Annotated in this window: 62 protein-coding genes and 4 pseudogenes; 54 read left to right on the top strand and 12 right to left on the bottom strand. The window is 40.8% G+C overall.

The window, feature by feature from the left end:
• Positions 1–160 precede the first annotated feature (160 nt).
• On the top strand, positions 161–1078 hold the full coding sequence (locus BM213_RS05005; RefSeq protein WP_077428312.1) for a diacylglycerol/lipid kinase family protein: 918 nt from the start codon (positions 161–163) through the stop codon (positions 1076–1078).
• Between the two features lie 49 nt (positions 1079–1127).
• Here the strand turns inward: BM213_RS05005 and BM213_RS14640 are convergent, their stop codons facing one another.
• The gene (locus BM213_RS14640) at positions 1128–1265 is read right to left on the bottom strand and encodes a hypothetical protein (protein ID WP_164970108.1); all 138 of its coding nucleotides are present in this window, start codon (positions 1263–1265) and stop codon (positions 1128–1130) included.
• Positions 1266–1590: 325 nt separating this feature from the next.
• Here BM213_RS14640 and BM213_RS05000 point away from each other — a divergent pair, with 325 nt between their 5' ends.
• Genes BM213_RS05000 through BM213_RS04985 form a run of 4 tightly spaced genes read left to right on the top strand, consistent with a single transcriptional unit; the run spans position 1591 to position 5167 of the window.
• Complete coding sequence (locus tag BM213_RS05000) at positions 1591–1878, top strand: MerR family transcriptional regulator (protein WP_006323413.1); 288 nt, start codon at positions 1591–1593, stop codon at positions 1876–1878.
• 39 nt (positions 1879–1917) lie between these two features.
• Positions 1918–2205 (top strand): hypothetical protein, encoded by a 288-nt coding sequence (locus BM213_RS04995; RefSeq protein ID WP_244149192.1) that lies wholly within the window; start codon positions 1918–1920, stop codon positions 2203–2205.
• A 51-nt stretch (positions 2206–2256) separates the two neighbouring features.
• A complete protein-coding gene (gene yidC, locus BM213_RS04990; RefSeq protein ID WP_077428314.1) occupies positions 2257–2976 on the top strand; it encodes a membrane protein insertase YidC in 720 nt (239 codons plus the stop codon).
• Between the two features lie 46 nt (positions 2977–3022).
• The gene (locus tag BM213_RS04985) at positions 3023–5167 is read left to right on the top strand and encodes a DNA topoisomerase III (RefSeq protein ID WP_091701595.1); all 2145 of its coding nucleotides are present in this window, start codon (positions 3023–3025) and stop codon (positions 5165–5167) included.
• A 12-nt stretch (positions 5168–5179) separates the two neighbouring features.
• On the opposite strand, the gene BM213_RS04980 is transcribed toward BM213_RS04985, so the two are convergent.
• A complete protein-coding gene (locus tag BM213_RS04980; RefSeq protein WP_091701593.1) occupies positions 5180–5545 on the bottom strand; it encodes a rhodanese-like domain-containing protein in 366 nt (121 codons plus the stop codon).
• A gap of 144 nt (positions 5546–5689) precedes the next feature.
• On the opposite strand from BM213_RS04980, the gene cysK reads away from it, so the two are divergent.
• The 31 genes and pseudogenes from cysK (at position 5690) to BM213_RS04825 (ending at position 37327) form a co-directional block, all read left to right on the top strand.
• Complete coding sequence (cysK, locus tag BM213_RS04975; RefSeq protein WP_091701590.1) at positions 5690–6607, top strand: cysteine synthase A; 918 nt, start codon at positions 5690–5692, stop codon at positions 6605–6607.
• Between the two features lie 46 nt (positions 6608–6653).
• Positions 6654–7931: an EF-P 5-aminopentanol modification-associated protein YfmF gene (gene yfmF, locus BM213_RS04970; protein ID WP_091701586.1), complete on the top strand. Its 1278-nt coding sequence runs from the start codon at positions 6654–6656 to the stop codon at positions 7929–7931.
• Positions 7928–9214, top strand: coding sequence for an EF-P 5-aminopentanol modification-associated protein YfmH (yfmH, locus tag BM213_RS04965; protein WP_091701582.1), 1287 nt, complete (start codon positions 7928–7930; stop codon positions 9212–9214). The genes yfmF and yfmH overlap by 4 nt, the downstream gene beginning before the upstream one ends.
• A 1-nt stretch (position 9215) precedes the next feature.
• Entirely contained in the window at positions 9216–9929 is a 714-nt protein-coding gene (gene ymfI / locus BM213_RS04960) for an elongation factor P 5-aminopentanone reductase (RefSeq protein ID WP_091701579.1), read from the top strand.
• A 65-nt stretch (positions 9930–9994) separates the two neighbouring features.
• A complete protein-coding gene (locus BM213_RS04955) occupies positions 9995–10243 on the top strand; it encodes a DUF3243 domain-containing protein (RefSeq protein WP_003398156.1) in 249 nt (82 codons plus the stop codon).
• A 189-nt stretch (positions 10244–10432) separates the two neighbouring features.
• On the top strand, positions 10433–11224 hold the full coding sequence (locus tag BM213_RS04950; protein WP_091701576.1) for a DUF3388 domain-containing protein: 792 nt from the start codon (positions 10433–10435) through the stop codon (positions 11222–11224).
• An 18-nt stretch (positions 11225–11242) separates the two neighbouring features.
• On the top strand, positions 11243–12100 hold the full coding sequence (locus tag BM213_RS04945; protein WP_091701574.1) for a helix-turn-helix domain-containing protein: 858 nt from the start codon (positions 11243–11245) through the stop codon (positions 12098–12100).
• Between the two features lie 30 nt (positions 12101–12130).
• Positions 12131–12709, top strand: a complete 579-nt coding sequence (gene pgsA / locus BM213_RS04940) for a CDP-diacylglycerol--glycerol-3-phosphate 3-phosphatidyltransferase (protein WP_003398153.1) — start codon at positions 12131–12133, stop codon at positions 12707–12709.
• A 20-nt stretch (positions 12710–12729) separates the two neighbouring features.
• Positions 12730–13962 carry a competence/damage-inducible protein A gene (locus BM213_RS04935; RefSeq protein ID WP_091701571.1) on the top strand — a complete coding sequence of 411 codons (1233 nt, stop codon included), beginning with the start codon at positions 12730–12732 and terminating at the stop codon, positions 13960–13962.
• A 105-nt stretch (positions 13963–14067) separates the two neighbouring features.
• Positions 14068–14676 (top strand): annotated as a pseudogene (gene recA, locus BM213_RS04930) (recombinase RecA); the annotation flags it as partial.
• Positions 14677–14756: 80 nt separating this feature from the next.
• Positions 14757–15380, top strand: coding sequence for a DUF559 domain-containing protein (locus tag BM213_RS04925; RefSeq protein WP_091701566.1), 624 nt, complete (start codon positions 14757–14759; stop codon positions 15378–15380).
• 280 nt (positions 15381–15660) lie between these two features.
• Positions 15661–16089, top strand: a pseudogene (locus BM213_RS04920) (recombinase RecA family protein); the annotation flags it as partial.
• A gap of 277 nt (positions 16090–16366) precedes the next feature.
• A complete protein-coding gene (gene rny / locus BM213_RS04915; RefSeq protein ID WP_091701563.1) occupies positions 16367–17923 on the top strand; it encodes a ribonuclease Y in 1557 nt (518 codons plus the stop codon).
• Between the two features lie 97 nt (positions 17924–18020).
• Positions 18021–18815 carry a TIGR00282 family metallophosphoesterase gene (locus BM213_RS04910; RefSeq protein WP_091701561.1) on the top strand — a complete coding sequence of 265 codons (795 nt, stop codon included), beginning with the start codon at positions 18021–18023 and terminating at the stop codon, positions 18813–18815.
• Positions 18816–18940: 125 nt separating this feature from the next.
• A complete protein-coding gene (spoVS, locus tag BM213_RS04905) occupies positions 18941–19201 on the top strand; it encodes a stage V sporulation protein SpoVS (RefSeq protein WP_003181955.1) in 261 nt (86 codons plus the stop codon).
• 47 nt (positions 19202–19248) lie between these two features.
• On the top strand, positions 19249–20214 hold the full coding sequence (locus BM213_RS04900) for a dipeptidase (protein WP_091701558.1): 966 nt from the start codon (positions 19249–19251) through the stop codon (positions 20212–20214).
• A 199-nt stretch (positions 20215–20413) separates the two neighbouring features.
• Positions 20414–22150, top strand: coding sequence for a 2-oxoacid:acceptor oxidoreductase subunit alpha (locus BM213_RS04895; protein WP_091701555.1), 1737 nt, complete (start codon positions 20414–20416; stop codon positions 22148–22150).
• A gap of 2 nt (positions 22151–22152) precedes the next feature.
• Entirely contained in the window at positions 22153–23019 is an 867-nt protein-coding gene (locus tag BM213_RS04890; protein ID WP_091701552.1) for a 2-oxoacid:ferredoxin oxidoreductase subunit beta, read from the top strand.
• Between the two features lie 114 nt (positions 23020–23133).
• Positions 23134–24696: a tRNA (N6-isopentenyl adenosine(37)-C2)-methylthiotransferase MiaB gene (gene miaB / locus BM213_RS04885; RefSeq protein ID WP_091701550.1), complete on the top strand. Its 1563-nt coding sequence runs from the start codon at positions 23134–23136 to the stop codon at positions 24694–24696.
• 19 nt (positions 24697–24715) lie between these two features.
• Entirely contained in the window at positions 24716–25147 is a 432-nt protein-coding gene (locus BM213_RS04880; RefSeq protein WP_091701547.1) for a YlbF/YmcA family competence regulator, read from the top strand.
• Positions 25148–25307: 160 nt separating this feature from the next.
• Positions 25308–25844, top strand: coding sequence for an outer spore coat protein CotE (locus BM213_RS04875; RefSeq protein ID WP_091701544.1), 537 nt, complete (start codon positions 25308–25310; stop codon positions 25842–25844).
• A gap of 71 nt (positions 25845–25915) precedes the next feature.
• Positions 25916–28483 (top strand): DNA mismatch repair protein MutS, encoded by a 2568-nt coding sequence (gene mutS, locus BM213_RS04870; protein ID WP_167357373.1) that lies wholly within the window; start codon positions 25916–25918, stop codon positions 28481–28483.
• A 13-nt stretch (positions 28484–28496) separates the two neighbouring features.
• Positions 28497–30323 carry a DNA mismatch repair endonuclease MutL gene (mutL, locus tag BM213_RS04865; protein ID WP_091701539.1) on the top strand — a complete coding sequence of 609 codons (1827 nt, stop codon included), beginning with the start codon at positions 28497–28499 and terminating at the stop codon, positions 30321–30323.
• A 226-nt stretch (positions 30324–30549) separates the two neighbouring features.
• Positions 30550–31485 (top strand): tRNA (adenosine(37)-N6)-dimethylallyltransferase MiaA, encoded by a 936-nt coding sequence (miaA, locus tag BM213_RS04860; RefSeq protein WP_091701537.1) that lies wholly within the window; start codon positions 30550–30552, stop codon positions 31483–31485.
• Positions 31486–31519: 34 nt separating this feature from the next.
• The gene (gene hfq, locus BM213_RS04855; protein ID WP_091701534.1) at positions 31520–31744 is read left to right on the top strand and encodes an RNA chaperone Hfq; all 225 of its coding nucleotides are present in this window, start codon (positions 31520–31522) and stop codon (positions 31742–31744) included.
• A gap of 116 nt (positions 31745–31860) precedes the next feature.
• On the top strand, positions 31861–32790 hold the full coding sequence (gene spoVK, locus BM213_RS04850; RefSeq protein ID WP_091701531.1) for a stage V sporulation protein K: 930 nt from the start codon (positions 31861–31863) through the stop codon (positions 32788–32790).
• Between the two features lie 126 nt (positions 32791–32916).
• Positions 32917–34476, top strand: a complete 1560-nt coding sequence (locus BM213_RS04845) for a fatty acid--CoA ligase (RefSeq protein WP_091701529.1) — start codon at positions 32917–32919, stop codon at positions 34474–34476.
• A gap of 12 nt (positions 34477–34488) precedes the next feature.
• Positions 34489–34968 (top strand): annotated as a pseudogene (locus BM213_RS04840) (acyl-CoA dehydrogenase family protein); the annotation flags it as partial.
• Positions 34959–35300 (top strand): annotated as a pseudogene (locus tag BM213_RS04835) (AMP-binding enzyme); the annotation flags it as partial. The pseudogenes BM213_RS04840 and BM213_RS04835, both read left to right, overlap by 10 nt.
• A 12-nt stretch (positions 35301–35312) precedes the next feature.
• Positions 35313–36158, top strand: coding sequence for a 3-hydroxyacyl-CoA dehydrogenase family protein (locus tag BM213_RS04830; RefSeq protein ID WP_091701526.1), 846 nt, complete (start codon positions 35313–35315; stop codon positions 36156–36158).
• A 14-nt stretch (positions 36159–36172) separates the two neighbouring features.
• Positions 36173–37327 (top strand): thiolase family protein, encoded by a 1155-nt coding sequence (locus BM213_RS04825; protein ID WP_091701598.1) that lies wholly within the window; start codon positions 36173–36175, stop codon positions 37325–37327.
• Positions 37328–37358: 31 nt separating this feature from the next.
• On the opposite strand, the gene BM213_RS04820 is transcribed toward BM213_RS04825, so the two are convergent.
• On the bottom strand, positions 37359–37967 hold the full coding sequence (locus BM213_RS04820; protein ID WP_091701522.1) for a trimeric intracellular cation channel family protein: 609 nt from the start codon (positions 37965–37967) through the stop codon (positions 37359–37361).
• Positions 37968–38112: 145 nt separating this feature from the next.
• Here BM213_RS04820 and hflX point away from each other — a divergent pair, with 145 nt between their 5' ends.
• The 4 genes from hflX to glnA all read left to right on the top strand — a co-directional run bounded on the left by hflX (position 38113) and on the right by glnA (position 42543).
• Positions 38113–39360, top strand: a complete 1248-nt coding sequence (hflX, locus tag BM213_RS04815) for a GTPase HflX (protein WP_091701519.1) — start codon at positions 38113–38115, stop codon at positions 39358–39360.
• A 13-nt stretch (positions 39361–39373) separates the two neighbouring features.
• Entirely contained in the window at positions 39374–40642 is a 1269-nt protein-coding gene (locus BM213_RS04810; protein WP_091701516.1) for a methionine gamma-lyase family protein, read from the top strand.
• A 101-nt stretch (positions 40643–40743) separates the two neighbouring features.
• A complete protein-coding gene (locus BM213_RS04805) occupies positions 40744–41148 on the top strand; it encodes a MerR family transcriptional regulator (protein ID WP_091701514.1) in 405 nt (134 codons plus the stop codon).
• Positions 41149–41208: 60 nt separating this feature from the next.
• Positions 41209–42543, top strand: a complete 1335-nt coding sequence (gene glnA, locus BM213_RS04800) for a type I glutamate--ammonia ligase (protein WP_091701511.1) — start codon at positions 41209–41211, stop codon at positions 42541–42543.
• A 54-nt stretch (positions 42544–42597) separates the two neighbouring features.
• Here glnA and lexA read toward each other — a convergent pair whose 3' ends face one another.
• Positions 42598–43215, bottom strand: coding sequence for a transcriptional repressor LexA (gene lexA / locus BM213_RS04795; RefSeq protein WP_091701509.1), 618 nt, complete (start codon positions 43213–43215; stop codon positions 42598–42600).
• 148 nt (positions 43216–43363) lie between these two features.
• Between lexA and yneA the strand changes: the two genes are divergently transcribed.
• The 7 genes from yneA (at position 43364) to BM213_RS04760 (ending at position 48303) form a co-directional block, all read left to right on the top strand.
• Entirely contained in the window at positions 43364–43666 is a 303-nt protein-coding gene (gene yneA / locus BM213_RS04790) for a cell division suppressor protein YneA (RefSeq protein ID WP_091701506.1), read from the top strand.
• 20 nt (positions 43667–43686) lie between these two features.
• The gene (locus BM213_RS04785; protein WP_091701503.1) at positions 43687–44367 is read left to right on the top strand and encodes a YneB family resolvase-like protein; all 681 of its coding nucleotides are present in this window, start codon (positions 43687–43689) and stop codon (positions 44365–44367) included.
• 23 nt (positions 44368–44390) lie between these two features.
• Positions 44391–44621, top strand: coding sequence for a DUF896 domain-containing protein (locus BM213_RS04780; RefSeq protein ID WP_003398954.1), 231 nt, complete (start codon positions 44391–44393; stop codon positions 44619–44621).
• A gap of 146 nt (positions 44622–44767) precedes the next feature.
• Positions 44768–46771, top strand: coding sequence for a transketolase (tkt, locus tag BM213_RS04775; protein WP_091701500.1), 2004 nt, complete (start codon positions 44768–44770; stop codon positions 46769–46771).
• A 119-nt stretch (positions 46772–46890) separates the two neighbouring features.
• Positions 46891–47103: a YneF family protein gene (locus BM213_RS04770; RefSeq protein WP_091701496.1), complete on the top strand. Its 213-nt coding sequence runs from the start codon at positions 46891–46893 to the stop codon at positions 47101–47103.
• A 112-nt stretch (positions 47104–47215) separates the two neighbouring features.
• Positions 47216–47920 carry a cytochrome c biogenesis CcdA family protein gene (locus BM213_RS04765; RefSeq protein WP_091701491.1) on the top strand — a complete coding sequence of 235 codons (705 nt, stop codon included), beginning with the start codon at positions 47216–47218 and terminating at the stop codon, positions 47918–47920.
• A gap of 26 nt (positions 47921–47946) precedes the next feature.
• A complete protein-coding gene (locus BM213_RS04760; protein ID WP_091701488.1) occupies positions 47947–48303 on the top strand; it encodes a response regulator in 357 nt (118 codons plus the stop codon).
• A gap of 74 nt (positions 48304–48377) precedes the next feature.
• Here BM213_RS04760 and BM213_RS04755 read toward each other — a convergent pair whose 3' ends face one another.
• On the bottom strand, positions 48378–48815 hold the full coding sequence (locus tag BM213_RS04755) for a DUF2621 domain-containing protein (RefSeq protein ID WP_003398947.1): 438 nt from the start codon (positions 48813–48815) through the stop codon (positions 48378–48380).
• Positions 48816–48893: 78 nt separating this feature from the next.
• Positions 48894–49037 carry a small acid-soluble spore protein P gene (locus BM213_RS04750; protein WP_003398946.1) on the bottom strand — a complete coding sequence of 48 codons (144 nt, stop codon included), beginning with the start codon at positions 49035–49037 and terminating at the stop codon, positions 48894–48896.
• Between the two features lie 113 nt (positions 49038–49150).
• Between BM213_RS04750 and BM213_RS04745 the strand changes: the two genes are divergently transcribed.
• Positions 49151–49411 carry a hypothetical protein gene (locus tag BM213_RS04745; RefSeq protein ID WP_091701486.1) on the top strand — a complete coding sequence of 87 codons (261 nt, stop codon included), beginning with the start codon at positions 49151–49153 and terminating at the stop codon, positions 49409–49411.
• 17 nt (positions 49412–49428) lie between these two features.
• On the opposite strand, the gene sspO is transcribed toward BM213_RS04745, so the two are convergent.
• A complete protein-coding gene (gene sspO, locus BM213_RS04740; RefSeq protein ID WP_004890592.1) occupies positions 49429–49578 on the bottom strand; it encodes a small acid-soluble spore protein O in 150 nt (49 codons plus the stop codon).
• Positions 49579–49747: 169 nt separating this feature from the next.
• Between sspO and acnA the strand changes: the two genes are divergently transcribed.
• Positions 49748–52456 (top strand): aconitate hydratase AcnA, encoded by a 2709-nt coding sequence (gene acnA, locus BM213_RS04735; RefSeq protein WP_091701483.1) that lies wholly within the window; start codon positions 49748–49750, stop codon positions 52454–52456.
• A 24-nt stretch (positions 52457–52480) separates the two neighbouring features.
• Here acnA and sspL read toward each other — a convergent pair whose 3' ends face one another.
• The gene (sspL, locus tag BM213_RS04730; RefSeq protein ID WP_035018667.1) at positions 52481–52612 is read right to left on the bottom strand and encodes a small, acid-soluble spore protein L; all 132 of its coding nucleotides are present in this window, start codon (positions 52610–52612) and stop codon (positions 52481–52483) included.
• A 67-nt stretch (positions 52613–52679) separates the two neighbouring features.
• Here sspL and BM213_RS04725 point away from each other — a divergent pair, with 67 nt between their 5' ends.
• Complete coding sequence (locus BM213_RS04725) at positions 52680–53150, top strand: divergent PAP2 family protein (protein WP_091701482.1); 471 nt, start codon at positions 52680–52682, stop codon at positions 53148–53150.
• Here the strand turns inward: BM213_RS04725 and BM213_RS04720 are convergent.
• Both BM213_RS04720 and BM213_RS04715 read right to left on the bottom strand, forming a co-directional pair.
• Positions 53145–54041, bottom strand: coding sequence for a DMT family transporter (locus BM213_RS04720; RefSeq protein ID WP_091701477.1), 897 nt, complete (start codon positions 54039–54041; stop codon positions 53145–53147). The two genes, BM213_RS04725 and BM213_RS04720, sit on opposite strands and share 6 nt — an antisense overlap.
• Positions 54042–54101: 60 nt before the next feature.
• Entirely contained in the window at positions 54102–54785 is a 684-nt protein-coding gene (locus BM213_RS04715; protein ID WP_091701475.1) for a queuosine precursor transporter, read from the bottom strand.
• Positions 54786–54894: 109 nt separating this feature from the next.
• Here BM213_RS04715 and BM213_RS04710 point away from each other — a divergent pair, with 109 nt between their 5' ends.
• Positions 54895–55554 (top strand): ribonuclease H family protein, encoded by a 660-nt coding sequence (locus tag BM213_RS04710; protein WP_035018665.1) that lies wholly within the window; start codon positions 54895–54897, stop codon positions 55552–55554.
• A complete protein-coding gene (locus BM213_RS04705; protein WP_035018664.1) occupies positions 55554–55742 on the top strand; it encodes a zinc-finger domain-containing protein in 189 nt (62 codons plus the stop codon). The genes BM213_RS04710 and BM213_RS04705 overlap by 1 nt, the downstream gene beginning before the upstream one ends.
• 32 nt (positions 55743–55774) lie before the next feature.
• Here the strand turns inward: BM213_RS04705 and BM213_RS04700 are convergent, their stop codons facing one another.
• Both BM213_RS04700 and cspD read right to left on the bottom strand, forming a co-directional pair.
• Entirely contained in the window at positions 55775–56053 is a 279-nt protein-coding gene (locus BM213_RS04700; protein WP_091701472.1) for a DUF2564 family protein, read from the bottom strand.
• A 113-nt stretch (positions 56054–56166) separates the two neighbouring features.
• Positions 56167–56367, bottom strand: coding sequence for a cold-shock protein CspD (gene cspD / locus BM213_RS04695; protein WP_003398931.1), 201 nt, complete (start codon positions 56365–56367; stop codon positions 56167–56169).
• A gap of 249 nt (positions 56368–56616) precedes the next feature.
• Here cspD and BM213_RS04690 point away from each other — a divergent pair, with 249 nt between their 5' ends.
• Positions 56617–56865 (top strand): hypothetical protein, encoded by a 249-nt coding sequence (locus BM213_RS04690; protein WP_004890569.1) that lies wholly within the window; start codon positions 56617–56619, stop codon positions 56863–56865.
• Between the two features lie 204 nt (positions 56866–57069).
• Positions 57070–57295, top strand: a 226-nt coding sequence (locus BM213_RS04685; RefSeq protein WP_143091176.1) for a DUF4372 domain-containing protein, incomplete at its 3' end; no start/stop codon positions are given.

Below are 57295 nucleotides of genomic sequence, written 5' to 3'. Positions count from 1 at the left end.
TTTTCATCTATTTTGCTTACATATCTGACAGGTTCCTTATTATACCAAATCAGGAACCTGTCTTTTTTTCTCCCACAAACATTTTACTCATACGATTGATGTCATACATGTATATGCCATGGTACAATAAAGGGAAAGGGTAGAGAGTGGGGGAGAAGGTTTGATACTGTATTTTATCGTAAATCCTTCAGCGAAAAATGAGAAATGTAAAAAAACATGGAAAAAAATTGAACGAACACTTCGGCATCACCATATTCGTTATCATGTTGTATTTACAAAAGCACAAGGAGACGGAACGAAGTTAGCGCAACAAATTGCAGAGCACACTCATGAGCCGTTTATATTAATTGCAGTTGGTGGAGATGGTACGATGCACGAAGTGATGAATGGTATCGCGATGTACGATCATGTCACTGTCGGGTACATACCAGCTGGGACAGGAAACGATTTTGCTCGTGGGATAAAACTCTCGATCACGTGGCGAAAAGCGCTTAGTCAAATGTTATCAAGTGTGGAAGGTATGCATGTCGATTCGTATGACATTGGGGCATTTAAAAGTGCAAAACAAGGTGTTTTTGTGAACAATGTTGGTTGTGGATTTGATGCACATATTTCAAGAAAAGTGAATGCGTCAAAATGGAAACAAATTTTAAATCGCTTGTACCTAGGAAAGTTTGTTTACGTTTTTTACTTATTAAAGGAAATGTTTTTATATAAACCGACCGTCATACAATTGACAGTTGATCAAAAACAATATACGTTTTCAAATGCGTGGCTTGTCACCGTTGCGAATCATCCGTATTATGGCGGTGGAATGAAGATTGCTCCATTTGCGCAGTCAAATGATCAACATTTGGATGTCGTTGTTGTCGATAATATATCACGTTTGAAATTACTCGCCTTATTTGTGACGGTTTTTTGGGGTGGTCATATAAAGATGAAAGAAGTACATACGTTTCGAGGGAAATATATTCATATTTGCAGCAACACGTCTCTTCCTCTCCATGCAGACGGCGAGCAAATTGGGGAAGGTGAGATTACGATTTCAGCAAACAAACAAATACGTGTACTGAAGTAGCCCGCATAAGAAAAAAATAGTGAAAGGCTCTTGTTGTCGCTAAGAGCCTTTAATACTTGTTTTGCATATGTCGCAATATTTCATAGGCGCGATCGCCAAGCAGTGCAAGTAGTTGCTCGAGTATCGCATCTCGCTGTAGATCAAGCTCAATAATTTGTTTTGCTAAATCTATAGCTTTCTTTTCCATCGGCAATCTCCTTTCGAAGTTGTTCATATTTTTTTCGCAGTTCTGTTAGTGTCCAATGATGTATTTCTCCTTCTTCATGCAGTTTGTCGATATAAAATTGTTTTTGTTTCATCGTTATTTGCAGAAGGGTTCCCATTTCCTTTCCTCCTTCCGTCATTTATTTGATAATCATTATATCGCTTCTCTATGTTGTAAACAGCACTTTTGTTACTTTTCATAACATAAATAATAAGTTTTGTTACTTTTTATAACAAAAATCATTCCAATATTCATAAAATACTGTATATTAATGTTATAAAATATAACGTACATGAGGGGGATGAGGATGGAATCGTATAAACATAAAAAAGTTATTTCAATTGGTATTGTTAGTGAGTTAACAGGTTTGTCACCGAGACAAATTCGGTATTATGAGGAGCGCCAACTTATTTTTCCTGATCGGTCAAAAGGGACGAGAAAGTATTCTTTCGCGGATGTTGAATGGCTCGTTGAGATTGCAAACAAACGAGAGGAAGGAGTGCAAACACGGGAAATTCGCTATGAAATGATGAAAGAAATTCGTGAAACGATGAGAAAAGGACAAATCAACGCTCATTTTCGTTCTCGCATGTAATTTTCCCTTTTCCATGTTATAATTGATGGTGGAAGGGGAATGGTCATGTTTATGGAGTTTTCATTCGATGTATTTACGTATGTATCACTCTTCAGTATGTTCGTTGTGGCGATGACGTGCTATGTGAAGCGACAAGCGAATTACCCCGTCACTATTCAACGCTTCGTCACATACGATATGAACGGTTGCAAAAAGATGAGCGATGCATACACATATACGCCATTACACATACGTTTTGTCACGTTTCAACAACGTAAAATCCCGATAAACGAGCAGTCTTATGCGAGTGGTGAAGAAGGAAGGATGCTCCTTGTTTGCTTATCATAAAACAAACAAGGAGGAGCTATATCGTGAAAAAATGGACTATTTTTATTTTTTGTGTTGTTGTTAAGTGCATGCAATCGAAATGTACCGATTACAGAGCATAGTCAAGGTGTATGGGATCATTATTTTGTTTACCCAATGTCAAAGCTATTACTGATGCTTGGACACGCATTTCAAGAAAATTACGGGCTTGCAATTATTGCGTTGACGATTGTTGTCCGTTTTGGGTTGCTTCCGCTCATGATTAAACAATTTCGTACAAATATTGCGATGCAACGCATTCGTCCAGAAATGCAAAAACTGCAACAAAAATATAAAGGCACAGATATGGAGACACAACGAAAGCTACAACAAGAAATGATGCAACTATACCAAAAACATGGTGTCAATCCGATGAGCGGTTGCTTGCCGATTTTTATTCAAATGCCTATTTTCATGGCTCTATATTACGCGATTTCGCGTACAGAAGAAATTAAACTACATTCATTTTTATGGATGCAACTCGGTCATCGTGATCTATATTTCATTATGCCGATATTAGCAAGTTTAACGACATTTATTTCAATGCGTTTATCTCCATCTGCCACAACAACAGAAGTAGCGACACAAATGAAAATCATGTCATATATTATGCCTGTGATGATTTTTATGGGGGCAAGTTCTGTCCCTTCCGCTTTATCGCTATATTGGGTCGTTGGTGGATGTTTTTCGATTATTCAGTCGCTTGTGATGCGTGCGCAATGGAAGAAGCATCAAGTAGAAACTGCCAAATAACCTGCTCGCTAGCTGAGCAGGTTTCTTTTCGTCAAGGGGTGAAAAAATGAAAGTTATTATTGCTGAAAAACCTGATCAAGGGAAGACGCTTGCATCGATTTTTCAAACAAAAAAACGAGAAGGATATATTGAAATTTTACCGAATGAGCTGTTTCCGAAAGGTGCTTATATGACATGGGCAGTTGGACATTTATTTGAATTAGCTCCTCCGGAAACGTATGAAGCAAGTTGGAAGCGGTGGACACTTGATACGTTACCAATCATTCCAGATCGTTTTCAGTACGAGATTGATCGAAAAAAGGCGAAACAGTTTGCGATCATTAAACAATTGCTTCGTAAGCCAGAAGTGATTGAGATTATTCATGCTGGTGATGCAGGGAGAGAAGGAGAATTAATCATTCGAAACATTATTTACATGAGTGGTGTAAAAAAACCGATCAAACGGCTTTGGATCTCATCTTTAACACCGAAAGCTATTGAACAAGGATTTCGTCAGTTGTTGGATGAAAAACAGACACGTCCTTTATACGAGGAAGCGTATGCGCGAACATGTGCGGATTGGCTTGTCGGTATAAACGCCTCGAGGGTGTATACGATTTTATTGAAACAAAAGGGAATGAACGATGTCTTTTCCGTTGGACGTGTACAAACGCCAACGCTTGCTCTAATTGTGAGAAGAGAAAAAGAAATTGAACAGTTTCGCTCGGAGCCGTTTTGGGAAGTTGTTGCTACATTTGATGTGGACGGAAAACGATACGAGGGAAAGTGGTGGCACGAAAATGAGACGCGCACATACGATCGAGAGCTTGCTGAGAAAGTGAGCGCGTTTTGCAGACGAAAACAAGTAGAGGTAGCAGAAGTTGTATGTGAGCGAAAAACATTTTTACCGCCGCTTTTGTTTAATTTATCAACATTGCAGGCAACGGCAAACAAGCGGTTTAAATATTCGCCGCAAAAAACATTAGATATACTACAAAAACTATATCAAAAGGGGTATGTATCGTATCCACGCTCCGATTCACAATATGTAACTAAAGGAGAAGCGGAAACATTTCCACATATCTTAAAACAACTTTCACAAAAGGAAGAGTATGCTCCTTATTTTCCACTCGTTCACGAATCGATTTTACATAATAAACGTTATGTAAACGAAAAGAAGGTAACAGATCATTATGCCATTATTCCAACTGAACAAGTGCCGAATTTGACAAAGTTAAGTCAGGATGAGCGAAATATTTACGACCTTGTCGTTCGGAGATTAATTGCTGCTCATAGTGAAGAAGCTATATTTGATTATACAACGATTGTAACCGTTGTCGATGGACGTGCTCGCTTTATTTCAAAAGGAAAGAAACAAATACAAGCAGGATGGCGGGACGTCCTTATGTCACAAGATGATGATGTACAACTTTTACCGAATGTACAAAGTGGAGAAAAAGGAACGGTATATGATGTGTATGTGAAAGAAGGAAAAACACAGCCGCCAAAGCGATATACAGAAGGCGAACTGATCACGTTAATGAAGACAGCAGGGAAGTTTTTAGATGACGAACAACTGGAGAAAGTATTAGCGAAAACAGAAGGACTTGGGACGGAAGCTACCCGCGCCTCCATTATTACAACGCTAAAACAGAGAAATTATATTGAGATAAAAAATAATCAAGTATATGTAACTGATAAAGGAAAAGTATTGATTGACGCAATCGGCCCGCACCTTTTGGCGTCTCCTGAAATGACAGCAAAATGGGAACAACGATTAAGTGAAATTGGCGAAGAAAAAGCATCGGCCACAGCATTTATGGAACAAGTGAAAAAATTGGCAGCGAAAATTGTGGCCGATGCGGTACAAGTGGCAAATCATTGGTCATTTGAAGGACTAGATACCACTTCGATTCAGCAGAAGAAAAAAACAACGATCGGAAAACATGTCGGGGTTTGCAAGCTTTGTGGGGGCTCGGTCATTGATAAAGGTTCGTTTTACGGTTGTGTCAACTATGCAAAAACAAAGTGCTCATTTACTATTTCAAAAACGATATTGGGCAAATCGATCTCACAAGCAAACGTCAAAAAATTATTAGCAGAAGGAAAAACGAGTGTTATCAAAGGGTTTAAAAAGGGAGAAAACACATTTAATGCTGCGGTTATATGGAATGAAAAAGAAAAACGTATATCGTTTTCGTTTGAAAAATAGGAGGCTTCCCTCCTATTTTTCAACTTCGCCTTTCCACTCATTCATACCGCCGGTCATATTATATATACTTGAGAAGCCTTCTTTTACTAGCAATTCGCTTGCTTGCGCTGAGCGATTACCGGAACGACAAATGACAATATACGTCTTGTTTTTGTTCAGTTCATCTACACGATCTGGAAGATGTTGTAAAGGTAATAAAATAGCTCCAGGAATATGACCGGAAGCATATTCCTCTTCTGTACGGACATCGAGCACAACAACGTCCTCTTTTTGCATCATTTGTGCAGCTTCATCGACAGAAATGTTTGTATAACGGTTTTGTGCACATCCGCTTATGATGAAAAGAAATGTAAATAAAAAAGAAAACCATTTTTGCATGAAATTATCGCCTCCGCATATAATCAAATACCCATATGTGTATTCTAGCTTATTTTTTCGATTTCTTCAAACGTTTCGACACCATTGTTATGTCTATATGTAGTACAATAGGAAGAAAGGTTTACATGGAAAGAAGGAGAGAGCATGTGCGGATCTATCATCGACTTGATTGGAAATACGCCCGTTGTTAAGCTCAATCGGGTTGTTTTTCGGGAGGGAGCAAGTGTATATATAAAGCTTGAGTCGTTCAATCCAGGTGGAAGTGTAAAAGATCGTGCAGCTAAACGAATGATTGAGCAGGCCGAGCGAGAGGGAAAAATTGTCCCTTTTCGAAGCACGATTATTGAACCAACATCAGGGAATACAGGAATTGGGTTAGCGATGGTATGCGCAGCGAAAGGTTATCGTTGCATCATCACGATGCCAGATAATGCGACAAAGGAACGGGTGAATTTATTAAAAGCATATGGTGCGGAAGTTCACTTAACCCCTGCAGCTTTGCGCATGCAAGGGGCGATTGATGAAGCATATCGGCTTGCGGAGAGTATTCCAAACAGCTTTATACCCATGCAGTTTGAAAATAAAGCAAATCCAGATGCTCACCGAATAAGTACAGCAGTTGAAATTGTAGAGGCATTTCCAGAAGGAATTGACGCGTTCGTGCTTACAGCAGGAACAGGTGGGACAGTGACCGGAACAGGGGAGGAATTGAAAAAAAAATTCCCCCATTTACGCATTTATGTTGTTGAACCGTACGGATCCCCAGTCCTTTCAGGTGGGCAACCAGGTCCGCATAAAATTCCTGGTACCGGTCCGGGATTTATTCCTCGTATTTTAAATCAACAAGTGTATGATGACATTTTGCTTATCAAAGATGAAGAAGCACAGATGATGGCGCGGCGATTAGCTGCAGAAGAGGGGATTTTAGTGGGGGCTTCAGCTGGGGCAGCTGCCTTTTGTGCGGTTCAAGTGGCGCGAACTCTCCCGAAAGACGCACGTGTGCTTTGTATGGCACCAGATACAGGAGAGCGATATTTGTCCTCCGATTTATTTAACGGATAAGAGAGAGAAAAATTGTCGAGGCTATGAAATAAAAAGGAGTGATTGTATGTTCCGAGAAGAAGTAAAAACAATAGGAGGCCTTCGTCTTCATGTCATTCCGACGAAAAAATATAAGACGAATACACTCGTATTAAAGATGAAAGCACCGTTATGTGAACGAGATGTAACGATGCAAGCTCTTATTCCGTATGTGTTACAAAACGCTACCGAGCGACATCCGTCGATGAAAGCGTTACGTACATATTTAGACGAACTATATGGTGCTACGTTACAAGTCGATTTAGCGAAAAAAGGGGAAAATCATATTATTACGATTCGAATGGATGTGGCAAACGAAAAATTTTTAGGCACCACATCTCCACTATTACGGGAAGCGTTGACCCTCTTTAGCGACATACTATTTCGCCCACTTACTGAACAAGGTGGATTTTCTGTTGCGATTGTTGAGCAAGAAAAACGGGCATTGAAACAAAAAATACAATCGTTGTTTGATGATAAAATGCGATACGCTCAACATCGACTCATCGAAGAGATGTATAAAGGTTCGCCTTATGCACTCGATGTTCACGGTAAACTGAGCGATATTGATACAATTGATGCTAAACGTTTATATAAACATTACGAACACATGCTGAAACATGATGAAATAGACTTATACATTGTCGGAGATGTGGCGTTAACGGACGTAGAACATGATGTTGTGGAACGTTTTCCGTTAGAAGCTCGTTCTTTACGTTCAACTGAAACGACAACGATAACAAAACGAACAAGCGTGCAAGAAGTTATAGAAAAACAACATGTGAAACAAGGAAAGCTACATCTTGGTTATCGAACAAATACGACATACAACGATGCAGATTACGATGCGTTACAAGTATGGAATGGGATCTTCGGTGGGTTTGCACATTCAAAATTGTTTATGAATGTGCGCGAAAAGGCAAGTTTAGCTTATTATGCAGCTTCGCGTATCGAAAGTCACCAAGGAATGATGATGGTCATGGCAGGAATTGAACCGAGCAATTATGAGCGTGCACTTGAAATTATTCATGCTCAGGCAGAGGCGATGCGTAACGGGCAATTTAGCGATGAGGAAATTATTCAAACAAAAGCAGTCATTCGTAATCAATTATTAGAAACGGTTGATACAGCGCGTGGAATGATTGAAATTTCTTATCATAACGTCATCGCGACGCGGCAACGTCCGTTAGATGAGTGGTTAGAAGCGATTGAAAAAGTGACGTATGAGGATATTGTTCGTATAGGTGAAAAAATTGAATTAGATACAATTTATTTTTTAACAGAGAAGGAAGGTGAGAAAAAATGAAGATTATTCGCTACGATCAGTTGCAAGAACAATTATTTTATGAGCGATTAAACAACGGATTAGATGTTTACATTTTACCGAAAAAAGAATTCAATAAAACATATGCAACGTTTACAACGAAATACGGTTCGGTCGATAACTACTTTACTCCATATGGAAAAACGAGTATGAAAAAAGTGCCGGACGGCATCGCTCATTTTTTAGAGCATAAATTGTTCGAAAAAGAAGATGGCGATGTATTTCAAATATTTAGTAAGCAAGGGGCATCAGCGAACGCTTTTACATCTTTCACACGCACCGCCTATTTATTTTCGAGTACGACAAATGTAGAAAAAAACTTAGAAACTTTACTTGATTTTGTTCAAGAACCATACTTTACAGAGCAAACAGTCGAAAAGGAAAAAGGGATTATCGCTCAAGAAATTCGTATGTATGACGATAACCCGGATTGGCGTCTATATTTCGGAACAATTGAAAGCATGTATCACAATCATCCTGTAAAAATTGATATTGCAGGAACAGTGGAGTCGATTTCACATATTACGAAAGACTTATTGTATGAATGCTATGCAACGTTTTATCACCCGAGTAATATGTTGTTGTTTGTTACCGGTCCAGTTGATCCATTGACTATACTCGAACAAATTCGCACAAATCAAGCAAAAAAAACGTTCCGTTCGCCAACAGACATTGAGCGATTTCACCATGAAGAACCATCCCATGTCGCCCGTGAAAAACATGTCATTGAAATGAATGTACAGACATCTAAATGTCTCGTTGGTATAAAGGCGAAAAATGTATATACAAAAGGAAAAGAAAAATTAAAGCATGAATGCGCGATGGGATTATTGCTTGATCATTTGTTTGGAAAAAGTTCATCGCACTATGAGCGGCTATATCAACAAGGATTAATTGATGAAACATTTATGGTTGATTATACAGAAGAAAGTGATTTTGGGTTTGGTTTAATTGGTGGCGACACATTATACCCTGATCAATTAGCAGAAGAAATTCAACGTATTCTTTTACAATTTGACGATATTGATGATGAGCAAGTGGAGCGATTAAAAAGAAAAAAAATCGGGACATTTTTACGCTCATTAAATTCGCTTGAATATATTGCGAATCAATTTACTCGCTATGCGTTCGATCATGTGAGTTTGTTTGACGTTGTAGCAACATTACAATCATTAACATCGAATGACTTAAAAGTAGTCGCTCGCGAATGTTTTGTGCAAGAACAGTTTACGGTGTGTCAAGTTGTTCCAAAAAAGGTGAAGTGAGATGAAATACGCGTTAATTACAGGGGCGAGCGGGGGCATCGGTCGCGCGATTGCTCACCAGCTCGCGAAAGATGGGTATGGATTGTACTTGCATTATTATAAAAACGAGCAGTCCATTCAATCTTTAGCGAGGGAACTATCAACGGACATATATACGATAAAAGCAGATTTATCTAATTCTTCGGGGATAGATGTGCTAACTTCTTCTCTTTTTCATCCTATTGATGTTCTCATCCATAATAGTGGGATGAGCGTTTATGGATTAATGACGGATACAACGGATGAACAAGTGAAACAGATGGTTCAGTTGCATGTAACGAGTCCATTTTTGTTGACAAAGCGTTTACTCCCATCTATGATTCAACGGCGTCGTGGACAAATTGTCGTCATTTCATCCATTTGGGGGTTAACAGGTGCATCGTGCGAGGTATTATATTCGATGGTAAAGGGTGCACAAAATACGTTTGTGAAAGCGTTAGCTAAAGAAGTAGCTCCAAGCGGTATACGAGTAAATGCCATTGCCCCTGGAGCCATTGATACACCTATGCTTGCTGAATTTACTTCGGAAGAATTGAGAGCGCTAACTGATGATATTCCAATTGGCCGAATTGGAAAGCCCGAAGAAGTTGCGAAAGCGGTGTCATTTTTAATTTCTGATTACGCTTCGTATATTACAGGGCAAATTTTATCGGTAAATGGTGGTTGGTATTGTTAAGCGAGCATAATTTTTTGCATAGTGTGGCAAACTGTTCTTGAGACGAATTTCAAGGAGGTTTGCATATGTCTGTTCTTGATAATTTTGAGCAATGGAAAAGCTTTTTGGCAGATCGTCTTCATCAAGCAGAAGAACAAGGAATGAGCCAACAAGTTATTTCGGATATCGCCTATCAAATCGGAGACTATTTAGCAAAGCAAGTTGATCCGAAAAATCCGGAAGAACGAGTACTTGCTGATTTGTGGCACGTAGCGAATGAGCAGGAGCAACATGCGATTGCCAACATGATGATTAAGCTCGTACAAAATAAATGAGCAATAGGGCAAGCTGGTGTCGATCGCCAGCTTGTTTTACTATGTTTACCTATTCACAAAAAACAGTCGTCCATTCTTTTCATTCTCGCATTCAAATGGTAAAATAAACATACATGCGTGTTTCGACAAAGCGTTGCTTAGTTGCTTATATGATCGCATCGTGTAATGTAAAGGGGAGAAGGGGTATATATGGAGAAGAAGGAATGGTATTTAGAATATGAAATACATATGAATCGTCCGGGGTTATTAGGTGATATCGCATCGCTCCTTGGCATGCTTTCTATTAATATTGTCACAATTAACGGAGTAGATGACTCACGTAGAGGGATGCTTTTGTTATGTAAAAGTCACGAGCAAATTGAGCGTCTCCAATCCATTTTAGCGACGATGGAAGATATTACGGTGACAAAATTACGTGAACCGAAGTTGCGAGATCGTCTCGCTGTTCGACATGGGCGCTACATTCAGCGAGATGCTGATGATAAAAAAACGTTTCGCTTCGTTCGTGATGAATTAGGTTTACTTGTCGATTTTATGGCAGAGCTATTTAAACAAGAAGGGCATAAGTTGATCGGGATTCGCGGTATGCCACGCGTCGGGAAAACAGAGTCGATCGTAGCTGCGAGCGTATGTGCGAACAAGCGTTGGCTGTTCGTTTCTTCTACGCTCATTAAACAAACAGTTCGCAGCCAACTCATTGAAGATGAGTATAGTGAAAACAATGTATTCATTATTGACGGAATCGTTTCGACGCGCCGCTCAAATGAACGACATTGGCAACTCATCCGTGAGCTCATGCGACTACCAGCGACGAAAGTCATTGAACATCCGGATATTTTTGTAAGGCATACAGAATATAAGTTGGATGACTTTGACTATATTATTGAACTACGTCATGAAGCAGACGAAGAAATTACATACGAACTCGTTGATCAATCCTCTTTTTTTGGTAACGACGGTTTTTCAAATATCGATTTTTAAAGATGGAAGGTGTTTCCGTTGACAGAGTTAGGGAAGCGTTTGAAAGAAGCGAGAGAACAACGTCATATGAGTTTAGATGATTTACAAGAAATTACCAAAATCCAAAAACGATATTTGATCGCAATTGAACAAGGGAATTATGTCATTATGCCGGGGGAATTTTATGTTCGAGCATTTATTCGACAGTACGCTGAAGCTGTCGGTCTTCATGCTGATGAACTGTTCGAGCAATACGCACATGAAATTCCAACGACTCAACAGGAGGAACTCCCTGGTGAGTTGTCTCGTGTAAAATCGAGACAGCTATCAGAACAGGGGGCAAAAGTACTCGATGTACTTCCAAAATTCCTTATCGGAGCACTAGTTGTTGGGGTAGCAGTCGTTCTCTGGTTTTTCTTCCAAAATCGAGCGGTGAATGAACAGCCAAAAGAGCAAATTATTAATGAAAAGACAGAATTTGAGCAATCCGAACAAGCAAATGAACAGCCAGTAGAAAAACAAAATGAACAACTGTCAGAAAAAGAGGAAGAATACGAACAACAGGAAGAGTCATCGGAAGCGATGATCAAGGTAGTTGAAACGAGCGGGCGAAAGTCGACGATTGAAGTAACCGGGGAACAGTTGATCATTGAACTTGCAACAAAAGGTGATGCATGGATTGAAGTGAAAAATGGGAAAGGGAAAGCCTTTGCACGCAAAATGATGTATGCCAATCAATCCGAAACATTCGACTTAACAAACGAAACAGAAGTGTTGTTAGTGATCGGTCAAACATTAAATACGGAAGTGAAAATAAACGGGCAAACACTCGAATATCCTGTTAATCCGAGCGACCATGTGCGTCAGGATGTTATGATTATTTACAAAAAACAATAATGTTAGATGAAGTGTTGGAGGTTAGTAACTGTGAATATACCGAATCAAATTACGATTGCGCGAATGCTACTTATCCCCTTTTTTCTTATTTTTTTGTTGGCGCCCATTGATTTAGGTGTCATCCAAATTGGGACGGAGCAATTACCGATCACACACGCCATTGCTGCGCTTATTTTCATTATTGCATCTACAACTGATTGGGTGGACGGATACTATGCCCGAAAATATGGGCTAGTGACGAATTTGGGGAAATTTCTTGATCCCCTTGCAGATAAGTTGTTAGTATCTGCGGCGCTAATTGCCCTCGTACAACTAGATCTGGCACCGGCTTGGATCGTTATTGTCATTATTAGCCGTGAATTTGCGGTAACAGGGCTACGGCTTGTGCTCGCAGGAGAAGGAGAAGTCGTTGCAGCAAATATGCTTGGAAAAATTAAAACATGGACACAAATTGTAGCCATTGCCGCTCTTCTTTTGCACAATATTCCTTTTTCGCTTTTTTCGTTTCCGTTTGCGGACATTTCACTATGGGTAGCGCTCGTTTTTACAATTTGGTCAGGATGGGATTATTTTATGAAAAATAAACACGCATTTCGTCATTCAAAGTAAATAAAAAGGATGGGAGAAAGATGAAAGCGGAGATCATTGCGGTCGGTTCAGAACTTTTACTCGGACAAACTGCAAACACAAATGCTCAATTTTTATCACAACAATTAGCGGACATTGGTGTAGATGTATATTACCATACAGTTGTTGGTGATAACCCTAAAAGACTTACACATGCGATTGAGGTGGCTAAGCAACGCTCGAATTTAATTATTTTTACAGGGGGGCTCGGCCCGACAAAAGACGATTTGACAAAAGAAACAATTGCGAACGTGTTAAATACATCGCTCGTTTTAGACGAAGATGCATGGCGTTCGATTTGTGATTATTTTTCGAAAACGAATCGTCCGATGTCTCCAAACAACCGTAAACAGGCGCTCGTGTTGGAAGGATGTCACGTGCTAAAAAACGAACATGGGATGGCTCCTGGGATGGCACTGACTGTTGATCAAATTACGTATATGCTCCTTCCTGGACCACCAAAAGAAATGCAACCGATGTTCATCAAATATGGACGTCCTTTTTTATTGCAAAAACTTCAAGTTCGTGAAAAAATCGTATCGCTCGTTCTTCGTTTTTTTTACATTGGCGAATCACAGTTAGAAACAGAAATTGAAGATTTAATCGATAAGCAGACAAATCCAACGATTGCCCCGCTTGCCTCTGATGGTGAGGTCACACTTCGCTTAACCGCAAAGCATGAGCGTGAAGAGGAGGCTAAGCGTTTAATTAAGGAAATGGAGCAAAACATTTTAGAACGTGTCGGCCCTTATTTTTATGGATACAACGATGAAACGTTATTTGGAAAATTGTTAGCTACATTAAAAGAACAAAACAAAACGCTTGCTGTGGCTGAAAGTTTAACAGGCGGTTTGTTTTTAGAAGAAATGACCGCCCTTCCGAGCGCCTCTACAGCCATAGCAGGAGGAGTAGTATGTTATACGAATGAAATAAAGGAAAATGTGCTCCATGTGCCGAAAGAAATATTACAAACGGAGGGGGCAGTTAGTGAACGATGTGCGCAGTTGATGGCAGAAAATGTTCGAAAACTTTGTGGAAGCGATATCGGTATTAGTTTTACAGGTGTTGCAGGACCGAACGAGTTGGAAGGAAAGCCAGTAGGAACGGTATGGATAGGAATTGCGACAGAACAAGGGACAAAGACATTTGCCCTTACATTATCAGGCGGACGCCGAGCCATTCGGATGCGTACAGCAAAATACGGTTGTTATTATTTGCTGCAATTGCTACATTAATTTACGAACACTTATTCGATTTTTCTTGGCAAATAAATAGAAAAGCTGTATAGTAATAAGTAGCAGTTACTGCTTTATTTTTCACAAGCAAAAGGAGGAGTTTCTTTGAACGATCGTCAAGCAGCATTAGAACAAGCGTTAAAGCAAATTGAGAAGCAGTTTGGAAAAGGTTCAATTATGAAGCTAGGGGAGCAAACAGATCGTCAAATTTCGACGGTATCGAGTGGTTCCCTTGCTCTTGATATTGCGTTAGGAGTCGGAGGATATCCACGCGGACGTATTATTGAAATTTATGGTCCGGAATCTTCAGGTAAAACAACGGTTGCTCTTCATGCGATTGCCGAAGTGCAAAAGCAAGGAGGTCAAGCTGCGTTTATTGATGCAGAACATGCGTTAGACCCTATTTATGCTGAAAAATTAGGGGTCAATATCGATGAACTGTTGCTTTCGCAGCCAGATACAGGGGAACAAGCGCTAGAAATTGCTGAGGCACTTGTGCGAAGCGGGGCGGTTGACATTATCGTCATCGACTCAGTTGCAGCTCTTGTTCCAAAAGCGGAAATTGAAGGCGAGATGGGCGATTCCCACGTCGGATTGCAAGCGCGCCTTATGTCCCAGGCGCTACGTAAACTATCAGGCGCCATCAACAAATCTAAAACGATCGCCATCTTCATTAACCAAATAAGGGAAAAAGTGGGAGTTATGTTTGGAAATCGATATATGGTTGCTTAATTTCGTTACATGTTCACAAATTGTAGTTCTTTCTATATCCTCTCTCTAGGAGGAGATATGATTTGGTTGTTAAAGTGGGAAATAGAACATTTAGAAATATAGAGCAGTGGCAAGTTGATTATATCGTTCAAAATTCGAACAAGAAATTAACCGAAATATCGCGTGAAACACGGTTAGATCCTCGAAGGATTGGGGAAATCGTCAAACTTTTAGGAATACAGAGGCAGAGACATTGGAAGGTGTATTTACCCAAAACAGAAGAGGTTGAGAGGGAGTTAAGAAATCCTTATTTATCCCACGTAGAGATTGCTAAAAAGTATGGTGTAACTGATACTTGTGTGGCAAAGAGAAGAAAAGAACTTGGGGTGAAGGTTCGACGGAAAAACTTTGATACACAAATCGAGCAACAGGTTGAACAAATTCTTGAACAACTTGATCTAGCGTATATAAAACAAAAACGAATAGATAAATGGTCTATTGATTTTTATCTTGGAAGAAAACATTGTATCGATGTCCATGGTGAATGGGCTCACTCAACAAAAAAGGTACAAGATCGAGATGTTAGAAAGAGAGAATATTTATCAAAAAAAGGCTATCGTTATTTGGTTATATACGAAAAAGAACTACAAAATATTGAACATGTAACAGAAAAAATTAAGCAATTTACTCTGGGTTTCCCTTGCTAGTGATAGCAAGAAAAAAACCTTGTGAACCCGATTGCCTAGGGGTGTGCGAAGTTTGTATACTTCGTGCTAACGGTGGAGCCCTCCAAGATTTATGGGGTAATACCGTGCCAAGCCTTACTACTTTTATAGTAAGGAAGGTGTAGAGACTACCGAAAGGGGCATATGTTGCCACTGAGTAGGGTACAGCAGAGGATAGGCTACTGCTGGAAGCGCAAGGCTCTCCATGTTTGGAGATGAAGATATAGTCCACCCTATAGAGATGGTAAATCTATAGGATGTGCCAGAGACAACTCCTGGAGGTCGTGCATTGAAGTTTTATGCGTCTGTTCGTTTAGAAGTGCGTCGTGCAGAACAAATTAAACAAGGCAACGATATGGTTGGAAATAAGACGAAAATTAAAGTCGTGAAAAACAAAGTGGCGCCTCCGTTTAAAACAGCGGATGTAGATATTATGTATGGCGAAGGAATTTCAAAAGAAGGCGAAATTATTGATATGGGTGCTGAACTCGACATTATTCAAAAAAGTGGCGCTTGGTATTCATATAAAGATGAGCGATTAGGACAAGGGCGAGAAAATGCAAAACAATTTTTAAAGGAAAATCCACACATTATGGAAGAAATTGCGCGTGAAATTCGCCAACATTATGGCATTACAGCAGGGGCATCGACGACATCTGTGCGCGAAGATGATCTAGACTTTTTAGAGTAAAAAATTGATTAAAAAGGTCGCCTTGCTTCAATAAAAAAGTGATTATGTGCATATATAATTATGGAAAGGGTGCTCCGTTATTTTTGGAACACCCTCTTTTTTTGGAAAATAAAACGATATGAAACGCTTTCCCACAATGACAAGCCTTGACAATATGGAAGGTCACCTTTAAAATGTACATGTATATTTGACAATTTTGAAGTGTATGTTGAATGGTTGCAATGTACATGCCGACATTGATAAAGAAACGAATTTATAGCAAGAGGAGGTGAAGACAATGAGTGAAATGATCATCTCCGCTTTGCTTGCCCTAGTCGTCGGTGCAGTTGTTGGCTTTTTTGTTCGTAAATCCATTGCCGAGGCAAAAATTGGCGGTGCTCAAGCGGCTGCCAAACAAATGATCGAAGAAGCGAAACGAGAAGCAGACGCATTGAAAAAAGAAGCGCTCCTTGAAGCAAAGGATGAAATTCACAAACTTCGCGTCGAAGCGGAACGAGAAATTCGCGAACGAAGAAGTGAATTACAAAAACAGGAAAACCGTTTGTTACAGAAGGAAGAGAATCTCGACCGAAAAGATGAATCTTTAAACAAGCGAGAAGCATTGCTTGAGAAGAAAGAGAATTCTCTCAATGAAAGACAACAGCATATTGAAGAGATGGAAAGCAAAGTGGAAGAACTCGTTCGAAAAGAACAAGCAGAGCTTGAGCGCATTTCCAGTCTAACGCGTGAAGAAGCACGCCAAATTATTTTAGAGCGTGTGGAGAAAGAACTTTCGCACGAAATCGCGCTCATGGTCAAAGAAGCGGAAACGAGAGTGAAAGAAGAGGCGGATAAAAAAGCAAAGGAAATTTTATCCCTTGCCATTCAACGTTGTGCTGCTGACCATGTGGCAGAAACGACGGTATCCGTTGTAAACTTACCGAATGACGAAATGAAGGGACGTATTATCGGACGAGAAGGGCGTAACATCCGTACGTTAGAAACGTTAACAGGAATTGACCTTATCATTGATGATACGCCAGAAGCAGTCATTTTATCTGGCTTTGACCCCATCCGTCGTGAAACTGCGCGTATTGCGTTGGATAAGCTTGTTCAAGACGGGCGTATTCATCCAGCGCGCATTGAAGAAATGGTCGAAAAGGCAAGAAGAGAAGTGGATGAGCATATTCGCGAGGTTGGAGAACAAACGACGTTTGAAGTGGGGGTTCACGGATTACATCCAGACTTAATTAAAATTTTAGGGCGATTGAAGTTCCGTACGAGCTACGGGCAAAATGTGCTGAAGCATTCGATGGAAGTCGCATATTTAGCTGGCTTAATGGCAGCTGAGCTTGGAGAAGATGAAATGCTTGCCCGCCGCGCAGGTCTTCTCCATGACATTGGAAAAGCGGTTGACCATGAGGTTGAAGGAAGTCATGTCGAAATTGGCGTAGAATTAGCAACGAAATATAAAGAACATCCAGTAGTTATTAACAGCATCGCTTCACATCATGGTGATACAGAACCGACTTCCATTATCGCTGTTCTTGTTGCTGCAGCGGACGCTCTATCCGCAGCCCGACCAGGTGCTCGTAGCGAAACGTTAGAGAACTACATTCGTCGACTTGAAAAGCTTGAAGAAATCGCCGAGTCATATGAAGGTGTTGAGAAGTCGTACGCCATCCAAGCGGGACGTGAAATTCGGATTATGGTAAAGCCGGATATGATCGATGACTTGGAAGCGCATCGTTTAGCGCGAGATATTCGTAAACGTATTGAAGAAGAGCTAGATTACCCAGGTCATATTAAAGTTACAGTCATTCGCGAAACACGAGCTGTTGAATATGCAAAATAAGCTACCTCTTGTTGGGGGTAGCTTTTTCGTATTGATAAACATTTTATTTTGTGAGAAACTGAAAAATAGAGATCATAAGTATAGAAAGGGTAATAAAATGAAAATATTATTTATCGGTGATGTCGTAGGACAGCCGGGGCGGAAAATGGTTGATGAATACGTGCCAAAACTTAAAGAGAAATACAAGCCACATGTGGTTATTGTAAATGGGGAAAATGCAGCGGGGGGAAAGGGAATTACAGAAAAAATATACCGTCGCTTTTTAGAAATCGGGGTGCATGTTGTAACGCTTGGTAACCACGCATGGGACAATCGAGAAGTTTTCGAATTTATTGATCAAGCAAAAATGCTCGTTCGCCCAGCTAATTTTCCAGCTGGTACACCTGGAAAAGGAATGGTGTTCATTCATGTCGAAGGGTATGAAATAGCTGTAATTAGTTTGCAAGGAAGAACATTTTTGCCAGTGATCGATTGCCCGTTCAAAAAAGCAGACGAATTAGTGGAAATAGCTCTTGCCCGCACCCCGTTTATTTTTGTTGATTTTCATGCGGAAGCCACGAGTGAGAAACAAGCGATGGGATGGCATTTAGACGGCCGAGTAAGCGCTGTTGTCGGCACGCATACACACGTTCAAACAGCTGATTCACGTATTTTGCCAAATGGAACAGGTTATATCACCGATGTCGGCATGACCGGGCCTTATGATGGTGTTTTAGGAGTAGATCGTGAGGCAGTACTGCGCAAATTTTTAACAGGTTTGCCGGTGCGTTTTGAAGTTACGGCAGGGAGGACGCAATTGAACGCTGTCCTTATTGAATTGGACGAAAAAAATGGAAAAACAAAATCAATTCAGCGTATCATGATTAATGATGATCACCCTTATTTTGATTAGTCCCTCTTTTTATATTTTTCTGAAAAAATACATAGTGTAGCAGGAATACAAGCAAACAGGGATGAATATATAATGAATAGTACAGCTTTTTATAAGCAATTGTAAGAAACGAGGGGGAACTAGAAATGGAAATATTAAAAGTTTCAGCAAAATCTAATCCTAATTCCGTAGCTGGTGCACTTGCAGGCGTGTTAAGAGAACGCGGTGCCGCTGAAATTCAAGCCATTGGCGCAGGTGCATTGAATCAGGCCGTTAAGGCAGTAGCGATCGCGCGAGGATTCGTAGCACCGAGCGGAGTCGATCTCATTTGTATTCCTGCGTTTACGGATATTCAAATTGATGGAGAGGAGCGGACGGCGATCAAACTGATCGTTGAACCGCGTTAATAAACATAAACCTGTTTGCTTAAAAGCAAACAGGTTATTTTTATCTTATGATTGTTTTGGAACTGAACGCGTCTAATGGAGGGATGGTTGTGCGTATATTTGATGCTCATTGTGATGTTTTATACCAATTATTTTGTGATCAACATTTGTCATTTGAACGGAGCACATCGTTACATGTGACGTACGATGGCTTGAAACAGGCGGGAGTAACTGTACAAGCGTTTGCGATTTATATTCCGAAACAAGTAAGACCGGAGTCGCGCTTTTTTGTCGCTTTAGAGATGGTTGATTATTTTTATGAGAAAATTGTTTCACAACCAAATATGAAAATGGTCCGCTCAAAAAGAGAAATTGATCAATTGCAGCCAAATGAAGTTGGGGCTATGCTTACATTGGAAGGATGTGAAGCGATTGGAGAAAGCTTAATACAATTGCGTACATTGCTCCGTCTCGGCGTTCGTTCCGTTGGATTAACATGGAATGATGCCAACATGGTAGCTGACGGTGCACTTGAACAACGTGGTGGTGGATTAACCAAATTTGGAAAAGATGTTGTTCATTTGTTAAATGAACAACAATGTTGGACAGATGTGTCGCATTTAAGTGAACGTGCGTTTTGGGATGTCATTGAATTGGCTCATTACCCGATTGCTTCACACTCGAATGCTTATACAGTTTGTCCGCATCCCCGCAATTTGCGCGATGATCAAATTCAAGCGCTCATTAAGAAAAACGGGGTGATTGGTGTGACGTTTGTGCCGCAATTTTTGCGTCATGATGTCCAGAAAACGACAGTAACAGATGTGCTCCGTCATATTGATCATATTTGTTCGTTAGGTGGAGAAAACCATATCGGGTTCGGATCTGACTTTGATGGCATTTTTGAAACGGTCGAACAATTAGGAAACGTTGCGCACTACACACATTTTATTGACGAATTGTTAAAGCATTTTAAAGAAGAACAAGTGAAAAAGTTTTTGTTTTGTAATTTTTATGAGCGAATTCCTCAATAAAAAATGAAAAAGAAATTCACACTTTTGTAACAAATATGTTGCAATTTCTTTTCAATAGGGCTAGAATGAAAGCGTTTAGTATATGAAATTTTTCGAAAAAAATCAATGTGAAATGGTAGAGCTTTTCTTGGAAAAGTGCTACACTTATAATCGTACAATGTAATGTTACAATTGATGGAACTTTAAAGGGGTGTAAGACATGATTAGTCAACTTTCGTGGAAAGTTGGAGGACAACAAGGGGAAGGTATTGAAAGTACAGGGGAGATATTCTCCATTGCGCTCAACCGACTAGGCTACTATTTATACGGTTATCGCCACTTTTCATCTCGAATTAAAGGTGGTCACACGAACAATAAAATTCGTGTTAGCACGACACAAGTTCGTTCAATTGCCGATGATCTTGATATATTAGTAGCTTTTGACCAAGAGACGATTGATTTCAACTTTCATGAGTTGCGTCAAGGTGGGATCGTTATTGCGGATGCGAAGTTTAATCCGACGATTCCAGACGAGTCAAGAGCTAAGTTGTATGCGGTTCCATTCACTGATATTGCAACAGGGCTAGGGACAGCATTAATGAAAAACATGGTTGCAGTCGGAGCCTCAAGCGCAGTACTCGGTCTTGACATTCGTGTATACGAAGGGGTCGTTCAGGAGATTTTCGGTCGCAAAGGTGAACAAGTTGTTGCAAAAAACATGGAAGCGATCAGAGCGGGCGCTCAGTTTATGCGTGAACAACTTGGTGAAAATATTCAATTAATGCAACTTGAAAAAGCGGACGGCAAAAAGAGAATGTTTATGATTGGGAATGACGCCATTGCGCTCGGTGCTCTAGCTGGTGGCGCGCGCTTCATGGCTGCTTATCCAATTACGCCAGCTTCTGAAATTATGGAATATTTAATTAAAAAGCTTCCACAGTTCGGTGGTACGGTCATTCAAACAGAAGATGAAATTGCGGCGTGTACAATGGCTATCGGTGCAAATTACGCAGGAGTACGCACGTTAACTGCTTCTGCTGGGCCGGGTCTTTCGCTCATGATGGAAGCGATCGGATTAGCTGGGATTACAGAAACGCCAATCGTTATCGTTGATACGCAACGCGGCGGTCCGAGCACAGGTCTACCGACAAAACAAGAACAATCTGATTTAATGGCAATGATTTACGGTACGCATGGAGAGATTCCGAAAGTAGTCATGGCGCCAAGTACTGTACAAGAGGCGTTTTATGATATGATCGAAGCGTTTAACATTGCGGAAGAGTATCAATGCCCAGTTATCGTTTTAACAGACTTACAGCTCTCGTTAGGAAAGCAAACAGTAGAGCCGCTTGAGTACGATAAAATTGATATTCGTCGCGGTAAGCTTGTCACAGGAGAACTTCCTGAAATTCCGGATAAAGGTTGCTTCAAGCGATATGAAGTGACAGAAGATGGCGTGTCACCTCGCGTATTGCCAGGTATGAAAAATGGAATTCACCATGTGACAGGTGTCGAGCACGATGAGACGGGCCGTCCATCCGAAGTAGCAGCAAATCGTATTGTGCAAATGGATAAGCGTTTACGGAAGCTAAAACATCTTCAATTCCCGACACCAGTTCATAAACATGTGCAGCATGAAGATGCGGATTTATTGATCGTTGGGTTTAACTCGACGCGTGGGGCGATTGAAGAGGCGATGGAACGTTTAGAGCGCGACGGTATAAAAGTAAACCACGCTCATGTTCGTCTCATTCATCCGTTCCCAACGGAAGAAATGTTGCCGCTTGTGCAGTCAGCGAAAAAAGTAGTTGTTGTTGAAAATAACGCAACAGGACAACTTGCTAACATTTTGAAAATGAACGTTGGACATGCTGAAAAAGTGTTTAACGTGCTGAAATATGACGGCAATCCGTTCTTACCGCACGAAGTTTATACAAAATGCAAGGAGTTGTTTTAAACATGGCGACATTTAAAGATTTCCGTAATAACATTAAACCGAACTGGTGTCCAGGTTGTGGCGACTTTTCCGTGCAAGCAGCGATTCAACGTGCTGCCGCTAACGTTGGACTTGAACCACACGAACTAGTTGTTGTATCTGGTATCGGTTGTTCCGGTCGTATTTCTGGTTACATTAACTCATACGGTTTTCACGGTGTGCACGGCCGTGCCCTCCCAATTGCTCAAGGGGTAAAAATGGCAAATCGCGACTTAACTGTCATTGCGGCTGGTGGTGATGGCGACGGATTTGCGATTGGAATGGGTCACACGATTCACGCGATTCGACGCAATATCGACATTACGTACATCGTTATGGATAACCAAATTTACGGCTTGACAAAAGGACAAACATCTCCGCGCAGTGAGGTTGGTTTTAAAACGAAGAGTACGCCTCAAGGCTCAGTAGAACCAGCCCTATCGGTTATGGAAATGGCGTTAACAGCTGGGGCAACATTCGTCGCCCAAAGCTTTTCTAGTGACTTAAAAGAGTTGACGCAGCTAATCGAGGAAGGTATAAAGCATAAAGGCTTTTCGCTCATTAACGTGTTTAGCCCGTGCGTCACATACAACAAAGTGAACACTTATGATTGGTTTAAAGACAATTTAACGAGCTTAAGCTCGATCGAAGGATATGACCCATCTAACCGAGAGATGGCGATGCAAACGTTAATGAAGCATAAAGGACTTGTGACAGGGCTCATTTATCAAAACAAAGAACGTCAATCGTACCAAGACCTTGTGCCAGGTTATAGCGAGAAACCATTGACAGAAGCGGATTTAACAATCAGTAAAGAAAAATTCGATCAACTTGTTGCGGAGTTTATGTAGAAAAAGAGGGTGGTGAAAACCATCCTCTTTTTTATGGAAAAACATTGTTTAAACGCTCGGAAAATAATATACTATGTTAGTGTGCATCTATGAACAAAAGAAAGGAGAATACCGATGAACGAAAAACAACGTTTACAGTACACAGCACAAATTGAAACAGATCATCCAACGGACAAAAAATCCGCCTTGGATGAGAATTTACATCGCTTGAAGCAAAAAACGAGCCAAGACTATGAAAAATATTTTTCGACTGTATTTGTCCCACCGTCTCTGAAGGAAGCGAAAAAACGGGGAAAAGAGGAAGTGAAATATCATAAAGATTTTTCTATTCCTGAAGAATTCCGCGGCATGGGGAATGGGCGAAAGTTTTATATTCGTACGTACGGCTGTCAAATGAATGAACACGATACAGAAGTGATGGCGGGAATTTTTATGGCTCTCGGCTATGAGCCAACGGATCGTCCTGAAGATGCCAATGTCATTTTGTTAAATACGTGTGCAATTCGTGAAAACGCGGAAAATAAAGTGTTTGGGGAAATCGGCCACTTAAAACCTCTTAAGCAAAACAACCCAGACTTATTGCTCGGGGTATGTGGCTGTATGTCACAAGAGGAGTCGGTTGTTAATAAAATTTTAAAGCAGTTCCAATATGTTGACATGATTTTTGGTACTCATAACATTCACCGCCTTCCTTACATTTTGAAAGAAGCGTATATGTCAAAAGAAATGGTTGTAGAAGTTTGGTCAAAGGAAGGCGATGTCATCGAGAATTTACCAAAAGTGCGGAAAGGGAACATTAAAGCATGGGTTAACATTATGTACGGCTGCGATAAGTTTTGTACGTACTGTATCGTTCCGTATACGCGAGGAAAAGAGCGAAGCCGTCGTCCAGAAGATATTATTCAAGAAGTACGTCATTTAGCGGCACAAGGATATAAAGAAATTACTCTTTTAGGTCAAAACGTCAACGCATATGGAAAAGATTTTACTGATATGAAATACGGTCTTGGCCATTTAATGGATGAATTGCGCAAGATCGATATTCCACGCATTCGTTTCACAACAAGTCATCCGCGCGATTTTGACGATCATTTAATCGAGGTGTTGGCGAAAGGTGGAAATTTAGTCGAGCATATTCACTTACCAGTCCAATCTGGAAGTAGCGAAGTGTTAAAAATGATGGCACGGAAATATACACGTGAACAATATTTAGAGCTTGTTCGTAAAATTAAAGAGGCGATTCCAGGTGTGGCACTCACGACAGATATTATTGTCGGTTTCCCAAATGAGACGGACGAGCAATTTGAAGAAACGTTGTCGTTATATCGCGAAGTTGAATTTGATTCTGCGTTTACGTTCATTTACTCGCCGCGTGAAGGGACGCCAGCAGCAAAAATGGTTGATAACGTACCGATGGAAGTGAAAAAAGAACGTCTGCAACGGTTAAATGCATTAGTCAACGAAATTTCTGCGAAAAAAATGAAGGAATATGAAGGACAAGTTGTCGAAGTATTAGTAGAGGGAGAAAGCAAAAACAACCCGAATGTTCTTGCAGGATACACGCGCAAAAACAAACTTGTTAATTTTATTGGTCCAAAGTCTGCGATCGGTCAACTTGTAAACGTGCGGATTACTGAAGCGAAAACATGGACATTAAACGGAGAAATGGTAGAATAAGCGATTGAGGTGAAATAACGTGGCGAAATATACGAAAGATGAGATCGTACAAAAAGCAAGAGAGTTAGCTAAAATGATCGCTGAAACGGAAGAAGTTGAGATTTTTAAACAGGCAGAGGCAAAAATTCATGAAAATGAAAAAGTGCGTACGATGATCACTAAAATTAAGTCTTTACAAAAACAAGCTGTAAATTTACAACATTACGGAAAGACTGAGGCGTTAAAAAAAGTTGAAGCGCAAATTGATGACATATATGAGCAACTATCAGACATTCCAATTGTAGAGCAATTCAAACAATCACAAGTAGAAATTAATGATTTGTTGCAGCTTGTTGCTTCGACCATTTCAAAGACGGTGACGGATGAAATTATTACATCGACGGGTGGCGACGTGCTGCGCGGGGAAACAGGAGCTCAAGTGAAGCATAGTCATTGTGGTCATTGCCATTAAAGAGTCCATTTTACATGGGCTCTTTTTTATGTTTTTGTACATATTTCTCATCCGCTGCATACAATGAACTATACGGAATGATTGTTTTTTATTGTACACTTTTTGGTTACTAGTGCATAGGATAGAATGAACAATGCATTTTTTGAGGAGGGTTTGTTCCATGTCTGAATACAGAGAGATTATTACGAAGGCGGTTGTGGGAAAAGGGCGGAAGTTTACGCAGTCAACGCATACGGTTTCTGCACAACATCGTCCAACGAGCGTGCTCGGTTGCTGGATCATTAACCATCGGTATGAAGCAAAAAAAGTAGATCGTAGTGTTGAAATTCATGGGAAGTATGATGTAAACGTGTGGTACTCATACAACGATAATACGAAAACGGAAGTGTTGACAGAAACGGTGTCGTACACAGATGTAATTCCATTAAAGTATCGGAACGAAGAGCTTATTAGTGAAGAACAAGAGGTCATTGCGCGCGTTGTGCAACAACCAAATTGTCTAGAATGTACGATTGCCCCAACGGGGAATAAAGTAACTGTTGAAGTGGAGCGAGAGTTTGTAGCAGAAGTCGTCGGAGAAACAAAGGTTCGTATTGCAGTAGTTGATACGTCACCAGACGAAGTCGATGAAGACATTGACGCGGAATTAGAACAGTTAGACGAGGAGCTTCTTCAAGAAGGAAGCAATAAAAACTAGGAAGTTTATTCTTCCTAGTTTTTATTTTTGTTATAATAATTGAAGTCAATATTTTGGGTGTTGGAGGAAAGATGATGACTTATACACCAATGATTCAACAATATTTAGCAATTAAGTCACAATATAAAGACGCATTTCTTTTTTTTCGTCTCGGTGATTTTTATGAAATGTTTTTTGATGATGCGATTAAAGCATCACAAGAGTTAGAAATTACTCTTACAAGTCGGGATGGTGGTGGAGAAGAGCGAGTGCCGATGTGCGGGGTGCCTTATCATTCTGCCGCCATGTATATTGAACGTTTAATTGAAAAAGGATATAAAGTTGCTATTTGTGAACAAGTTGAAGATCCAAAAACAGCGAAAGGAGTTGTGCGTCGGGAAGTTGTTCAGCTCATTACCCCTGGAACAGTCATGGAAGGGAAGCAACTGGAAGAGAAAGCGAACAACTATTTAGCCTCACTAACATCATTTGAAGATGGTACGTATGGTATTGCTTATGCTGACTTAACAACAGGGGAAAGCCGGATGACGTTGCTCCATTCGTTCGAAGATGTATTGAACGAGATTTACTCCATCGGAACAAAAGAATTAGTTGTTGCGACAGCGTATAAAGAGCAATGTCAATTTTTGCAGGAACGATATGCTTTGACGATTTCATGCGAAGATGAAACAACGATTCCGAATGCTTGTCAATCTATTGTATCCCACTTGAAGCAAGAAAAATTATTAGTGACATGTGGACGACTGTTCAACTATTTAATCAAAACACAAAAGCGGAGTTTAGCTCATTTGCAGCCAGTAGAATTGTATGAAGTGGATGCGTATATGAAAATTGATGTGTACTCCAAACGAAACTTAGAGTTAACTGAAACGATTCGTGCGAAAGGAAAAAACGGCTCACTTTTTTGGCTTCTTGATGAAACGATGACAGCGATGGGGGGGCGATTGCTTAAGCAATGGATTGACCGTCCGTTGTTAGACCGTGAAAAAATTGAGCAGCGGTTGCATCTTGTTGAACAACTTCAGATAAGCTATTTTGAACGTCAAGAATTGCGCGAGCATCTTCGTGGGGTATATGATTTAGAACGATTAGCTGGGCGTGTAGCATTTGGGAATGTTAACGCGCGCGATTTAATTCAATTAAAAAAATCGTTAAAGCAAGTGCCAATGATTTCTACTCTTCTTATGCAAATTCATGATGAACATGTTCAAGCCTTTGCTCAACATTTGGACGCATGCGAGGATCTTGTTCGATTGTTAGAAGAAGCGATTGAGGAAAATCCACCTCTTTCCGTGAGAGAGGGGGGCATCATTAAAGATGGTTATAACGAAGCGCTCGATCGATTTCGAGATGCAAGTCGAAATGGAAAAACGTGGATCGCGCAGTTAGAGACGAGGGAGCGGGAATTAACTGGAATTAAATCGTTAAAGATTGGTTATAACCGAGTGTTTGGATACTATATCGAAGTAACAAAAGCGAACCTACATTTGTTGCCGGAAGGACGATATGAGCGCAAACAAACGTTAGCTAACGCCGAACGATTTGTGACGAAAGAGCTGAAAGAAAAAGAAGCACTTATTTTAGAAGCAGAAGAAAAGAGTATAGAGTTAGAATATGAGCTGTTTGTTTCTATTCGCGAACAAGTAAAACAATATATTGTGCGTTTACAAAAATTAGCTAAATACATTAGTCAATTAGATGTGATACAATGTTTTGCTACGGTGAGTGAAAAATATAACTACTGTAGACCGCAGTTTTCCCATGATCGCCGCCTTGTCATTCAGCAAGGACGACATCCTGTTGTCGAAAAAGTGCTAGGATCTAACGTATACGTTCCGAACGATTGCTATATGGATGCCGAACGAGAAATGTTACTTATTACAGGACCAAATATGTCTGGAAAAAGCACATATATGCGTCAAATTGCATTAACAGCTATTATGGCGCAAATTGGCTGTTTTGTCCCAGCAGAAGAAGCGATATTACCTATTTTTGATCAAGTGTTTACGCGTATCGGGGCGGCTGATGATTTAGTCGCAGGCCAAAGTACATTTATGGTTGAAATGTTAGAGGCACGTAACGCCATCGTGCACGCGACACAAAATAGCCTTGTGTTATTTGATGAAATTGGACGTGGAACATCCACATACGATGGCATGGCGCTCGCTCAAGCGATGATTGAATACATCCACGATCGAATTGGTGCGAAAACATTGTTTAGCACTCATTATCATGAATTAACAGCGCTTGAAAAACAATTGCCGCGTTTGAAAAATGTTCACGTTAGTGCCATTGAGGAAAATGGAACCGTCATTTTTTTGCATAAAATTAAAGAGGGTCCAGCTGATAAAAGTTATGGCATTCATGTCGCACAATTAGCCAAGTTGCCGTTTGATTTAATTAAGCGAGCGGAACAAATTTTACACGAGTTTGAAACAAATACAGCTCCCGTTGTAAAAGAAAAGGAAGAAGAGTTTCAACAGTTAAGCATATTTCTTGAAACAAACGATGAAACACGTTCGAGCGTATCTAAAAAAGAAAAGGAAGTGATCAAGCGTATTCAATCCATCAACTTGCTTGATATGACACCGCTTGAAGCAATGAATAAACTATACGAAATTCAAAAACTGCTAAAATGAAAGGAGGGAAAACGTGGGGAAAATTCGTAAGCTCGATGATGCGTTAGCGAATAAAATTGCGGCGGGGGAAGTTGTTGAGCGGCCAGCCTCCGTTGTAAAAGAGCTTGTTGAAAATGCGATTGATGCCCATAGCACAATCATTGAGGTGGAGTTAGAAGAGGCGGGACTAACGAAAATTCGCGTTGTTGACAATGGAGATGGATTAGAGGAAGAAGATTGTTTTTTAGCGTTTGAACGACATGCAACGAGCAAAATTAAAGATGAGGCGGATTTGTTCCGCATTCGTACGCTTGGTTTTAGAGGGGAAGCTTTACCAAGTATTGCATCCGTCTCGCATTTAGAATTAAAAACGAGCACGGGTGAACGTCCAGGAACGTTTGTTGTGTTGAAAGGTGGAGAACTTATACAGAGCGGTCGGACGAGCAGTCGAAAAGGAACGGATATTATTGTTTCACACTTATTTTTCAATACGCCAGCTCGCTTAAAGTATATGAAAACGATTCATACGGAACTAGGGCATATTGTTGATGTGATGAACCGTTTGGCGCTTGCCCATCCACACATTTCATTTCGTTTGACACATAATGGAAAACAACTGTTTTATACGAACGGAAATGGTGATGTGCGACAAGTGTTAGCTGCGATTTACGGATTTGAGGTTGCAAAAAAAATGGTTGCCATTCACGCTGAAACGATTGATTTTACGATTGATGGCTATGTTTCGTTGCCAGAGGTGACGCGCGCTTCTCGCAATTATATGACAACGATTGTAAATGGTCGATATGTAAAAAATTATCCGTTATACAAGGCAATTGAAGAAGGGTATCATACGCTTCTCCCGATCGGGCGACATCCCATTGCATTTTTAAATATAGCTATGGATCCGCTCCTTGTAGATGTGAATGTTCACCCGGCAAAGCTAGAAGTACGCTTTAGCAAGGAAGGCGAATTAAACGAACTTGTTCAGCACGCTATTCGTGATGTATTTCAAAAAAAGACGTTAATACCTGAAGTGACTGTCTCGCGGGTAGAAAAGCCGAGGACGGAGCAACAAACGTTTTCGTTTCAACATGTCGTGAAAGAATCGAACATTGTTCCACAGCGAACGATCTCATACAGTGAGCTAGCAAAGAAAGCAGATGAGCGAATCGCATTCGAGAAAAACGAAAAACGTGCTAGCGATGTGGATGCGGAGTCACTTAATGTAGAGAGCCTGGAACCACCTCATGTAGAAAAACTCGAAGAAATAGATCAAGAGCGTATTCCACCGCTATATCCGATTGGACAAATGCACGGGACGTATATTTTAGCCCAAAATGAAAATGGATTGTATATCATTGATCAACATGCTGCTCAAGAGCGAATCAAATATGAATATTTTCGCGAAAAATTAGCAACGGCCACAAATGAGTTGCAACCGTTGCTTATCCCACTAACGTTCACTTATTCATCAAGTGAGTATTTGCTTATTGACAGTCATCGTGATGAATTAGCAGCTTGCGGCGTATTTTTAGAGCCGTTTGGTCATAACAGTTTCATTGTTCGTTCCCATCCCCAATGGTTTCCAAAAGGGGAAGAGGCGACAATGATTGAAGAAATGATTCAACAAGTATTAACGATGAAAAAAGTCGATATGAAGCAGTTGCGTGAAAAAGTTGCGATTATGATGAGCTGTAAACAATCCATTAAAGCGAATCAATTTTTACGTAGCGACGAAATATTCGCGTTGCTTGAATCGTTGCGAAAAACGAGCGATCCATTTACATGCCCGCATGGTCGTCCAATTATTATTCATTTTTCTACTTATGAATTAGAAAAAATGTTTAAACGTGTCATGTAAAGAGGATACATTGTTTCCAAGACTAAATTTTTTTCGAAATATATAAGTTGCAATTTTGTTTTACATGGCATTGTTCGCTCTTCTTGTCACCGTGCCAGCTTGTCAGGTGATAAAGACGGAACATGGAGATCGGAAATTCTTTATTACAACCTATATAGATGATAAAATGTACATCGTTTGTCTATAATAAGTGAATGTGAACTAGATTGGAAAGTAGTGGTGTTTTATGGGAGAGAAAGTCGTTGTGTTAATTGGACCAACGGCTGTAGGGAAAACGAAAATGAGTATAGAGTTGGCCAAGCGTTTAGATGGGGAAATTATTAATGGTGACTCGATGCAAGTGTACAGAGGATTAGATATTGGAACAGCAAAAATTCAAAGAGAAGAAATGGAAGGAATCCCGCATCATTTACTTGATATAAAAGAGCCGGATGAATCTTTTTCCGTTGCAGAATTCCAGACGCTTGCTCGATCGCTTATTCAACAGATTACGAATCGAGGAAAACTTCCAATCATCGTTGGAGGCACAGGGCTATATATCCAATCTGTCATCTATGATTACCAATTTTCAAGTGCTCCATCAAATGATTTGTATCGTCAATCGCTAGAACGATGTTCGTCCATTGAACTTTATGAACAATTAAAAAAAATTGATCCGATAAGTGCCGAGCGTATTCATCCAAATAATGTTCGTCGCGTCATTCGTGCATTAGAAATTTACCATTGTACAGGAAAAACGATGACGGAATGGCTAAAAGAACAAAAGCGGCAGCTCGTCTATAACGCAGCGCTTATTGGACTGACGATGGAACGTGAGAAATTATATGAGCGTATTAATAAGCGGGTAGATCAAATGATTGCTCAAGGATTAATCGAAGAAGTGAAACGATTGCATGAAAAAGGTGTACGCGATTGTCAGGCCATCCAAGCGATCGGTTATAAAGAGTTGTATTCGTATTTAGATGGACTTATCACACTAGAAGAAGCTATTGAACAATTGAAGCAAAACTCGCGTCGCTATGCGAAGCGCCAATTGACATGGTTTCGCAATCAAATGCCTGTTCAATGGTTTGATATGACGGATGATACGCTGTTTTCGGTGCGAGTAAATGAAATTTTGCATTGCATAGAAGGAAAGTTTCGCTTTCAGTCGAATATATAGACGTAATGTAGAGAGAAAAGAGGAGGACGAAGCAATGAAAAACACAATAAATATTCAAGATCAGTTTTTAAACCAGTTGCGCAAGGAAGGAACAACGGTTACTGTATTTTTGTTAAATGGATTTCAATTGCGTGGTCTAGTGAAAGGGTTTGACAATTTTACTGTGTTATTGGAAGTTGATGGGAAACAACAATTAATTTATAAACATGCGATTTCCACATTTGCGCCACAAAAAAATGTGAAAATTGACATCGAGTAAGCTAAATCGCTCACCGAATGAGGTGGGCGATTTTTTCGCTAGGCGTTTGTCACGAAATGGATATGAACAGCGTATATTAGTAAAAGAAGCAACGGTGAAGGAGAGGTGACGTCGCCTTGTCAGAGTTGACAATGAAGCAAACGAAAAGTCAAATTAATATCGTACTTAATGCTAAAAACGTCAATTATTTACCGAAAGAAGAAACGGCCAATCGAATTGATTATCATCAACATGCAGTATTGAAAGAGATTCAGAAGGAACTAGATGAGTTAGTTGGACTAAGTGAAGTGAAAAAATTAATTAAGGAAATTTACGCATGGTTATATATTAATAAAGCACGTCAAGCGAACGGATTAAAAGGAAATAAACAATCGCTTCATATGATTTTTAAAGGGAACCCAGGTACAGGAAAAACAACAGTTGCTCGTATTCTTGGGAAGTTATTTTTAGAAATGAACGTGTTATCCAAAGGACACTTTATTGAAGCAGAACGTGCCGATTTAGTTGGTGAATACATCGGTCATACAGCAAATAAAACACGTGATTTAATTAAAAAGGCTCGCGGGGGAATTTTATTTATTGATGAAGCATATTCGTTAGCACGTGGAGGGGAAAAAGATTTTGGAAAAGAAGCGATCGATACGTTAGTAAAAGGAATCGAAGATTTTTCTGATGATTTAGTTGTGATTTTAGCAGGATATCCGGCTGAGATGGATTATTTTTTATCTCTCAACCCAGGATTACCGTCACGCTTTCCATTGATGCTTGAGTTTCCTGATTACACAGCAGAGGAACTTGTACAAATTGCAAAACAAATGCTTCATATAAGAGAATACGAGCTTACTAATGAAGCAGAACGAAAACTACGTGAACATATTGAACAGCTACTGGTAGAGGGGGGCCAAAGGAAGTTTAGTAACGGTCGTTACATTCGAAACTTGATTGAAAAAGCAATTCGAAAACAAGCGGTACGTTTACTACATGAAGGACGCTATGACAAAAAGGAGCTCATGATCATACGAGAACGTGATTTAGTTGTTGAATAAATTGGGAAGGGAAACCTTCCTTATTTTTTATGTACGAAAGAAGGGTTTTCTTTTTATTTCGTAGAATATAGTCTGAAAATAAAAAATATTATCTATATTGATACAAAAAAGTGAGGAGGGATTTTTTTGTACATTACGATCGGAGAGTTATTTTCACAGTCGGTAAGGAAATTCCCGAAAAAAGAAGCGCTTGTAGATATCCGTACAGGACTTCGCTATACGTACGAACAATGGGAAAAAGAAGTGAACAAACTTGCAAACGCTTTCTTAGAAGCGGGAGTCCGAAAAGGAGATCGTGTATCGACCGTGTTATTTAATACGGCAGAACTTGCCACTGCTTTTTTTGCGTGTGCGAAAATCGGCGCTGTTTTTAACCCGATTAATTTTCGTTTACGACCGAAAGAAATCGCTTACATTTTAACGGATGCTACCCCAAAAATCGTGTTATTTGAACAAGCAGTTGAACCACAAATTACAGCCATTCATCATGAATTTCCACACGTTTCTTTTTGGGTCATTGACGGGCAAGCGCCAGCGTACGCTGTTTCCTATCACGGACAAACCCAACGAGCAAATAGCGTGCTTCCAGCCATCGATGTTTCTGAACGTGACTTGTATGCGATTATGTACACAAGCGGAACGACAGGAAGGCCAAAAGGAGTGATGCATCGACATCGCGACATGGTCGAGCAAAGCTTAATTTGTAATTCTGTGATGCGCATTCGCGAAACAGAGCGAGGGCTTGTCACCGCACCGATGTTCCATTGCGCAGAATTGCATTGTTGCTTCCTTCCGCGCGTCCATGCTGGCGCAACAAACGTGATTGTTCATCATTTCGACCCGAAACAAGTATTAACGGTCATCGAACAAGAACAAATTACAATCTTATTTGCCGCACCGACGATGTGGAATATGCTTTTGCAAGAAAAATTGTCCGATTATGATTTATCGTCGCTTCGCATCGGATTATACGGAGCTGCTCCGATGGCGCCAGTGCTTGTGAAAGAATGCAAAGAGCGGTTAGGCATTGATTTAATCCAAGCGTACGGCATGACGGAAATGGGACCAGCTGTGACGTTCTTGTACGAAGATGAGCAGTTAACGAAAGCCGGATCTGCTGGGCGTGCGTGTTTAAACCATGAAATTCGCATCGCCAAACCGCGCGAAGACGAACCGTCTGACCCCGATGACATTTTACCGCCAGGAGAAGTCGGCGAAATTATCGTCAAAGGCTCATGCATGATGGTTGGCTACTACAATCGCGAAGATGCGACGGAAAAAGCGATGTATAAAGGTTGGTATCATTCTGGCGATTTAGGCTACATGGATGAAGACGGGTATTTATACGTTGCCGACCGCGTCGATGACATGATTATTAGCGGCGGCGAAAATGTCTATCCGCGTGAAGTAGAAGACGTGCTTTACGAACATGAAGGCGTGCTTGATGTCGCAGTGCTTGGAGAGCCAGATGCGCTATGGGGAGAAAAAGTCGTTGCTTTCGTCGTCAAAAAAGACCAACAGCTTACCGCTGAACAATTAGAGGCGTTTTGCAAACAAAGCGACAAGCTGGCTCCGTACAAACGACCGCGCGCGTACTATTTTGTAGAGGCACTGCCACGCAATGCGAGCGGAAAAATCCAAAAGTTTTTATTGCGCGAACAAATGAAAAAAATGGCGCAATCATAAGGTGGGGACAACATGGCAACCTATTTGCATGAAGAACATCACATTTTTCGGGAGGCGTTCCGAAAGTTTTTGCAAAAAGAAGCGTACCCGTTTTATGCGGAATGGGAAAAACAAGGAATCATTCCACGGGAGTTTTGGAGGAAAATGGGAGAGAATGGATTTCTTTGTCCGTGGGTAGATGAAGCGTACGGTGGATTTGGTGCCGATTTCGGCTATTCGGTCGTTATCAATGAGGAGTTAGAAAGAGTAGGGGCTAGCCTTGTCGGCATCGGCTTGCATAACGATATCGTCGTTCCGTATATCGCATCGTACGGCACAGAAGAACAAAAGAAGAAATGGCTACCGAAGTGTGTATCCGGAGAACTCATCACCGCCATTGCGATGACCGAACCAGGCGCAGGTTCTGATTTAGCAGGTATCAAAACAACGGCGGTGAAACAAGGCGACCATTATATTGTCAACGGACAAAAAACGTTTATTACATTGTCGATCGGACGAAAGACGTCATTAAAAGCGGCGGGGAATGGATTTCGTCTGTCGATTTAGAAAATGCGCTTATGGCGCATGAAGCGGTATTTGAAGCAGCAGTTGTTGCCGTGCCGCATCCACAATGGCAAGAACGCCCGATCGCTTGCGTCGTAGTAAAAGAAGGAAAACATGTGACAAAAGAGGAGCTATACGACTTTTTACGTCCGCAATTTGCGAAATGGTGGCTGCCAGATGACATCGTCTTTATGAGTGAAATTCCGAAAACGAGTGTCGGAAAATTTTTAAAAATGAAATTACGTGAACAACTGCGCGATTATTTTACAAACGTTCAATAGGGGGGAGTAGGGATGCAAACAATTGCAGTCATCGGTGCTGGCTTAATGGGAAGCGGCATCGCCCAGTCGTTAGCGATGGGCGGAAAAACAGTTTATTTATACGATATTTCTGATGCGGCGCTTGAAAAAGGAATACAGTCCATTCAAAAAAGCCTTTCTCGTTTTGTCAAGGCTGGTAAACTACAAGAACAAGAGGCATCGGCTATTCTTTCTCGCATTCAAACGGAAACGAACTTGCAAGAAGCAGTAAAAGAAGCAGATGTTGTCGTCGAAGCGGTGCCAGAACATTTGCCGCTCAAAAAACAAGTGTTTGAACAGCTTGACCGTTATGCGAAACAAGAAGCGATTTTAGCGACAAATACGTCGGAATTAAGCGTTACGGCGATTGCTGCAGCGACGAAGCGTCCGAGCCAAGTCGTCGGCATGCATTGGTTTAATCCAGCGCCAGTAATGAAGCTCATTGAGATTGTGAAAGGCGTGGCGACGTCCGAGCAGACGATTGAAGCGATTCAACAGCTATCGGAATCCATCGGCAAAGAAACAGTCATCGTAAAAGATATGCAAGGATTTGTGACAACAAGAGCGCTAGCTGCACATATGATCGAATGCATTCGCATGTACGAAGAAGGAATCGCTTCCGCAGAGCATATCGATAAAGCGATTCGCCTTGGGCTGAATTATCCGATGGGACCGCTTGAACTTGCCGATTTAGTCGGGTTAGATACGATGTTGTTTGTCAGCGAAAATATGACAGAAGCATATGGCGACCGGTTTCGTCCGCCACAGACGCTCCGTAAACTTGTCGAAGCAGGGCATCTCGGACGAAAAACAGGCAAAGGATTTTACACATACGAATGAAAGAAGGGAAAAGCATGCGTGAAGTAGTCATTGTCGAAGCGGTACGCACTCCTGTCGGCAAGCGAAACGGGGTGTTTCGCGACAAACATCCGGTTCATTTAGCGGCCATTGTGCTTGAGGAAGTTGTTAAGCGTGCTGGGGTGGAAAAGCAATTGATTGAAGATATTGTGATGGGATGCGTAACGCCGATTGGCGAGCAAGGGTATAATATCGGGCGTTTAGCAGCGCTTGAGGCAGGCTTTCCGATAGAAGTTCCCGCGGTGCAAATTAACCGGATGTGCGGTTCAGGCCAGCAGGCGCTTCATTTCGCTGCGCAGGAAATTAAATCAGGCGATATGGACATCGCGATTGCGGCTGGGGTGGAAAGTATGACAAAAGTTCCGATTTTAAGCGATGGAAACGAGCAAACGATTCCACCGTCGCTCCATGAAAAATACGAATTCGTCCACCAAGGTGTTTCTGCCGAACTGATTGCTGAAAAATACGAATTGACACGAGAACAGTTAGATGCATATGCGTACGAAAGCCACCAGCGGGCGCTTCGGGCGCAAGCAGAAGGTCGTTTCATCGAAGAAATGGTATCGGTCATCGGGCTTGATAAAGATGGGAACGACATCATCGTGACAATTGATGAAGGGCCGCGCCAAGATACGTCGCTTGAAGCGCTGGCAGCATTGAAGCCGGTCTTTAAACAAAACGGGAAAATTACTGCTGGGAACGCAAGCCAAATGAGCGACGGTGCGGCGGCGGTGTTGCTCATGGAGCGGGAAACAGCGATTCGACTCGGTTTGAGGCCGAAAGCAAAAATTGTCGCTCAAACAGTTGTTGGCTCTGATCCGACGTACATGCTAGATGGTGTCATTCCGACAACGAAAAAAGTATTACAAAAAGCGAATCTCACAATGGACGCTATCGACCTCATTGAAATTAACGAAGCGTTCGCGTCTGTCGTCCTTGCTTGGCAAAAAGAAATTGGCGTTTCACTTTCCAAAGTAAATGTCAACGGTGGTGCGATTGCGTTAGGTCATCCGCTTGGGGCAACGGGTGTGAAACTGATGACGTCGCTCGTTCACGAACTCGAACGACGAAAGGGGCGCTACGGCTTATTAACGATTTATATCGGGCACGGCATGGCAACCGCGACCATTGTCGAGCGGTGGGGACAGTAAAAAACAGGGGACGGTATTTGGGTCCCCTGTTTTAATTCCCTAATTTTAATGATTTATTCGGCAATTTCCAGTTATATGTGTACGATAAAATGCGCAACGCGGCAACGACAACAAACAATACATACAGGCTAATTGAGGAGTGTGCAATGCCTGTTCCAACCGCAACGCCAGCTACAATGGCCCAAGCAGCATAAATTTCATCACGTAATACAAGAGGCTTTCTTCCTGCTAATACATCGCGAATCATTCCGCCTCCGCTTCCTGTTAGTACAGCAGCAACAATAACTGCGCTTAATGGTCGATTCATTTGAACGGCATATAGTGCCCCTTGAATGGCGAAAGCTGAAAGTCCGAGGGCGTCGAAAAAGTTGCCCCAACGTTGCCAATGCGGCAACATTTTTTGCGGGAATAAATAGACAATCGTCATCGCGATAAACGCAATCAAAAAAAGTGTTTGTTGTTGCCATAGAATGGATACAGGTACGCCGATTAATACGTTGCGTACAGCACCGCCGCCGAATGCCGTTACAATTCCGAGGATGTACACACCTAAAATATCGTATTCTTCTTCCATAGCAACAATGGCTCCGCTAATCGCAAAGGCGATGGTGCCAATCATACTTAATACTTCCCAAGTCATGATCGTAATCCTTTCTGTGATGTCACATTACGTTAAAATTTTATGTATAAAATATGAAAAAATCAACGGCCATTTTTCAACCATAGCACTTTTAAATGAGATTTGTTATGATGAGAACAGATGTTCAACAGGAAAGAGGGAAAATATGCAAAAAGAACGAGTAATTATTGTTGGGTGTCAATTACCGCATGTTGATGATGAACGATTTTTGTATTCGATGGAAGAGCTTGCTTCCCTCGTTCATACAGCAAACGGTGAGGTCATCATTAGTCTGTCGCAGAAGCGGGAAACGGTTCATCCAGCTACTTATATTGGAAAAGGAAAAGTGGAGGAACTAGTGCGTCTCGTGGAACAATTTGAGCCAGACGTCATTATTTTTAATGATGAACTGTCGCCAAGTCAAAATCGAAACTTAACAAAGTTGTTAAACGTGCGCATCATTGACCGAACGCAACTTATTTTAGATATTTTCGCAAGCCGCGCGCGCTCAAAAGAAGGAAAATTGCAAGTTGAGCTTGCACAATTACAATACATACTGCCACGCTTAAGCGGACAAGGAACAGAACTTTCCCGATTAGGTGGCGGAATCGGAACGAGAGGACCAGGGGAAACAAAGTTAGAAACAGACCGTCGTCACATTCGTCGCCGAATTGACGAAATTAAAGCACAGTTAAAGGCTGTTGTTGAACATCGAGGGAGATATCGAGAGCGGCGGAAAAAAAATGCTGTGTTTCAAATTGCGCTCGTCGGCTATACAAACGCAGGGAAATCGACACTTTTTAACCGACTAACGAACGCCAATGCTTTTGAAGAAAATTTATTGTTTGCTACATTAGATCCGCTCACGCGCAAATTGGTGTTGCCAAGCGGTTATACGGCGCTTTTGACGGATACGGTCGGTTTCATTCAAGATTTACCAACTACTCTTGTGGCAGCGTTTCGTTCGACGTTAGAAGAGGTGAAAGAAGCGGATTTTATTTTACATATTGTCGATTCATCGAATCCGGATTATATTCAACATGAACAAACCGTTTATCGTTTACTTGAAGAATTGGAGGCGACGACCATTCCAATCGCTACTGTATATAACAAACGTGATATCACTCTTCCAAGCTTTGTTCCAAGCTCGAAAACAGACTATATATTAGTAAGTGCGTTTAGTGAACAAGATGTACAAAAGCTGCGCCGATTTATTGAAACACACATGATCGAAGCGATGGAACGTTACGATATAGCGATTCCTGCATTTGAGGGGAAAATGCTCGCACAGCTAAAATCAGAAACAATTGTGCAGCACATATATTACAATGAACAAAGTGGCATGTATGAATGTAGCGGCTACATATTGTCGGAACATCCATTACTGTTACAACTAAGAATATACAACAAATAGAAAGGGGCTTGCTATGTTTGAGCATTTAACACATGGAGAAACGATTTCTACACTTGTCAAAGAAATTGAGGCACAAATCGCACCGATTCATCAGGCGATTGATGCTCGCATTGATTATAATCAATATCGTGTACTGCAAAGTTTTCGTCGTCATCAAGTGAGCGATGCACATTTTATTCCGTCTACAGGGTATGGCTATGATGATATAGGACGTGACACACTTGAAAAAGTGTATGCAGACGTATTCGGTGGGGAAGCGGCGCTTGTCCGCCCACAAATCATTTCCGGTACACATGCGATTACGATCGCGCTGTTTGGTGTGTTACGTCCGGGGGATGAATTGTTGTATATTACTGGAAAACCGTACGATACGCTAGAAGAAATCGTCGGCATTCGCGGCGAAGGAATCGGTTCGTTAAAAGAGTTTCATATTGGTTATAACAGCGTGCCGCTTACTTCAGAAGGAAAAGTTGATTTTGAAGCAGTCGAACGAGCAATCAACAGTCGGACGAAGATGATCGGCATTCAACGTTCAAAAGGATATGATCCTCGGCCTTCGTTTACAATTGCTGAAATCAAACAAATGATTGATGTTGTTAAAACAATTAAACAAGATGTTGTTGTTTTTGTTGATAACTGTTATGGTGAATTCGTTGAGGAGCGAGAACCATGTCATGTTGGTGCTGATTTAATCGCCGGCTCATTGATTAAAAATCCAGGTGGTGGATTAGCGAAAACAGGAGGATATCTCGTCGGTAAAAAAGAATATATCAATATGTGTGCTTATCGTATGACCTCGCCAGGAATTGGTGCGGAAGCAGGCGCCTCTTTGTACAGTTTGCAAGAAATGTATCAAGGCTTTTTCTTGGCCCCCCATACCGTTGGACAAGCGTTGAAAGGTGCCGTGTTTACTGCAGCAATGCTTGAACGAATCGGAATGAATACGTATCCGACGTGGGATGCGAAGCGTACGGACTTGATTCAGTCCGTGCAATTTGATGGAGCAGAGCAAATGATAGCGTTTTGTCAAGCCATTCAATTCGCCTCCCCTGTCAATTCGCATTTTACTCCATATCCGAATTACATGCCGGGTTATGAGGATGATGTCATTATGGCGGCAGGGACGTTTGTACAAGGGGCAAGCATCGAGCTATCAGCCGATGGACCAATTCGACCACCGTATGTTGCGTACGTACAAGGGGGTCTCACGTATTCGCACGTGAAAATTGCTGTTTGTATGGCTGTTGACCGATTGCTTGAAAAACGATTAATTCAATTATAAAATATTTCAGAAAAAAATATGTAATGAAACGTAACATTTCATTGACATATAAACTAACATATAATAAAATAAAAATACGTATTACGTAAGGAGGGGTCGACATGAATAGTCAAATTCGTCGCTCCATGCCGTTGTTTCCAATTGGCATCGTTATGCAGTTAACCGATTTGTCAGCACGTCAAATCCGCTATTATGAAGAACACGGTCTTGTTTCACCTGCTCGTACGGAAGGCAATCGTCGGTTATTTTCATTTAATGATGTAGATCGCTTGCTTGAAATTAAAGACCTCATCGAGCAAGGGGTTAATTTAGCGGGGATTAAACAAATTTTCGCCTCACGTCAACAACAGCACTTTGAGACAACGCCATCCGTTTCACCAAAAGTGGTGAAGCAAGATTTGTCAGAGGCAGAGCTACGCAAATTGTTGCGTACCGAATTAATGCAAGCGGGCCGTTTTAATCGTGCATCGCTCCGCCAAGGGGACATCGCTCGCTTTTTCCATTAAGAAATTTATGTTTTTAACATAAACATAAATAATCTTTTTCATTCTGGGGGAGGAATATGTATGGCTAAGTACACAAAAGAAGACATTTTTCGTATTGTAAAGGAAGAGAATGTAAAGTATATTCGCTTGCAGTTCACAGACATTCTCGGTACGATCAAAAACGTAGAAATTCCTGTAAGTCAATTGCAAAAGGCGCTCGATAATAAAATGATGTTTGATGGGTCGTCGATCGAGGGATTTGTTCGTATTGAAGAATCAGATATGTATTTATATCCAGATTTAGATACATTCGTTATCTTCCCGTGGACAGCTGAAAAAGGAAAAGTGGCACGCTTTATTTGTGACATTTACAATCCAGATGGTACCCCATTCGAAGGATGCCCGCGTTATAACTTAAAGCGGGTGTTGAAAGAAATGGAAGCACTCGGATTTACAGAATTCAACTTAGGTCCAGAGCCGGAGTTTTTCCTATTTAAGCTAGACGAAAAAGGTGAACCGACGCTGGAATTAAATGATAATGGCGGTTACTTTGATTTAGCACCAACAGATTTAGGGGAAAATTGCCGTCGCGATATCGTATTAGAATTAGAAGAAATGGGATTTGAGATTGAAGCATCCCATCACGAAGTTGCGCCAGGACAACATGAAATTGACTTTAAGTATGCTAATGCGGTAAAAGCGTGTGATGACATCCAAACATTTAAACTTGTTGTTAAAACAGTCGCACGTAAACACGGTTTGCATGCGACATTTATGCCAAAGCCGCTCTTTGGTGTGAATGGTTCGGGTATGCATTGTAACTTGTCGCTCTTTAAAAATGGTGAAAATGCCTTTTTTGATCCGAACGGTCAACTACAACTAAGTGAAACAGCATTACAGTTTATTGCCGGTGTATTAAAGCACGCTCCAAACTTTACAGCGGTAACAAACCCAACGGTAAACTCATACAAACGTCTTGTTCCAGGCTATGAGGCACCTTGTTACGTTGCATGGTCGGCACGTAATCGTAGCCCACTTATTCGTATCCCAGCGTCACGCGGCATGAGCACACGCATTGAAGTGCGTAGCGTAGACCCAGCAGCTAATCCATACTTAGCGATGGCTGTATTGTTGGCAGCTGGATTAGATGGAATTAAAAATAAACTAACGCCTCCTGCGCCAGTTGACCGCAACATTTATGTAATGACGAAAGAAGAACGTTTGGAAGAAGGAATTGTCGATTTACCTGCAACGTTAGCAGAAGCGTTGCAAAACTTAAAATCTGATGAAGTGATCGTCAATGCCCTTGGCAGACATTTATTTGAACACTTCGTTGAGGCAAAAGAAATTGAATGGGATATGTTCCGTACAGCTGTGCATCCGTGGGAACGTGAACAATATATGAGCCTGTACTAATAAAAAAGCTAACGGTGCTTCCGTTAGCTTTTTATTGTACTGAATTTAATATTGTTAGTGAATAGTTCGGTATACACCTATGACTTTCCCTAGGATGGTAGCGTTTTGGACGATGATCGGTTCCATGGATGAATTTTCAGGTTGCAAGCGAATATGGTCTTTTTCTTTAAAAAAGCGCTTTACTGTCGCCTCGTTATCCTCTGTCATGGCTACAACGATATCCCCGTTATTGGCCGTTTGTTGTTGGCGGACGATCACGTAATCCCCATCTAAAATACCAGCCTCAATCATGCTTTCTCCGACAATTTGCAACATAAATACTTGATCATCTGGTGAAACGAATCGTTCCGGAAGAGGGAAATATTCTTCAATGTTTTCTATTGCGGTAATTGGTTGTCCAGCTGTGACTTTTCCGACGATTGGAACGTTGATGACGTTTGTTTTTGGGATGGATTCATGATCATCTAAAATTTCAATGGCACGGGGCTTGGTCGGATCTCGACGGATGAATCCTTTGCTTTCTAAACGAGCTAAATGTCCGTGGACGGTAGAACTCGATGCTAAACCGACCGCTTCCCCAATCTCCCTCACCGATGGTGGATACCCCTTTGCGCGAACTTCTTGTTTAATAAAGTCCAAAATTTGTTGTTGCCGTTTTGATAATTTCGCCATCTTTATACACCTCTTCCTTTTCAATCTTTGCCCATATTATAACATAAATTCACATGTTAACACAAACATAAGTTCGAAAAAATAGTTGACACGAACAAAAGTTCTCGTTATCATAAATGCAAACAAATGTTCTAAGGGGGTAGGTTTGATGAGCAAAATACATTATGTAATAATGATCTTATTTAGCTTTTTGTTTGTATGGGCATTTGTGCATGTCACACAATCTGTTGATAAAGAAAAATATGTGGAGATTACGGTATCAGCTGGCGATACACTATGGGAGCTTGCAGAGCAATATAAACATGAACATCAATTGTCACGGCAACAGTTCATTGAATGGGTAATGAAAGTGAATAAACGTTCAGACGACCGATTAATTGTTGGTGAAAAAATCGTGATCCCTGTGTTAAAATCAAATGGCGAGAACCAGCTTGTCGCTAACAAACAATAGTCAGTAGAAAGGGATGGCGAATGAACGCGATTATTTATTGTCGTGTAAGTACGACAAAAGAGGCACAAGAAACATCGCTGCAAAGACAAAAAGAAGAGCTTCAGCAACTTGCTAAGGAATACGAAATGAATGTGATCAAGATCATTGAAGAACAGGCAAGTGGTTACGACATTGAACGCGCAGGAATTATGGAGCTGCTCGATGCAATCAAACAACATCGTATTGACGTCGTTCTTGTTCAAGATGAAACAAGACTTGGACGAGGAAATGCAAAAATTGCGCTTCTTCGTTGTTTACAAAAAGAAGGTATTCGCGTCTATACAGTAAGCCATCGCGGAGAGCTTCAGTTATCGGAAGCGGACTCAATGGTTTTAGAAATCATTAGCATTGTAGAGGAGTATCAAAGAAAAATACATAACTTAAAAATTAAACGTGGGATGCAAAGAGCTGTTCAAAATGGCTATCGACCGGAAAATAATTTGCGAAACGTTGGCGAACATGCTGGACGAGATCGAAAAGACGTGCCAATGGAAGATATTGTTCGTTTACGACAAAATGGTTTAACGTTTGCTGAAATTGCTGCTATGCTTCGCTCATTTGGATACGATGTATCAAAAGCGACCGTTCATCGACGATATAAGGAATATGAACAGCTTGTCAACGATGAAAAATTTTTGTATGATGATACGGATGAAAAGTAATTTCGTACAAAGGAATGAGATGGATGTTATCTGCTGAAAAAATCGCACGAATTAATGCATTAGCTAAAAAAGCAAAAATAGAAGGTTTGACAGATGAAGAGAAACAAGAACAATTGCAACTCCGAACGGAGTATATTGCGGCGTTCCGTGCGTCGATGATCGAAACATTGCATCATGTAAAAGTCATTGATCCTAATGGAAATGATGTCACCCCAAAAAAATTAAAGGAAAGCAAGAAAAAACGACTGCATTAATGCGCATATTGTGGAGAACATACTAATATAGATGTTCTCTTTTTTTCGTCAGTTTGTCAAAAAAAATGTTGTGAAGCATTGTACATTTTACGCACTTTTCTATATCATAAAAGATGAGAATGTTTACAAACGAAAGGATGAAGACGATGACACATACGATTGAACAACTATCGATTGCTACGATTCGTACATTGTCGATCGATGCGATTGAAAAAGCGAACTCAGGGCACCCGGGAATGCCGATGGGAGCTGCACCAATGGCGTACACATTATGGACAAAGTTTATGAACCATAATCCACGTAATCCAAAATGGTTTAATCGTGACCGCTTTGTTTTGTCAGCAGGACACGGTTCGATGCTATTGTATAGCTTGCTTCATTTAAGTGGCTATGACGTTACGATGGAAGACATTAAACAGTTTCGTCAATGGGGAAGCAAAACACCGGGACATCCGGAGTACGGTCATACACCAGGGGTAGAAGCGACGACTGGACCGCTTGGTCAAGGGATTGCGATGGCTGTCGGAATGGCAATGGCAGAGCGTCATTTAGCAGCTACATACAACAAGGACAAATTCGAAATCATTAATCATTTTACATATGCCATTTGTGGCGACGGTGACTTAATGGAAGGTGTTTCTGCAGAAGCTGCTTCGCTAGCAGGGCATTTAAAGCTTGGCCGTCTCATTGTGCTTTATGATTCAAATGATATTTCATTAGATGGGGAATTAAATCTTTCGTTTTCGGAAAGCGTAGAGCAACGCTTTAAAGCGTATGGATGGCAGTACATTCGCGTAGAAGACGGCAACAATATTGAAGAAGTTGCTCAAGCCATCGCTGAAGCTCAAAAAGATTTAGAACGTCCAACGTTAATTGAGGTAAAGACAACGATTGGCTACGGCTCACCAAACAAAGCGGGAACAGCGGATGTACATGGCGCTCCGCTCGGTAAAGATGAAATTAAGTTAACAAAAGAAGCATACAAATGGACGTTTGAAGAAGATTTTTACGTTCCAGATGAAGTATATGCTCATTTTGAAAAAGTCGTAAAAGAGGCTGGCGAGAAAAAAGAAGCAGAGTGGAATGCGCTGTTTGCTGAATATGAGAAGGAGTATCCGGATTTAGCAAAACAATTGCGCATGGCGATTGAAGGTAAACTTCCTGAAGGTTGGGAAAAAGCGTTGCCTGTATATGCTGAAGGGAAGAGTCTAGCAACACGTGCTTCTTCTGGAGAAGTATTAAATGCTATCGCAAAAGTTGTGCCACAATTTTTAGGTGGATCCGCAGACTTAGCAGGTTCAAATAAAACGTTGATTAAAGGAGCAGGAGACTTCTTACCTGGAAGTTATGAAGGTCGTAACATTTGGTTTGGTGTACGTGAATTTGCGATGGGCGCAGCGTTAAATGGTATGGCGCTCCATGGCGGTGTAAAAGTGTACGGTGGTACGTTCTTCGTCTTTTCAGATTATTTACGTCCAGCCATTCGACTTGCTGCACTTATGGGATTGCCTGTCACATATGTATTTACGCACGATAGCATTGCTGTTGGTGAGGATGGTCCAACGCATGAGCCAATTGAACAACTCGCTTCATTAAGAGCGATGCCAAATGTATGCGTCATTCGTCCGGCAGATGCGAACGAAACAGCGGCAGCATGGCGTTTGGCAGTAGAGTCTACGGATCGTCCGACAGCACTTGTATTGACACGTCAAAATCTCCCTACGCTAGCTACGACAGCTGAGCGTGCTTACGAAGGAGTGAAGAAGGGGGCTTACGTCGTTTCTGAAGCGCAAGGAGAGGTACAAGCATTATTGCTTGCGTCAGGTTCAGAAGTTAGCTTGGCGGTAGAGGCTCAGAAAGTGTTAGCGAACGAGGGCATCCATGTTTCTGTTGTGAGCATGCCTTCATGGGATCGTTTTGAGGCTCAGTCAGCTGAGTATAAAGAAAGCGTCATTCCAAAACGTGTGAAAAAACGTCTTGCCATTGAAATGGGCGCATCTCTTGGTTGGGAGCGTTATACAGGCGATGAGGGAGATATTTTAGCTATCGATCGTTTCGGCGCTTCCGCACCTGGAGAAAAAATTATGCAAGAATATGGATTTACAGTGGAAAATGTCGTTGCGCGCGTCAAAGCATTATTGAACAAATAATAAAACGGGGAGAGGGACTCCCCGTTTTATTATCGAATAAAGATTTTTTGTTGAACATATTGTACAAACCGTTATTGTTTAGTATAGTGTAGTGTAGACAACATGAAGGAGGAAAAAATATGTGGGAAATGATTTTAGTAGGCATTGTAGCGCTTGCTGCTGGCGTTGCGCTTGGATTTTTTATTGCGCGTAAAACAATGATGAACTACTTGAAAAAAAATCCACCAATTAATGAGCAAATGATCCGAATAATGATGATGCAAATGGGGATGACTCCATCGCAAAAGAAAATCAATCAAGTGATGAAAGCGATGAATAATCAATTAAAATAAAAGTAAGGCACTCTCGATGAGTGTCTTTTTTCGCATGGAAAGAAACTGTTGCTCGCATTTGTATTTTTTTGATAAAATATAGGAAAATAAAAAGAAATGGAGTGCCAATCATATGGACGTTCAACTGCTTGTCGCATTTGGGGCAGGTGTGCTTTCGTTTATTTCTCCGTGTTCTTTGCCGCTTTATCCAGCTTTCTTGTCATATATTACGGGAATTTCAGTTAGTGATTTGAAATCAAACTATGCATTGCTACAAAGAAGAAGTTTGTTACATACGTTATTTTTTTTGCTCGGATTTTCATTTATTTTTATTGCAATTGGTTTTGGTACGTCCATTCTAGGCCGTTTTTTTTATACATACCAAGATCTCATTCGTCAAATTGGTGCAATATTGATGGTATTTTTCGGGTTTGTTATTATCGGCGTCTTTAAGCCGAAGTTTTTAATGACCGATCGTCGTTTATCTTTTCAACATCGACCGTCTGGCTACATTGGTTCTTTTCTTATCGGAATAGCGTTTGCTGCCGGTTGGACGCCGTGTACAGGGCCGATTTTAGTATCAGTCATCTCTTTGGCGGCGACAAACCCAAGTTTAGGTGTAGTGTATATGACGGCGTATTCACTAGGCTTTGCTTTACCATTTTTACTTTTATCGTTTTTTATTGGAAAAATGGACTGGATTCGAAAACATCATGTCAAATTGATGAAAATAGGTGGGTATGTCATGGTAGGAATGGGTATCGTGTTGTTCTTTGATTGGATGACAAAAATAACGATCTATATGACGAATATATTCGGAGGATTCACAGGTTTTTAGTTTTTTAGGGTGTGGAGGGAAAGGAAATGGCAAGAATTTTAATCGTCGATGACGCGAAATTTATGCGTATGACGTTAGCAAATATTTTGAAAAAAGCGAATCATGAAGTAGTTGGGGAAGCAGAAAACGGGAAAGAAGCTGTCGATTTTTACATGGAGTTACAGCCGGATGTGGTGACGCTTGATATTACGATGCCGGTGATGAGCGGACTCGAGGCTGTAAGGGAAATTAAACAACGTGATCCACAAGCAAAAATTATTATGTGCTCGGCAATGGGGCAACAAAAGATGGTCGTTGAAGCGATCGAAGCGGGAGCGGTTGATTTTATTGTAAAACCATTTGATGAAAGCCGTGTCATCGAAGCAATCCGACGTGTGTTGTAGCAAGAGGATAAAGGATAATTGACCCGATTGATTGTGAGATAAACGAAAAAGCTAATCCTTCGGTAAAGAAAGGATTAGCTTTTTTTTGTCAATAAATGTTCGTATTTTGTAAAGTCAATATGCTTATCGCGGAGTGCTTTAATTAAAAATTTATGATCACGTTTTGGAGTAGCGAGAATATAGCCGCGGACAACTAAATCTTCCGTAATTCGATTTGCCTGTTCTTGTAAAGCTAATTCTCCAATTTTACTAGCTATCTTTTGACGGGCAACATCACGAAACAATTCGGGGACAGGACGAACTAAATCTTCAAGTAGTGCTTTCTCCTCGTCAGTCCACAGATGACGTGTTTGATCAATGTAATATTGCTGCCAGTCTAATTCAGATTTCCCATCCTCTTTCGGTAAACGTTTTAAAAATTTCCGAAACATAAAAAAACCACCAATTGACATCGTCACAAGAAGAAAAATAACCCAAAATAAAATAAACCATAAAAACCAACCTGTTAGCATATATTCCACCTCAACGTTTATTATGTAAAAAAATAAGGACGGAATCAAGCAAAAGAGCTGACGTTGTGATCAGCTCTTTTACATGTCATGACTTGAGTTATGTTTTTGGCGGGTGTGGTTGTGGTTTTTGACCTTTTTCGATCCGCTAAGCGGTTCTGGCTGTCCAGGGTTATCTCCTTTCGGTGCATTTTTACGCATATCTTTTCCCGTATTTTTGTTCATTTAGGTACACTCCTTTTCTTCATTTCCTTCATATGATGGCACGATCACTGGGATTTATGCATATTTCGTTCATGAATAGGCACGATAATAACAAAAAGAGAGGAGTGAAAGCGATGCCTTATCATAAAAATAAGCAACAGGCGTTTGAAGCTGCACAACAAGGAACAATGGAGGCAAAAGAATGGTATGATCATCTGGTGAAAAGTGATGCAGACTATGGGAGTCAGCTGCATCACCTAAAACAAGAAGTCAATGAGGCATTTGAACAAATTAATAATGCGCTTGAAGTAGCTTCGGAAAAACAACGCAAACAGCTTGAACAATTTCGTCATGATTTGCAAGAGATTGTCGAAGAAGTGAACATGTATGAATAATCCCGCTTCAAGCGGGATTATTGATTTTTCTTTCGTTTTTTATTATTTTGTTTTTGAGCTTCTGTGAGTGGTTCATTGGACAATTCTTCATTGTAGCCGGCACCTTTTCCTTGTGCGCTCGCATCATTCATGCCGGGAATAACATGATTTGCTTTTCTTTTTACCATCTTTTTTCACCTCCTACAACTATTGTTGGAAAGAGAACAAAAAAATATGCATTTATCTGAAACTTATAAACAATTATTATTTACTTATGTAGAGCATTGTATTAAGATAAAAGCGTAGGAATTTTGTGGGTTTGGGAGAAGATGACTTGTTAGAAGGGGGTAATACATAATGGTGAAAAATGATGTATTCCAAGCGCGTTCTACGTTCGAGGTAAATGAAAAAAAATACCATTACTATCGCTTACAAGCGCTTGAAGAGGCAGGAATCGGAAATGTATCACGCCTTCCGTATTCTATTAAAGTGCTTCTTGAATCAGTGCTTCGTCAAGTTGATGGACGGGTTATTACAAGGGAACATGTTGAGAATTTGGCAAAATGGGGAACGAATGAATTAAAAGATGTAGATGTCCCGTTTAAACCATCTCGTGTAATTTTGCAAGATTTTACAGGTGTTCCCGCTGTCGTCGATTTGGCCTCAATGAGAAAAGCGATGGCAGACATTGGTGGAGATCCGTATGAAATCAACCCCGAAATTCCTGTTGATCTCGTTATTGACCACTCTGTTCAAGTTGATAAAGCTGGAACAGCAGATGCGCTCGAATATAACATGAATTTAGAGTTTGAGCGCAATGCAGAACGTTACAAGTTTTTGAAATGGGCACAAAAAGCGTTTAGTAATTATCGCGCTGTCCCACCTGCAACAGGCATTGTGCATCAAGTAAACTTAGAGTATTTAGCAAATGTTGTTCACGTTGTTGAAGGAGAAAACGGTGAATACGAAGCGTTTCCGGATACACTTGTAGGTACAGATTCCCATACGACAATGATTAACGGCATCGGTGTTTTAGGTTGGGGTGTTGGTGGAATTGAAGCAGAAGCAGGTATGCTCGGACAACCTTCCTATTTCCCAGTACCAGAAGTAATCGGTGTGCGTTTAACAGGAAAATTGCCAAACGGTACAACGGCGACAGACCTTGCGTTAAAAGTAACACAAGTGCTTCGAAAAAAAGGTGTTGTCGGTAAATTCGTTGAGTTTTTCGGCCCAGGTGTTGCGACGCTGCCATTAGCCGATCGTGCAACAGTAGCAAACATGGCGCCTGAGTATGGTGCGACATGTGGCTTCTTCCCTGTTGACGCAGAGGCACTTGATTACTTGCGTTTAACAGGTCGTGACGAGCAACATGTTCAAGTCGTTGAAGCATATTGTAAAGCAAACGGCTTGTTCTATACTCCAGATGCACAAGAACCTGTATTTACAGATGTCGTTGAAATTGACTTATCAGAAATTGAACCAAATCTTTCTGGACCAAAGCGTCCACAAGATTTAATTCCACTTTCAAAAATGAAAGAATCGTTCCGTCAAGCCGTAGTTTCCCCGCAAGGAAATCAAGGCTTTGGCTTGACTGAAGCAGATTTTGATAAAGAAATCACAGTCACGTTAAACGGCGAAGAAGTAAAAATGAAAACAGGTGCGATCGCGATTGCAGCGATTACAAGCTGTACAAACACGTCTAACCCATATGTGTTAATCGGTGCAGGCTTAGTGGCGAAAAAAGCGGTAGAAAAAGGATTGAAAGTACCAAAATACGTAAAAACATCACTTGCACCTGGTTCGAAAGTCGTCACAGGATATTTAAAAGATTCAGGTCTTCTCCCTTACCTAGAGCAAATTGGCTTTAATATCGTTGGTTACGGTTGTACGACATGTATCGGTAACTCTGGTCCGCTTGCTCCGGAGCTTGAAAAAGCGATTGCCGAAAACGATTTGCTTGTCACGAGCGTATTGTCTGGTAACCGAAACTTTGAAGGGCGTATTCATCCGCTCGTCAAAGGCAACTATTTAGCATCACCGCCGCTTGTCGTAGCATATGCGCTTGCCGGAACAGTCGACATCGATTTGTTAAATGATCCGATCGGTAAAGATCAAAACGGCAATGATGTGTACTTTAACGACATTTGGCCATCTACAGAAGAAGTGAAAGAAGTTGTGAAAAAGACGGTGACACCAGAATTGTTCCGTAAAGAATACGAGCGAGTATTCGACGATAACGCGCGATGGAACGCGATTGAAACGACGGACGAGCCGCTTTATCAATGGGATGAAAATTCAACGTACATTCAAAATCCACCATTCTTCGAGGGATTATCGCCAGAAGTGGAAGAAGTAAAACCACTTACTGGATTACGGGTAGTTGGTAAATTTGGCGACTCTGTTACAACAGACCATATTTCACCAGCTGGATCGATCGGTGTAAACACGCCAGCAGGACAATATTTAATTTCTAAAGGTGTTGATCCGAAAGACTTTAACTCGTACGGTTCTCGACGTGGTAACCACGAAGTAATGATGCGCGGTACGTTTGCAAACATCCGTATTCGTAACCAAATTGCTCCGGGTACAGAAGGTGGATATACAACATACTGGCCAACAGGCGAAGTCATGTCGATTTACGACGCATGCATGAAGTATAAACAAGATGGAACAGGTCTTGTTGTGATTGCTGGTAAAGACTACGGTATGGGAAGTTCGCGCGACTGGGCGGCAAAAGGAACATACTTGCTCGGTATCAAAACGGTTATTGCGGAAAGCTTTGAACGTATCCATCGTTCAAATCTTGTGCTTATGGGTGTGTTACCACTCCAATTCAAAGAAGGGGAAAATGCTGAGACGCTTGGATTGACAGGTAAAGAAGTATTTGAAGTGCATATTGATGAAAACGTCAAACCGCGCGACTACGTAAAAGTAACAGCGACGGATGAGCAAGGTAACAAAAAAGAGTTTGAAGTACTTGTTCGTTTCGATAGCGAAGTAGAAATTGACTACTACCGTCATGGTGGAATTTTGCCGATGGTATTGCGTGAGAAGTTAAAACGATAAGAAGAGAGCGATCTGCTCTCTTCTTTATTTTGTGTTTGTCTTTTTCGCTGCGTTTTCTAATGCACTTTTTGGATCAGGGGTAAATGTGGCATCATATCCTTGTGGATTGACGCTCGGAGCGTTTTGCCCACGATTTCTTCCGTTATTTTTACTCATCATGTCCACCTCCTGCGCATATTGTATCCGTCTTTTTCAAAAAATATATATAAGAGGAGGCGGTGACATGAATCGAGCCATTCAAACAGCATTGTGTACCATTGCTTTAGCCCAATTTTTAAAAATTCCATTGACGAAAAGAAAAACGAAAAAGTGGGATTGGTCGCTTTTTTTTGAAACGGGAGGCATGCCAAGTTCACATTCTGCGGGTGTTGCCTCCCTTGCCACATATGTTGCTTTAAAAAGAGGGGTGCATAGTATAGATTTTGCCCTTGCAGCCATTTTTGGTTTAATTGTTATGTATGACGCCCAAGGAGTGCGTCATCAAGCAGGAGAGTTAGCTATTCGTGTGAACGAATTAACTGAGGAAATCGAACGGTTAAAAGGTGCTCAAGACGACGGAAAGTTGGACCGAAAAGAGGAGTTGTTGCGCGAGCGGCTCGGTCATCAACCGATTGAAGTGGTTGGTGGGGCACTTCTCGGCATCGTTACAGGTGGATTATCATATGTAATCGGCAGACGAAGGCGCTCGCTATGACAGACGAGCGCTCTTTTTTCTTTGCCATATATGTTGAGGAAGTTCAGATAAAATCATTCCTAATAAAATAAGTACAGCACCAAATAAAGCTGCTTGTTGGAGACGTTCATCATTCCATATATATGAAGTTAGAGCCGCAAAAACAGGTTCTAAAGCAAAAATTAAAGCAACACGTGTTGGAGATGTATATTGTTGAAAATGCGTTTGAATAAAGAAAGCAATCGTTGTTGCGAACAGTGCGGTAATGAGTAGAGCCAGCCACACATCAAATTCAAAAAAAGTGGATAGTGGAATAAGAGACCAGTCTTCAAACAAATATGAACATATAAAACAAATGATGGATACTGTTTGAACTTGAATCGTTGTTAGTAGGATAGGTGAAAATTTTGTTGCATATATGCTTGTCGTTACGATATGTAGCGCAAAAGCGATAGCGCACAAAAAGACGAACACATCTCCTTTATTGATCGACATATCTCCGCTTGCGGTTAAAAGATATAGTCCGCATGTAGCGAGTATGCTTCCGACAACGGCGTTAAACGAAGGTCTTTGCTTTAAAATGATAAATGAAAGGAAAGGAACGATAACAACATTTAATCCGGTAATGAATCCCGCTTTTGATGAAGTCGTATACAATAAACCAATCGTTTGAAGAGCATACCCAAGACATAGCCAAACACCGAGCATAAACCCAGCACATATAAGTTGTCGATCGAGAGGTTTACGTTCGAAGATAAGCACCCAAGCCCATAGCAGTACGCTAGCGATCGCAAAACGTACGCCATTAAACATTAACGGAGGTAAAAAAGCAATGGCGTTTTGAACGATGACAAACGTAGCACCCCAAACAAATGCAACAAATAATAAACTAATATCAGCTTTGTATTTCATTTGACTCTCCTTTACAAAAAAATGTTGTATAAGACCGAAGTCTCATACAACATTTTACCATTATTCTGTATATTTTGGAGATATTTTTTTTGCAAAATATACAAAAGGCGTATCCAACATTGCAACAATCCATTTCAGTACATATGTTGTCATAAAAATTTGTATCCAATCATGCAACGGAAATACACCGAGAAATGCAATGGATGTAAAAACGAGTGTATCGACCAATTGGCTAATCATTGTACTTCCATTATTGCGAATCCAGAGTTGGGAATCGCGCGGAAACTTCTTTTTAAGCCAGTGAAATAGGTAAACATCGAGTGACTGGCTAATGAAAAAAGCAAGCAAACTTCCAAGTGCGATGCGTGGTAATAAACCGAAAATCGTTTCTAATGCTGGCTGAGCAAAGTCGCTTGAGTGTGGTTTAAATGATAGGGCAATTTGCATCACGACCGTTAAAGAAATGAGCGTGAAAAAGCCAAGCCAAACGGCTTTCTGCGCCTCTTTTTTTCCATATTTTTCACTTAAAATATCAGTCACTAAAAAGGCGGTTCCGTACATGACGTTTCCGAGTGTAGCTGTCATACTAAGCAATTCAACGGTTTTGACGACTTGTAAATTAGCAACGACAGTAGAAAAGCCGATCCATACGAATAAACCTGAGCGACCGAAGAAACGATAAATGAGCAACACAAGTGAAAATGTGACGATGGCAGAAAAAAGACCGAGTATTTCGTTAAACATCGTGATCCCTCCTCGTATGAAAATATAAAGACACAAGCGATATTATACAACTGACATCATTTTTTGTCTAAACTGTTATAATAAAATAAAAAGAAAAGGTGAGTGACATATGAAGGTTTTTATGGAATGGACATATGTAACACCGAAGAAAAAGGAAATGGTGTGGACATCAACAGAGATGGAAGTGACAGAGGCTCTATTTTTTGCAGAGGATATAGAAAGAACAGGGAGAGTGAAACAACTTTTATTTTATGATGCAAGTGGTGTGGCTTGGACGAAAAAGGAGTTAATGAAGCTTATGAAAGAAATTGAAACGGAGCCGCACGACGTGATTGCTTATTTTGATGGCGGTTATGATCGTCAATCAAAAAAAGCAGGAATTGGAATCGTGATTTATTATAAACAAAACGGTGCACAATTTCGTAGGCGAGCAAATGCGCAGTTAGACGAATTGCAGTCAAATAATGAAGCAGAGTATGCAGCCTTTTATTTTTTACTCGAACAAATCGAGCATCTCGGTGTTCATCATTTGCCTGTTGTATTCCGTGGGGATGCGCATGTTGTATTGCATCAATTGTCTAATGATTGGCCTGTATTTTCAGACGAGGGGAGATGGGTGGAGCGAATTGAGCAAAAAATGAAAAAGCTTCGTATTTCTCCAATTTATGAACCCATTAATAGAAAAGAAAATAGTGAAGCAGATCAGTTAGCAACACAAGCTCTTCGTGGGAAGATAATTGTAAGTACAATACAATTGGAGCGTGAATGATGAATCGAAAAGATGTGTTACTTCGAATAAATGAATTATTTGACACGTATTGTGAGGAGTGTTTTGTAAAACGTGCACTCCGTAAAGAATACGGGAAATTATATGCACAATCGTTTTGCATCCAAACATGTACAATAGGAGAAAAAATGAAGCAATACGGTCAGTTGCTTGTGAAACAAAAAACGTAACAAGGTGCCCCGAGATACGGGACACCTCATCATTACGTGTGGTGGATCGTTTCTGATAATTGATGATATGCGTCTGCTAATTCCTTTTCACATTGTAATAGCAGTGGATCCTCGATGTTTGTTTTAGCGCGTGCGATCGCTTCTTTTGCATTTTCGATCGCTTGTTTTGCGTGATCGAAAGTGTGACTGTCTAAACTCATCGTTGCCGCTGCAACCATCTTTTTTGCTGATTCAACTGCTAAATGCGCATGTTCGATTTTAGTAAATACGCTATTTGACTGAACATGCGGATGTTTTGGATTTTGTGTCATCGTTATCCCTCCTCGTTTTATAGTATTGGTGTGGGGAGGGGAGAGTATGTAACAAAAAAGACCAGCATATTGCTGGTCTTTTCGTCGAGCTATATATGAATCATCTCAGACGATTATAATTTCACTACGTTTGCAGCTTGAGGGCCACGGTTTCCTTGAACGATTTCAAAAGAAACAGCTTGACCTTCTTCTAACGTTTTGTAGCCTTCACCTTGGATTGCTGTGAAGTGTACGAATACATCGTCTCCACCTTCAACTTCGATGAATCCGTAACCTTTTTCGTTGTTAAACCATTTTACTTTACCGTTTTGCATAATACTGAATCCTCCTAATACCTTTTAGCCAACAGGCTAATGAAAAAATTTTTCATATAACGGAATATACTCACAGCAACCAAGTCGGTGCAGGACATATATTCAGTTAGATGATAATTAGACTATACACGAATGATGAGGAAGAGTCAAGACAAAAAGGCGATTTTTTCAAAAAATTTTTTTAGAGGAGGATTTTTGTAATAAGTGCATAACATTAACAGTAAGCAGTATAGAAAGGGAGTGAGCGGTATGTATCGTGGTCAAATTCGTGGAAAAGAAGTGATCATTAAGTTAAGCAATCATGTACGGAAGCAAAAAGTCGATCAAGAAAAGTTATATCAAACAATTTTAGCATTTGGTGAAGCAGCATTTAATCAACAAAAAGAACAATTCGGCATTGTAAGCAAGCAGGGGTTAATTGTAGCCTCAGTTGAACAGCACGATTTGCCTGTGATTTCGGTCGATTATATTATCCCTTCTCATCATGTGTATGAATAAAGTCCAGTAAAGTCTGGGCTTTATTTATGTTATAGTCGTCAATAGATGAATTTTTTATAGAAAACAATTCACTAGCGTCGCATTAAAATAATTTAACACCTTTAAATAAACCGAATTTTCTGAAATATAATCCAAACACAAAAAAATCCTTTATAATGGTTGGGTGGTAGTAAACCATCCAAATCCAATACAAAGGACAAAACCATGGATAAGTTTACACGAAAAACATCATTTGAACAATGGTTTTCACCGATTAATCGTCCATTATTTGATGACCTAGTGAAAACACATCAATTAAATCACTATACCAAGAAACTTTATATGGCTTCATTTATGAAACTGCTTTTGTATGCCCAACTCCATGAAACCGAGAGTTTACGGGCGTTGAGTGACGCTGTCTTTTTAGAAGAATTACAACGAGCAACGGGAT

The organism is Anoxybacillus pushchinoensis (genome assembly GCF_900111795.1).
Taxonomy (GTDB): domain Bacteria; phylum Bacillota; class Bacilli; order Bacillales; family Anoxybacillaceae; genus Anoxybacillus; species Anoxybacillus pushchinoensis.
Note: the sequence above shows the minus strand (reverse complement) of the source record. Positions and strands in the feature narration are given on the sequence as shown.

Bases quoted from the DNA above. Each gene is read 5' to 3' on its own strand.
- BM213_RS14640 (WP_164970108.1), bottom strand. From the start codon at position 1,265: ATGGAAAAGAAAGCTATAGATTTAGCAAAACAAATTATTGAGCTTGAT.
- BM213_RS05000 (WP_006323413.1), top strand. From the start codon at position 1,591: ATGGAATCGTATAAACATAAAAAAGTTATTTCAATTGGTATTGTTAGT.
- BM213_RS04995 (WP_244149192.1), top strand. From the start codon at position 1,918: ATGGTCATGTTTATGGAGTTTTCATTCGATGTATTTACGTATGTATCA.
- BM213_RS04985 (WP_091701595.1), top strand. From the start codon at position 3,023: ATGAAAGTTATTATTGCTGAAAAACCTGATCAAGGGAAGACGCTTGCA.
- BM213_RS04980 (WP_091701593.1), bottom strand. From the start codon at position 5,545: ATGCAAAAATGGTTTTCTTTTTTATTTACATTTCTTTTCATCATAAGC.
- cysK (WP_091701590.1), top strand. From the start codon at position 5,690: ATGTGCGGATCTATCATCGACTTGATTGGAAATACGCCCGTTGTTAAG.
- yfmF (WP_091701586.1), top strand. From the start codon at position 6,654: ATGTTCCGAGAAGAAGTAAAAACAATAGGAGGCCTTCGTCTTCATGTC.
- yfmH (WP_091701582.1), top strand. From the start codon at position 7,928: ATGAAGATTATTCGCTACGATCAGTTGCAAGAACAATTATTTTATGAG.
- ymfI (WP_091701579.1), top strand. From the start codon at position 9,216: ATGAAATACGCGTTAATTACAGGGGCGAGCGGGGGCATCGGTCGCGCG.
- BM213_RS04955 (WP_003398156.1), top strand. From the start codon at position 9,995: ATGTCTGTTCTTGATAATTTTGAGCAATGGAAAAGCTTTTTGGCAGAT.
- BM213_RS04950 (WP_091701576.1), top strand. From the start codon at position 10,433: ATGGAGAAGAAGGAATGGTATTTAGAATATGAAATACATATGAATCGT.
- BM213_RS04935 (WP_091701571.1), top strand. From the start codon at position 12,730: ATGAAAGCGGAGATCATTGCGGTCGGTTCAGAACTTTTACTCGGACAA.
- rny (WP_091701563.1), top strand. From the start codon at position 16,367: ATGAGTGAAATGATCATCTCCGCTTTGCTTGCCCTAGTCGTCGGTGCA.
- BM213_RS04910 (WP_091701561.1), top strand. From the start codon at position 18,021: ATGAAAATATTATTTATCGGTGATGTCGTAGGACAGCCGGGGCGGAAA.
- spoVS (WP_003181955.1), top strand. From the start codon at position 18,941: ATGGAAATATTAAAAGTTTCAGCAAAATCTAATCCTAATTCCGTAGCT.
- BM213_RS04900 (WP_091701558.1), top strand. From the start codon at position 19,249: ATGATTGTTTTGGAACTGAACGCGTCTAATGGAGGGATGGTTGTGCGT.
- BM213_RS04895 (WP_091701555.1), top strand. From the start codon at position 20,414: ATGATTAGTCAACTTTCGTGGAAAGTTGGAGGACAACAAGGGGAAGGT.
- BM213_RS04890 (WP_091701552.1), top strand. From the start codon at position 22,153: ATGGCGACATTTAAAGATTTCCGTAATAACATTAAACCGAACTGGTGT.
- miaB (WP_091701550.1), top strand. From the start codon at position 23,134: ATGAACGAAAAACAACGTTTACAGTACACAGCACAAATTGAAACAGAT.
- BM213_RS04875 (WP_091701544.1), top strand. From the start codon at position 25,308: ATGTCTGAATACAGAGAGATTATTACGAAGGCGGTTGTGGGAAAAGGG.
- mutS (WP_167357373.1), top strand. From the start codon at position 25,916: ATGATGACTTATACACCAATGATTCAACAATATTTAGCAATTAAGTCA.
- miaA (WP_091701537.1), top strand. From the start codon at position 30,550: ATGGGAGAGAAAGTCGTTGTGTTAATTGGACCAACGGCTGTAGGGAAA.
- hfq (WP_091701534.1), top strand. From the start codon at position 31,520: ATGAAAAACACAATAAATATTCAAGATCAGTTTTTAAACCAGTTGCGC.
- BM213_RS04830 (WP_091701526.1), top strand. From the start codon at position 35,313: ATGCAAACAATTGCAGTCATCGGTGCTGGCTTAATGGGAAGCGGCATC.
- BM213_RS04825 (WP_091701598.1), top strand. From the start codon at position 36,173: ATGCGTGAAGTAGTCATTGTCGAAGCGGTACGCACTCCTGTCGGCAAG.
- BM213_RS04820 (WP_091701522.1), bottom strand. From the start codon at position 37,967: ATGACTTGGGAAGTATTAAGTATGATTGGCACCATCGCCTTTGCGATT.
- hflX (WP_091701519.1), top strand. From the start codon at position 38,113: ATGCAAAAAGAACGAGTAATTATTGTTGGGTGTCAATTACCGCATGTT.
- BM213_RS04810 (WP_091701516.1), top strand. From the start codon at position 39,374: ATGTTTGAGCATTTAACACATGGAGAAACGATTTCTACACTTGTCAAA.
- BM213_RS04805 (WP_091701514.1), top strand. From the start codon at position 40,744: ATGAATAGTCAAATTCGTCGCTCCATGCCGTTGTTTCCAATTGGCATC.
- glnA (WP_091701511.1), top strand. From the start codon at position 41,209: ATGGCTAAGTACACAAAAGAAGACATTTTTCGTATTGTAAAGGAAGAG.
- lexA (WP_091701509.1), bottom strand. From the start codon at position 43,215: ATGGCGAAATTATCAAAACGGCAACAACAAATTTTGGACTTTATTAAA.
- yneA (WP_091701506.1), top strand. From the start codon at position 43,364: ATGAGCAAAATACATTATGTAATAATGATCTTATTTAGCTTTTTGTTT.
- BM213_RS04785 (WP_091701503.1), top strand. From the start codon at position 43,687: ATGAACGCGATTATTTATTGTCGTGTAAGTACGACAAAAGAGGCACAA.
- BM213_RS04780 (WP_003398954.1), top strand. From the start codon at position 44,391: ATGTTATCTGCTGAAAAAATCGCACGAATTAATGCATTAGCTAAAAAA.
- tkt (WP_091701500.1), top strand. From the start codon at position 44,768: ATGACACATACGATTGAACAACTATCGATTGCTACGATTCGTACATTG.
- BM213_RS04770 (WP_091701496.1), top strand. From the start codon at position 46,891: ATGTGGGAAATGATTTTAGTAGGCATTGTAGCGCTTGCTGCTGGCGTT.
- BM213_RS04765 (WP_091701491.1), top strand. From the start codon at position 47,216: ATGGACGTTCAACTGCTTGTCGCATTTGGGGCAGGTGTGCTTTCGTTT.
- BM213_RS04760 (WP_091701488.1), top strand. From the start codon at position 47,947: ATGGCAAGAATTTTAATCGTCGATGACGCGAAATTTATGCGTATGACG.
- BM213_RS04755 (WP_003398947.1), bottom strand. From the start codon at position 48,815: ATGCTAACAGGTTGGTTTTTATGGTTTATTTTATTTTGGGTTATTTTT.
- BM213_RS04750 (WP_003398946.1), bottom strand. From the start codon at position 49,037: ATGAACAAAAATACGGGAAAAGATATGCGTAAAAATGCACCGAAAGGA.
- BM213_RS04745 (WP_091701486.1), top strand. From the start codon at position 49,151: ATGCCTTATCATAAAAATAAGCAACAGGCGTTTGAAGCTGCACAACAA.
- sspO (WP_004890592.1), bottom strand. From the start codon at position 49,578: ATGGTAAAAAGAAAAGCAAATCATGTTATTCCCGGCATGAATGATGCG.
- acnA (WP_091701483.1), top strand. From the start codon at position 49,748: ATGGTGAAAAATGATGTATTCCAAGCGCGTTCTACGTTCGAGGTAAAT.
- sspL (WP_035018667.1), bottom strand. From the start codon at position 52,612: ATGAGTAAAAATAACGGAAGAAATCGTGGGCAAAACGCTCCGAGCGTC.
- BM213_RS04725 (WP_091701482.1), top strand. From the start codon at position 52,680: ATGAATCGAGCCATTCAAACAGCATTGTGTACCATTGCTTTAGCCCAA.
- BM213_RS04720 (WP_091701477.1), bottom strand. From the start codon at position 54,041: ATGAAATACAAAGCTGATATTAGTTTATTATTTGTTGCATTTGTTTGG.
- BM213_RS04715 (WP_091701475.1), bottom strand. From the start codon at position 54,785: ATGTTTAACGAAATACTCGGTCTTTTTTCTGCCATCGTCACATTTTCA.
- BM213_RS04710 (WP_035018665.1), top strand. From the start codon at position 54,895: ATGAAGGTTTTTATGGAATGGACATATGTAACACCGAAGAAAAAGGAA.
- BM213_RS04705 (WP_035018664.1), top strand. From the start codon at position 55,554: ATGAATCGAAAAGATGTGTTACTTCGAATAAATGAATTATTTGACACG.
- BM213_RS04700 (WP_091701472.1), bottom strand. From the start codon at position 56,053: ATGACACAAAATCCAAAACATCCGCATGTTCAGTCAAATAGCGTATTT.
- cspD (WP_003398931.1), bottom strand. From the start codon at position 56,367: ATGCAAAACGGTAAAGTAAAATGGTTTAACAACGAAAAAGGTTACGGA.
- BM213_RS04690 (WP_004890569.1), top strand. From the start codon at position 56,617: ATGTATCGTGGTCAAATTCGTGGAAAAGAAGTGATCATTAAGTTAAGC.